At 46.9% G+C, this 57,671-nt stretch carries 46 protein-coding genes (2 of these 46 cut by a window edge); 30 read left to right on the top strand and 16 right to left on the bottom strand.

Features of this window, described 5'->3' with window-relative positions; genetic code table 11:
- The 5 genes from hflC to H8792_RS01405 all read left to right on the top strand — a co-directional run.
- Positions 1 to 491: the 3' portion of a protease modulator HflC gene (gene hflC, locus H8792_RS01425; protein WP_194947345.1), read on the top strand. Its footprint begins 367 nt before the window's first position; the window shows 491 of its 858 coding nt (coding positions 368–858); its start codon lies off the left edge, out of view; the stop codon is at positions 489 to 491.
- Between the two features lie 50 nt (positions 492 to 541).
- Positions 542 to 733 carry a DUF2065 domain-containing protein gene (locus H8792_RS01420; RefSeq protein WP_194947344.1) on the top strand — a complete coding sequence of 64 codons (192 nt, stop codon included), beginning with the start codon at positions 542 to 544 and terminating at the stop codon, positions 731 to 733.
- Positions 734 to 800: 67 nt separating this feature from the next.
- Positions 801 to 1,970 (top strand): ATP phosphoribosyltransferase regulatory subunit, encoded by a 1,170-nt coding sequence (locus H8792_RS01415; protein ID WP_194947343.1) that lies wholly within the window; start codon positions 801 to 803, stop codon positions 1,968 to 1,970.
- Positions 1,971 to 2,035: 65 nt separating this feature from the next.
- On the top strand, positions 2,036 to 3,355 hold the full coding sequence (locus H8792_RS01410; protein WP_194947342.1) for an adenylosuccinate synthase: 1,320 nt from the start codon (positions 2,036 to 2,038) through the stop codon (positions 3,353 to 3,355).
- Positions 3,356 to 3,581: 226 nt separating this feature from the next.
- Positions 3,582 to 5,486 carry a SurA N-terminal domain-containing protein gene (locus H8792_RS01405; RefSeq protein ID WP_194947341.1) on the top strand — a complete coding sequence of 635 codons (1,905 nt, stop codon included), beginning with the start codon at positions 3,582 to 3,584 and terminating at the stop codon, positions 5,484 to 5,486.
- A 137-nt stretch (positions 5,487 to 5,623) separates the two neighbouring features.
- Here H8792_RS01405 and H8792_RS01400 read toward each other — a convergent pair whose 3' ends face one another.
- The 4 genes from H8792_RS01400 to H8792_RS01385 all read right to left on the bottom strand — a co-directional run bounded on the left by H8792_RS01400 (position 5,624) and on the right by H8792_RS01385 (position 8,444).
- Positions 5,624 to 5,896 (bottom strand): cupin domain-containing protein, encoded by a 273-nt coding sequence (locus H8792_RS01400; RefSeq protein WP_194947340.1) that lies wholly within the window; start codon positions 5,894 to 5,896, stop codon positions 5,624 to 5,626.
- A gap of 17 nt (positions 5,897 to 5,913) precedes the next feature.
- Positions 5,914 to 6,579, bottom strand: a complete 666-nt coding sequence (gene hflD, locus H8792_RS01395; protein WP_194947339.1) for a high frequency lysogenization protein HflD — start codon at positions 6,577 to 6,579, stop codon at positions 5,914 to 5,916.
- Between the two features lie 18 nt (positions 6,580 to 6,597).
- Positions 6,598 to 7,722, bottom strand: coding sequence for a tRNA 2-thiouridine(34) synthase MnmA (gene mnmA / locus H8792_RS01390; protein WP_194947338.1), 1,125 nt, complete (start codon positions 7,720 to 7,722; stop codon positions 6,598 to 6,600).
- Between the two features lie 167 nt (positions 7,723 to 7,889).
- Positions 7,890 to 8,444 carry an rRNA large subunit pseudouridine synthase E gene (locus tag H8792_RS01385; protein ID WP_194947337.1) on the bottom strand — a complete coding sequence of 185 codons (555 nt, stop codon included), beginning with the start codon at positions 8,442 to 8,444 and terminating at the stop codon, positions 7,890 to 7,892.
- Between the two features lie 275 nt (positions 8,445 to 8,719).
- On the opposite strand from H8792_RS01385, the gene H8792_RS01380 reads away from it, so the two are divergent.
- The 3 genes from H8792_RS01380 (at position 8,720) to H8792_RS01370 (ending at position 14,694) form a co-directional block, all read left to right on the top strand.
- Positions 8,720 to 10,945 (top strand): NADP-dependent isocitrate dehydrogenase, encoded by a 2,226-nt coding sequence (locus tag H8792_RS01380; protein WP_194947336.1) that lies wholly within the window; start codon positions 8,720 to 8,722, stop codon positions 10,943 to 10,945.
- Positions 10,946 to 11,140: 195 nt separating this feature from the next.
- Positions 11,141 to 11,818: a hypothetical protein gene (locus tag H8792_RS01375; RefSeq protein ID WP_194947335.1), complete on the top strand. Its 678-nt coding sequence runs from the start codon at positions 11,141 to 11,143 to the stop codon at positions 11,816 to 11,818.
- A 41-nt stretch (positions 11,819 to 11,859) separates the two neighbouring features.
- Positions 11,860 to 14,694, top strand: coding sequence for a bifunctional diguanylate cyclase/phosphodiesterase (locus H8792_RS01370; protein WP_194947334.1), 2,835 nt, complete (start codon positions 11,860 to 11,862; stop codon positions 14,692 to 14,694).
- 66 nt (positions 14,695 to 14,760) lie between these two features.
- On the opposite strand, the gene H8792_RS01365 is transcribed toward H8792_RS01370, so the two are convergent.
- Positions 14,761 to 15,477 carry a YebC/PmpR family DNA-binding transcriptional regulator gene (locus tag H8792_RS01365; protein WP_194947333.1) on the bottom strand — a complete coding sequence of 239 codons (717 nt, stop codon included), beginning with the start codon at positions 15,475 to 15,477 and terminating at the stop codon, positions 14,761 to 14,763.
- Between the two features lie 137 nt (positions 15,478 to 15,614).
- Complete coding sequence (locus H8792_RS01360) at positions 15,615 to 16,184, bottom strand: PhnA domain-containing protein (RefSeq protein ID WP_194947332.1); 570 nt, start codon at positions 16,182 to 16,184, stop codon at positions 15,615 to 15,617.
- Positions 16,185 to 16,643: 459 nt separating this feature from the next.
- Between H8792_RS01360 and clpS the strand changes: the two genes are divergently transcribed.
- On the top strand, positions 16,644 to 16,955 hold the full coding sequence (clpS, locus tag H8792_RS01355; RefSeq protein ID WP_194947331.1) for an ATP-dependent Clp protease adapter ClpS: 312 nt from the start codon (positions 16,644 to 16,646) through the stop codon (positions 16,953 to 16,955).
- On the top strand, positions 16,955 to 19,192 hold the full coding sequence (gene clpA / locus H8792_RS01350; protein ID WP_194947330.1) for an ATP-dependent Clp protease ATP-binding subunit ClpA: 2,238 nt from the start codon (positions 16,955 to 16,957) through the stop codon (positions 19,190 to 19,192). Before clpS ends, clpA begins: the two co-directional genes overlap by 1 nt.
- A gap of 186 nt (positions 19,193 to 19,378) precedes the next feature.
- Here clpA and infA read toward each other — a convergent pair whose 3' ends face one another.
- The 7 genes from infA to aat all read right to left on the bottom strand — a co-directional run bounded on the left by infA (position 19,379) and on the right by aat (position 24,099).
- On the bottom strand, positions 19,379 to 19,597 hold the full coding sequence (infA, locus tag H8792_RS01345) for a translation initiation factor IF-1 (RefSeq protein ID WP_194947329.1): 219 nt from the start codon (positions 19,595 to 19,597) through the stop codon (positions 19,379 to 19,381).
- Positions 19,598 to 19,646: 49 nt separating this feature from the next.
- Complete coding sequence (locus H8792_RS01340; RefSeq protein WP_194947328.1) at positions 19,647 to 19,916, bottom strand: succinate dehydrogenase assembly factor 2; 270 nt, start codon at positions 19,914 to 19,916, stop codon at positions 19,647 to 19,649.
- A 23-nt stretch (positions 19,917 to 19,939) separates the two neighbouring features.
- Entirely contained in the window at positions 19,940 to 20,638 is a 699-nt protein-coding gene (locus H8792_RS01335; RefSeq protein WP_194947327.1) for a succinate dehydrogenase iron-sulfur subunit, read from the bottom strand.
- 60 nt (positions 20,639 to 20,698) lie between these two features.
- The gene (gene sdhA, locus H8792_RS01330) at positions 20,699 to 22,468 is read right to left on the bottom strand and encodes a succinate dehydrogenase flavoprotein subunit (RefSeq protein ID WP_194947326.1); all 1,770 of its coding nucleotides are present in this window, start codon (positions 22,466 to 22,468) and stop codon (positions 20,699 to 20,701) included.
- 12 nt (positions 22,469 to 22,480) lie between these two features.
- Positions 22,481 to 22,825, bottom strand: coding sequence for a succinate dehydrogenase, hydrophobic membrane anchor protein (locus H8792_RS01325; RefSeq protein WP_194947325.1), 345 nt, complete (start codon positions 22,823 to 22,825; stop codon positions 22,481 to 22,483).
- On the bottom strand, positions 22,818 to 23,192 hold the full coding sequence (locus tag H8792_RS01320; protein ID WP_194947324.1) for a hypothetical protein: 375 nt from the start codon (positions 23,190 to 23,192) through the stop codon (positions 22,818 to 22,820). The genes H8792_RS01325 and H8792_RS01320 overlap by 8 nt, the downstream gene beginning before the upstream one ends.
- A gap of 148 nt (positions 23,193 to 23,340) precedes the next feature.
- Positions 23,341 to 24,099, bottom strand: a complete 759-nt coding sequence (gene aat, locus H8792_RS01315; protein ID WP_194947323.1) for a leucyl/phenylalanyl-tRNA--protein transferase — start codon at positions 24,097 to 24,099, stop codon at positions 23,341 to 23,343.
- A gap of 169 nt (positions 24,100 to 24,268) precedes the next feature.
- Here aat and dnaE point away from each other — a divergent pair, with 169 nt between their 5' ends.
- The 17 genes from dnaE to H8792_RS01230 all read left to right on the top strand — a co-directional run bounded on the left by dnaE (position 24,269) and on the right by H8792_RS01230 (position 49,542).
- On the top strand, positions 24,269 to 27,748 hold the full coding sequence (gene dnaE, locus H8792_RS01310) for a DNA polymerase III subunit alpha (RefSeq protein ID WP_194947322.1): 3,480 nt from the start codon (positions 24,269 to 24,271) through the stop codon (positions 27,746 to 27,748).
- A 166-nt stretch (positions 27,749 to 27,914) separates the two neighbouring features.
- The gene (gene acs, locus H8792_RS01305; RefSeq protein WP_194947321.1) at positions 27,915 to 29,870 is read left to right on the top strand and encodes an acetate--CoA ligase; all 1,956 of its coding nucleotides are present in this window, start codon (positions 27,915 to 27,917) and stop codon (positions 29,868 to 29,870) included.
- 315 nt (positions 29,871 to 30,185) lie between these two features.
- The gene (locus tag H8792_RS01300) at positions 30,186 to 30,491 is read left to right on the top strand and encodes a DUF485 domain-containing protein (protein ID WP_194947320.1); all 306 of its coding nucleotides are present in this window, start codon (positions 30,186 to 30,188) and stop codon (positions 30,489 to 30,491) included.
- A complete protein-coding gene (locus tag H8792_RS01295; protein WP_194947319.1) occupies positions 30,491 to 32,149 on the top strand; it encodes a cation acetate symporter in 1,659 nt (552 codons plus the stop codon). The genes H8792_RS01300 and H8792_RS01295 overlap by 1 nt, the downstream gene beginning before the upstream one ends.
- Before the next feature lie 91 nt (positions 32,150 to 32,240).
- Entirely contained in the window at positions 32,241 to 34,100 is a 1,860-nt protein-coding gene (locus tag H8792_RS01290; RefSeq protein WP_194947318.1) for a DUF294 nucleotidyltransferase-like domain-containing protein, read from the top strand.
- Between the two features lie 2 nt (positions 34,101 to 34,102).
- Positions 34,103 to 34,777, top strand: coding sequence for a 3'-5' exonuclease (locus tag H8792_RS01285; RefSeq protein ID WP_194947317.1), 675 nt, complete (start codon positions 34,103 to 34,105; stop codon positions 34,775 to 34,777).
- 259 nt (positions 34,778 to 35,036) lie between these two features.
- The gene (gene rimP, locus H8792_RS01280) at positions 35,037 to 35,492 is read left to right on the top strand and encodes a ribosome maturation factor RimP (protein WP_194947316.1); all 456 of its coding nucleotides are present in this window, start codon (positions 35,037 to 35,039) and stop codon (positions 35,490 to 35,492) included.
- A gap of 33 nt (positions 35,493 to 35,525) precedes the next feature.
- The gene (gene nusA, locus H8792_RS01275) at positions 35,526 to 37,013 is read left to right on the top strand and encodes a transcription termination factor NusA (protein WP_194947315.1); all 1,488 of its coding nucleotides are present in this window, start codon (positions 35,526 to 35,528) and stop codon (positions 37,011 to 37,013) included.
- Between the two features lie 19 nt (positions 37,014 to 37,032).
- On the top strand, positions 37,033 to 39,540 hold the full coding sequence (gene infB / locus H8792_RS01270) for a translation initiation factor IF-2 (protein WP_194947314.1): 2,508 nt from the start codon (positions 37,033 to 37,035) through the stop codon (positions 39,538 to 39,540).
- A gap of 135 nt (positions 39,541 to 39,675) precedes the next feature.
- The gene (gene rbfA, locus H8792_RS01265) at positions 39,676 to 40,041 is read left to right on the top strand and encodes a 30S ribosome-binding factor RbfA (RefSeq protein ID WP_194947313.1); all 366 of its coding nucleotides are present in this window, start codon (positions 39,676 to 39,678) and stop codon (positions 40,039 to 40,041) included.
- A 2-nt stretch (positions 40,042 to 40,043) separates the two neighbouring features.
- Entirely contained in the window at positions 40,044 to 40,967 is a 924-nt protein-coding gene (truB, locus tag H8792_RS01260) for a tRNA pseudouridine(55) synthase TruB (RefSeq protein WP_194947312.1), read from the top strand.
- On the top strand, positions 40,964 to 41,815 hold the full coding sequence (locus H8792_RS01255) for a class I SAM-dependent methyltransferase (RefSeq protein WP_194947311.1): 852 nt from the start codon (positions 40,964 to 40,966) through the stop codon (positions 41,813 to 41,815). The genes truB and H8792_RS01255 overlap by 4 nt, the downstream gene beginning before the upstream one ends.
- 94 nt (positions 41,816 to 41,909) lie before the next feature.
- A complete protein-coding gene (locus tag H8792_RS01250) occupies positions 41,910 to 42,398 on the top strand; it encodes a Crp/Fnr family transcriptional regulator (RefSeq protein WP_194947310.1) in 489 nt (162 codons plus the stop codon).
- Between the two features lie 162 nt (positions 42,399 to 42,560).
- The gene (gene rpsO / locus H8792_RS01245; protein WP_194947309.1) at positions 42,561 to 42,827 is read left to right on the top strand and encodes a 30S ribosomal protein S15; all 267 of its coding nucleotides are present in this window, start codon (positions 42,561 to 42,563) and stop codon (positions 42,825 to 42,827) included.
- A gap of 259 nt (positions 42,828 to 43,086) precedes the next feature.
- Positions 43,087 to 45,177: a polyribonucleotide nucleotidyltransferase gene (pnp, locus tag H8792_RS01240; RefSeq protein ID WP_194947308.1), complete on the top strand. Its 2,091-nt coding sequence runs from the start codon at positions 43,087 to 43,089 to the stop codon at positions 45,175 to 45,177.
- Between the two features lie 117 nt (positions 45,178 to 45,294).
- Complete coding sequence (locus H8792_RS01235; protein WP_194947307.1) at positions 45,295 to 48,210, top strand: insulinase family protein; 2,916 nt, start codon at positions 45,295 to 45,297, stop codon at positions 48,208 to 48,210.
- Between the two features lie 222 nt (positions 48,211 to 48,432).
- Positions 48,433 to 49,542, top strand: a complete 1,110-nt coding sequence (locus H8792_RS01230) for a carbohydrate porin (protein WP_194947306.1) — start codon at positions 48,433 to 48,435, stop codon at positions 49,540 to 49,542.
- Positions 49,543 to 49,603: 61 nt separating this feature from the next.
- Here the strand turns inward: H8792_RS01230 and H8792_RS01225 are convergent, their stop codons facing one another.
- Positions 49,604 to 50,056, bottom strand: coding sequence for a DUF1810 domain-containing protein (locus tag H8792_RS01225; RefSeq protein WP_228766865.1), 453 nt, complete (start codon positions 50,054 to 50,056; stop codon positions 49,604 to 49,606).
- 253 nt (positions 50,057 to 50,309) lie between these two features.
- Between H8792_RS01225 and H8792_RS01220 the strand changes: the two genes are divergently transcribed.
- Positions 50,310 to 50,750 (top strand): host attachment protein, encoded by a 441-nt coding sequence (locus H8792_RS01220; RefSeq protein WP_194947305.1) that lies wholly within the window; start codon positions 50,310 to 50,312, stop codon positions 50,748 to 50,750.
- A 94-nt stretch (positions 50,751 to 50,844) separates the two neighbouring features.
- On the opposite strand, the gene H8792_RS01215 is transcribed toward H8792_RS01220, so the two are convergent.
- Together H8792_RS01215 and purB are read right to left on the bottom strand one after the other, a co-directional pair.
- Complete coding sequence (locus H8792_RS01215) at positions 50,845 to 52,014, bottom strand: cupin domain-containing protein (RefSeq protein WP_194947304.1); 1,170 nt, start codon at positions 52,012 to 52,014, stop codon at positions 50,845 to 50,847.
- Positions 52,015 to 52,093: 79 nt separating this feature from the next.
- Positions 52,094 to 53,494: an adenylosuccinate lyase gene (purB, locus tag H8792_RS01210; protein WP_194947303.1), complete on the bottom strand. Its 1,401-nt coding sequence runs from the start codon at positions 53,492 to 53,494 to the stop codon at positions 52,094 to 52,096.
- Between the two features lie 298 nt (positions 53,495 to 53,792).
- Between purB and H8792_RS01205 the strand changes: the two genes are divergently transcribed.
- Positions 53,793 to 56,633 carry a bifunctional aconitate hydratase 2/2-methylisocitrate dehydratase gene (locus H8792_RS01205; protein WP_194947302.1) on the top strand — a complete coding sequence of 947 codons (2,841 nt, stop codon included), beginning with the start codon at positions 53,793 to 53,795 and terminating at the stop codon, positions 56,631 to 56,633.
- A 689-nt stretch (positions 56,634 to 57,322) separates the two neighbouring features.
- Positions 57,323 to 57,671: the 5' end (the start) of a peptidoglycan-binding domain-containing protein gene (locus H8792_RS01200; RefSeq protein WP_194947301.1), read on the top strand. Its footprint extends 782 nt past the window's final position; 349 of the gene's 1,131 nt are visible here — the first part of the coding sequence; its start codon is at positions 57,323 to 57,325; the stop codon falls past the right edge of the window.

Here is a 57,671-nt window from a genome sequence, read left to right as displayed (position 1 = left end):
AGTTCGGTAACCGCACAGTGAAAGAAGTAATTTCCGGCGAGCGTGTCGAAATCGCCAACAAGATCAAAGAAACTACTGCACAGGCAGCGAGCTCCTTCGGAATTGAGATTGAAGACGTTCGTATCAAACGTATCGATCTGGCTAAGGACGTCAGCGACTCGGTTTACCGTCGTATGGAAGCCGAGCGTAACCGTGTTGCCAAGGATTTGCGTTCCAAGGGGTCTGAGGCTGCTGAGAAAATCAAAGCGGATGCAGACCGTCAGAGAGTGGTTATTCTTGCTGATGCCTACAGCCAAGGTGAAGTTATTCGCGGTAAAGGTGATGCCAAAGCTGCAGAAATTTACGCGAAAGCCTACAGCAAAGACCCTGAATTCTATTCTTTCTACCACAGTTTGAATGCCTATCAGAGTTCCTTCAAGAGCAAAGAGGACGTGATGGTAGTTGATCCGAAATCGGATTTCTTCAAATACTTTAACCATACCGTAAAATAAAAATACGGTAGATATGAAAAGGTGGGGTAACCCACCTTTTTTATGATGTCATGCTGGAAAATACATTCATTACCGCGATCGCGCTTGTGTTGATTCTTGAGGGGCTATTACCTTTTGCCTTTCCTAGATTCTGGCGCCAGATGATGCAGGAGGCCGTGAATTTACCCAATGGTAGCCTGCGTCGCATCGGCTTGATTTCGATCGGGATCGGTTTGATGATTTTGCTATTTTTTAGTGAATAGCGGCGAATTGATTTACAATAAGCCGTTTGTGTTTATTTTAGAAGCAGTTAAATAAGAAGTTTTAATCATGCAACAATCCACTTGGTTTACTCCCGAAGGGCTAGAAGACCTCTTGCCTCCTCAGGCGCAGAAACTGGAATACTACCGTCGTAAATTACTGGATGGTTTTACCTTGTCCGGCTACGAACTGGTTTTGCCGCCGATTGCCGAATACACCGATGCGCTCTTGACCGGAACTGCGCGACATTTGGCGATTGATACTTGCCGTTTTACCGACCAGGAAAGTGGACGCATGATGGGCGTTCGTGCCGATATGACTCCGCAGGTTGCGCGTATCGTCAGCAACCGTCTTAAAGCGGAAAACTCTATTTCACGACTGTGCTATGTCGGTGAAGTATTGAAAACCCGTAATAATAAAGCCAAAGGTTCCAGAAGCCCGATTCAGGTTGGAGCGGAACTTTTCGGACACAGTGGTGTAGAAAGCGATCTGGAAATCATCGAGTTGATGCTGGAAAGCCTGACCGCCCTGGGTATGGACATTAAATTGAGCTTGGGACATGTCGGGATTGTTGACGAGTTGATGGCTCTGGCCGGTTTGAGCAAAGAGCAGTCTAAAGAGCTGATCGACATTCTGGAACGCAAGGCGATTCCTGAATATCAGAACTTTATTGCAACCTTGGCCCTGTCTGATGATTTGCAGGTTATTTTTAACCAACTGCCGACCTTCTGCGGTGATGCCGATGAGGTCATTTCGGCCGCTCAGCAATTGAAAGGCGTATCGGCCGTTTTAGATGCCGCTTTGGATCATTTGACTCAGGTTATCGAGCATTTGAATCAGTCCCATCAGCTGGATATGCACTTGGATTTAGCAGATATTCGCGGTTACCAATATCACAACGGAATGATTTTTGCGGCCTATAACTCGCAAGGCTATCTGTTGCCGATCGCCAAAGGCGGTCGTTATGACGGCGTCGGCAAGGCTTTTGGTCTGGCTCTGCCTGCGACCGGTTTCAGTTTGGATTTGCGTGCTTCTCTTGATCTTTTGAATGATGATTTTGAGCAAGGCTTCTCATCGGTTGTGTATGCACCGAGTGTGACTGACGGCAAACTGCAGGCGAAAATTGCCGAGCTCAAGGCTCAAGGATTGCGCGTGGTTCGCGCTTATACCGACGACGCTATTCCGCAAGGAGCGCAACAGCTGGTATCCGAAAACAGTGAATGGATTCTTAAGGCTTAATCCGGATAGAGTTCGGGGTTGAGGCGAAATTTAATTTAGTTTTTATTGGTTTAAGAAGTTTAAATATGACGAAACGCAATATTGTGGTTGTGGGTACCCAGTGGGGAGATGAAGGTAAAGGTAAGATTGTTGACCTTTTAACGGACCGTGTAGCAGCGGTTGTGCGCTTCCAAGGTGGTCATAATGCAGGCCATACCTTGGTGATCGACGGAAAGAAAACAGTTCTTCACCTTATCCCTTCCGGTATTCTGCGCGAGAATGTCGAATGCTTTATCGGTAACGGTGTGGTTTTGGCGCCGGACGCATTGGAAAAAGAAGTTAGCCAGCTGGAAGAGGGCGGCCTTCAGGTTCAATCACGTCTGAAAATCAGCGATGCTTGTCCCTTGATTCTCGATTACCATGTCGCGCTTGATCAGGCGCGTGAAGCGGCCCGCGGCAAAAAAGCGATCGGAACCACGGGGCGAGGGATCGGTCCGGCCTACGAAGATAAGGTTGCGCGTCGCGGTTTACGTGCCGGCGACTTTAAGAACATGCCACAATTCAAAGAAAAGCTGAAAGAGACTTTGAGTTATCACAATCACACTCTAGAGCACTATTTCAAAGCGGATACGGTTGATTTTGATCAGTTGTGGGAAAAATGTCAGCGTTATGCGGCAATGATTCTGCCTATGCTGGCGGACATTCCGAACCTGATCGATCAATATAATCGCCAGGGTAAAAACTTGATGTTCGAAGGTGCGCAGGGAACTTTACTGGATATCGATCAAGGCACCTATCCTTATGTGACGTCTTCCAATACCACGGCGGGTGGGGCGGCTTCCGGTGCAGGTATTGGGCCGACTAATCTAGATTATGTTTTGGGTATTACCAAAGCTTACGCTACCCGCGTCGGTGGCGGTCCATTCCCGACCGAGCTGGTTTACGATTGCATCAGCGGCGACGGTGACGAGATCGGTAAGGAACTTGGAACTCGCGGGCGAGAGTTCGGCGCGACAACCGGACGTCAACGTCGCTGCGGTTGGTTTGACGCCGTCGCTTTGCGCCGTTCGTCGCAGATTAACGGTTTGAGTGGCATGTGTTTGACCAAACTGGATGTCATGGACGAGTTGGAAGAGATTAAAGTTTGCGTTTCCTATACTCAAGATGGTAAAGAATTGTTGCTGCCTCCTTCAAGCGCCGACGAATATGAAACCTGTGTACCAAACTATGTGACTATGCCAGGTTGGAAGTGCTCGACGGTAGGAATTGCATCTTGGGATGTGTTGCCGAAAGAAGCACAGGATTACATCCGCTTCCTGGAAAAAGAAGTCGGTGTACCGGTTTCGATTTTGTCTACCGGACCGGATAGAGCAGAAACCTTGATTTTGCAGGACCCATTCGCGTAAGTGGCTGTTATAAGCTTAAGCTAAGTCAGAAACCCGGATTTTCCGGGTTTTTTACTTTTTGGAAGGGCGAAATATTCAGCTTTTATTCAGACTCTGCACTCTTTTCTACAGTGTTTTAACTAGCTTGTGAGGATTCGCCTGCTAAGGGTAAAAATAGGATGAAACCGGAGGGCGCCCTTGGTATCATAAGCACTATTTTTGAAGTTTAAGAAAACGAGGATACAGCATGTTACAAGCCATTCGTGATCATGCCCAGGGTTGGATCGCCTGGGTGATCGTCGGCCTGATTATTTTGACTTTTGCACTGTTCGGTATTGATCAGTATGCACGCGGCGACAAGACGACTAATGTTGCCGAAGTCAACGGTGACGGGATTACCGCAACCGATTTTCTGACTCTGTATAATCGTGAAAAAATGCGCCTGCAGAAACAGTTCGGCGATATGTACGATTCCATTGTTAAGGATGAAGAACTGCGCAGTCAGGTCTTGGATGCCTTAATCGAATCTAAGCTGATTTCCCAATGGAACCAGGATAATAATTTATTGATCAGTGATCAGCAGCTGGCAGCAACGATCCATGCAGCCGCGGTTTTTCAGGAAAAGGGACAATTTTCTGAAAAGCTGTATGAAGATATCTTGGCGCGTAACGGATTGAATGTGGCGCGTTTCGAATACGAACAGCGCGAATTTCTGGCGGAAAACCAATTCCGCTCTTTGACGCTTTCTTCAGCTTTCGCAACAGCGAGCGAAACCGATCAACTTACCAAACTGCAGGGACAACAGCGTCAGATCAACTATCTGCGTATCGACCAGCGCCCGTTTTTGGATAAGGTCAATGTCAGCGATGATGAAATTGCCGCCGAATATGAGAAATCCAAGGACGCCTGGTTAGAGCCGGAAAAAGTTCAGGTTCAGTATGTGTTGCTTTCACAGGCAGAACTGGCACAGGGTGTCGAAGTGAATGACGATATTCTGAAAGGTTTTTATCAAGATAATCAGTCCTTGTTCACTTTGCCTGAAAAACGCCATGCCAAGCATATTTTGATCCGTGTTGATGCCGAGACGGATGAGGGCGAAGCTAAAGCGCAAAAAACTCTGGCTGAAGTTGAAGATAAATTGAAAAAGGGTGAGTCCTTCGAAGAACTGGCTAAAATCTATTCGCAAGATCCTGGTTCGGCTTCCTCCGGCGGTGATCTGGGTGAATTCGAACAGGGAATGATGGTCCCGGCATTCGATCAGGCGGTGTTCTCAATGAAAGTTGGTGAAATCAGCCAGCCTGTCAAAACCGAGTTTGGTTATCATTTGATTAAATTGGTCTCGATCGAACCGAAAAAACTGCCTCCTTTTGCGGATGTAAAAGAGGAAGTCGAAATGCAGTATAAAAAGCAACAAGCTGAAAAACTGTACTTTGATAAGTTGGAGCAGTTGAATACCGTCGCCTACGAACAGCCTGATAACCTGCAAGCGGTGGCGGATGCCGTCGGCTTAAAGCTGCAAACGGCCGAAGCATTCGGACGTCAGGGCGGGGCTTCTGCCATGGCATCAAATCCGAAATTCATTCAAGCGGCATTTTCCGACGAAGTGTTGAAAAACAACCTGAACAGTACCGCCATTGAATTGGGTAATAACCAGGCAGTCGTCATTCATTTGGATAAGCACTTCCCAGAGCGTCAGAAATCACTGGAAGAAGTTTCACCACAAATCAAACAAGAATTGACACGTAATAAAGCGATTGCCGAAGCGTCCGAATTGGCGAAAAGTCTTTTGCCTAAGGTTGAAGGTGGTGAAAATCCGGAATCTTTGATGCGCGACGGTATTGAATGGCATCCGGTCGGCTGGGTTGAACGTAACAGTCAACGCCTGTTGCCGCAGATGGTTAGCGAAGTCTTTAAGATTAAAAAGCCTAAAGAAAATTCAACCGTTTGGCACTCTTATCAACTACCGACCGGCGATACCGTTCTGATCGAATTGAGTGGCGTCAAGGATGTCGATGTGAATGAGCAACAGAAGGCGTCTCTGCAAAAAGCGTTTACCGAATTGAGTTCTAATGCGGAACTGGATGCACGTCTTAAGGCTTTGATCAGTAAAGCGGAGATTGTCCGTAAGCCGATCTACGAAACGATCAAATAAGCGCTTTTTAAAACAAGCTGAGCTAAGAAACCGTGTAGAAGATTGCTTCTACGCGGTTTTTTATGTCATTTTGATATGAAAACTGGCGATAGGTAGAAAGTGAATTTTCTACTTAGATTCGCTTTCAATTTCGGATACTATCGAAAATTATAGTATTTGCGCACAGGATGATGGATATCCCACTGGCAACTCATTCCTAGGGGGAAAGTAACCAGGTCTCCGGCGCGGATGTGAACCGGCTCACCACCCTCGGGAGTAACGGTAACGGAGCCGTCGAGCAGATAACAGACTTCTTCCATGTCATAGTACCAAGGGAAGCTGGATGCTTCTTTTTCCCAAATCGGCCATTCGGCAACATGAAGTTCATCCAATTTGTCTTGAGGGGGATGGGATTCGACCGTGATCTGCATAAAACACCTCTGTAGGGTTAGGAAGTAGTGGGCGATGAATCGATAGTGTCGGTTTTTTGTTGAATGGAAAGCGCGCTGTTTAAATATTTTTTTCTTGACCAAAGAAGATTCCAGCGACTGCCGCCGACCTGCTGCCAGAGCAGGGCGCTACGAATTCCCGCCAATAGTAATGCACGGATTTTGTTGGCGATTCGCTGGTTTTGCAAATGCCCGTGCTGTCCTTTGACCATAATGCGCGGCGATAGCTGACTGACGTTATCACTGTAGGTTTTTGCCAGAGCAGCGATCACATTATCATGAAACTCTCCGAAATGTTGCTGTTGCTGGCGGGCATTGTCCAATTGACGGCTGATCTCTGCGAGAGGGGCACCGAGTTTGAGAAGTTTTTTCTGCAGGATAATGAGGTTGAGCACATAGCGGGTAATCTCAATATTGCGCATCTGCTCCTGACCGTCCGACCCCATTTGTGTTAAAAGAGTGTTCAAACCGGTTTTTATATTCGTATAACTGCTGCCAAATACATCGAGAGTGGTAGAGGGGTTATCGCAGAATAGAGAGCGGATGGAAGTGTGATAGGCGTTCTCGTCACATTGCCCGGTGGTCGCCAGTTCGTGGACCGCACGAGCCGATTGGTAGATGCCGATCAGGGCGAGGGTTTTATCTTCTTGAGTATATTGAGTCATGAATTTAGATCGAATTTTCTAGGTTTCGCTTTGCTCTGGATAAGTATGCAGGCGGGATTGAATTACACCTCCGCCGAGGCAAACCTGATCGTCGTAAAAGACCACGGATTGTCCGGGAGCAATAGCTGTTTGCGTTTCGTCGAATTCAACGACGATTGTGTCATTGCCATGTTCGATAATACGACAAGGTTGCTCTTCTTGTCGATAGCGAATTTTCGCTTTCAGTGGTTGATTTAAAGCAGGGCAGTGACCGCTGACCCAGTCAAGGGTATTGGCAATCAAAAAACGGTGTTGCAGCAGCGGATGCTGTTTTCCCTGCACGGCAATCAGTTGGTTGTTTGTCAAATCCTTATCGGCGGCATACCAAGGATCATTGCCTTTGCCGTGACCGCCGCCGATTCCTAGACCTTTTCGCTGGCCGAGTGTGTGATACATCAGTCCGTCGTGGCGGCCGATAACATTGCCTTCGTCATCGACGATATCCCCAGGTTGAGCGGGAAGAAAACGTTGCAGAAAATCTTTGAATTTACGCTCACCGATAAAGCAGATGCCGGTACTGTCTTTTTTATCATGCGTTATTAGACCGGCATCTTCGGCCATTTTGCGAACCAGAGGTTTTTCCAGTTCACCGACCGGGAACATCGATTTCTGTAACTGATGCTGTTGTAGGGTGTACAGAAAATAACTCTGATCTTTATTGTCATCCAGTCCTTTTAACAGCTGGCATTCGCCGGTTTGCGGGTCGCGCTGAATACGGGCGTAGTGACCTGTGGCGATATAGTCGGCTCCCAGTTCCAAAGCGTGTTGCAGGAAGGCTTTAAACTTCACTTCCTTGTTGCAAAGAATATCCGGATTCGGTGTACGTCCCTTGCCGTATTCTTCCAGAAAGTGTTCGAAAACCCGATCCCAGTATTCTCCGGAAAAATTTTCGATATGCACCGGAATATCGAGGATTTCCGCTACTGCCATAACGTCTTTAAGGTCCTCTGCAGCCGGACAGTAGTCTTCGGTATCATCGCCTTCCCAGTTTTTCATGAACAGTCCTTCGACCTGATATCCTTGTTGCTTAAGCAGCAATGCGGCAACGGAGGAATCCACACCGCCGGAAAGGCCGACGATGACTTTGGTATCGGAAGGTTTCATAATTTTTTATAGCCTTTGATGATTTGTTTTCGCATGCCGGCTCGGTGATTTGTATCTGATTGCCCGGTATGGAATAAAGATAATTTGGAATTCGGCTTATTTTAGCAGATGAAGCCGGTAAAGATCGATTTTGAATCCTCTGGATTGCGCTCTATAAACCTGTCGATTCAGGCATCGATTAAAGCACTTTCTCCAGGCTTTAAATTGGCAAGCTGCCAATCTCCGATGCGAACGCGTATTAAACGCAGTGTCGGAAAACCGACGGCAGCCGTCATACGCCGAACCTGACGATTCTTTCCTTCTTTGATGGTGAGTTCGAGCCAGCTGGTAGGTATGTTTTTGCGTTCGCGGATCGGTGGATTGCGTTCCCAAAGCCATTTGGGTTCGCTGACTTTACGCGCTTTGGCCGGACGGGTCAGGCCATCTTTCAGCTGAATACCCTTGCGTAAGTGCTCGAGTGCTTGAGAATCCATGTCGCCTTCAACCTGCACCAGATAAGTTTTTTCGGCTTTGAATTTCGGGTCGCTGATACGCTGTTGAAGTTTGCCGTCGTTGGTCAGCAACAGCAGACCTTCGGAATCGCGATCCAGCCGCCCGGCTGCATAAAACCCCGGGTGTTGAATGTATTCCGCCAAGGTTTGGCGCTGGTCTTTGTATTGCGGCTCGTCGGTGAATTGGCACAAAACGTTAAAAGGTTTGTTAAAAAGAAGTATCTGACTCATAAGTTCAATGTTAGATTATGACTAAGCTGACAGCGGTTCCATTATCGGTTTTCTCGAAAGTCACCGAAATGGTGAAAAAACTGCTTTGTAATATTACCCGTTTACGGCGAATTATCCGCTTGTAAAGCCGGTTTAAGGCCTTAACCTTTTTTATTGGCTAGGTTAGAATAGAAGCATTCTATCACTTTTCTCAACCTTCTATATCGTTCGCAGCTGAACAGACTTAATGTTCGTAGGGCTTGCAACGCTCAACTTAACTCTAGGAATCTAATTTCATGACAGATCAAGCAAAGATTATCTATACGCTGACCGATGAAGCTCCGGCCTTGGCGACCTATTCCTTTCTTCCGATTGTGCAGGCATTTGCTAAAAGTGCCGATATTTCGGTTGAAACCCGCGATATTTCTCTGGCGGGTCGAATTTTGGCTAATTTTCCGCAGTTTTTGCAGGAAGAACAGCGTATCGGTGATGCTTTATCTGAATTGGGGACTTTGGCGACAACACCGGAAGCCAATATCATCAAACTGCCGAATATTTCCGCTTCGATTCCGCAGTTGAACGCGGCAATCAAAGAGCTGCAGGAACATGGTTATGCAGTTCCGAATTATCCTGCCAATCCGCAGAATGCCGACGAGGAAGTCATTAAAGCAACCTACGCCAAAGTTTTAGGTTCTGCGGTAAACCCGGTTTTGCGTGAAGGTAATTCGGACCGTCGGGCTCCGGCTTCGGTTAAAAACTACGCTAAGAAAAACCCGCATTCAATGGGAGCCTGGTCACAGGATTCAAAGAGTGCCGTGTCGCATATGCTTGATGGTGATTTCTATGGTTCCGAAAAGTCGGTCACTTTACCGGAGGCAACTACCTTCCGTATCGAGTTTTGCGACGAAGCAGGTAATGTCAAAGGGCTGAAAGCACCGGCACCGTTATTGGCCGGTGAAGTGCTTGATGCATCGGTAATGAGCCAATCGGCGTTACGGGCATTTTTAAAGCAGGCCAAAGAGCAGGCCAAAGCCGAAGGCGTATTATTTTCGATTCACTTGAAAGCGACCATGATGAAGGTTTCCGATCCGATTATCTTCGGACAGGCGGTTGCGGTCTTCTTTGAATCCGTATTTGAAAAACATGCTGCAACTTTCGAAAAAATCGGCGTTAACCCGAATAACGGTCTTGGTGATTTGTACGCCAAGCTTGAACAGTTGGACGAAGCGACTCGCAATGAAATCGAACAGGATCTGGCCGCTGAAATCGAGCAGGGGCCGGCTCTGGCAATGGTTGATTCCGACAAGGGAATTACCAACCTGCATGTCCCTTCCGATGTCATTGTCGATGCTTCCATGCCGGCGATGATTCGTACTTCCGGTCAGATGTGGAATAAGGATGGCAAGCAGCAGGATACCATGGCGGTTATTCCTGATCGTTGTTATGCCAGTGTGTATGAAGAAACCATCCGTTTCTGTAAGCACTACGGTGCTTTCGATCCGTCAACCATGGGCTCGGTTCCGAACGTCGGTTTAATGGCTCAGAAAGCGGAAGAGTACGGCTCGCACGACAAGACTTTCCAGGCGGATGCCAGCGGAACCATTCGTGCGCTTGATGCCGACGGCAACGTGCTTTTGGAACAGCCGGTTGAAGCGGGTGATATTTTCCGCATGTGTCAGACAAAGGATGCCCCGATTCAAGATTGGGTGAAGTTGGCGGTTAATCGTGCTCGTTTAAGCAATACGCCGGCGGTATTCTGGCTTGACAGTAATCGTGCGCATGATCACGAGTTGATTTTAAAGGTCACCGACTATCTTGCACACCACGATACAACCGGTTTGGAAATTCACATTATGGCTCCTGCGGAAGCGACCCGTTTTACTTTGCGTCATATTAAAGATGGAAAAGACGTTATTTCCGTCACCGGTAACGTATTGCGTGATTATTTGACCGATCTGTTCCCGATCTTGGAATTAGGAACTTCGGCCAAAATGCTGTCGATCGTACCACTAATGAATGGCGGCGGACTGTTCGAAACCGGTGCCGGCGGTTCGGCTCCGAAACACGTTCAGCAGCTATTGAAAGAAAATCATCTTCGTTGGGATTCTTTGGGTGAGTTCCTGGCTCTGGCGGTTTCTCTAGAGCATCTGGCGCAGACTCAGGACAATGCTAAAGCGAAAATGCTTTCGGAAACTCTGGATAAAGCAACTGGAACGCTTCTGGATAACAATAAGTCTCCAATGCGAAAAGTCGGTCAGTTGGATAACCGTGGCAGCCATTTCTTCCTGGCGTTATATTGGGCGCAAGAGTTGGCGGCTCAAAATGACGATACCGAATTAAAAGCGAAATTCGCACCTTTGGCGCAAGCTTTGAGCGATAAGCAAGACGAAATCGTCGAAGAGTTGAATGCGGTGCAAGGGCAGGCGGTAGATATCGGAGGCTACTATCAGTCGGATGTTGCCATGACAGCGGCCGTGATGCGTCCGTCAGCTACTTTCAATGAGTTGATTGATTCGTTGTAAAGCAACGCCTGAAAACATTCATTTTGATTGCGTGGAAAACCCGTGGGATTCGTATAGATCCCGCGGGTTTTTCTTTGTATGGAGTAGGGAAAATACCTTGAAGAAAAAAGGAAGATTAAAGGCTTTTTAAAGATGGCCGTTAAGATTTCAGTTACAATCAAAATCACGATCAGTCAAAAAAACCAAGGAATCGGTATGCATAAACTGCCTGTAAAATCCCTGTTTTTCGCTCTTGCCCTGTTAACTCCGTTTGCCGTATCGGCGGCTAACCTGACCGGGGCTCAAAAAACCGAATTAAATAGATTGGCGATTTGCAGTGGTATATCGCACAACCTGAATGATGCTCCGATGCAAAAGCGTTTTGAGAAAGAAATTCGAGAAACTTTAGGCCCGGCGATGGCAGACAAGCCTGAAGTTGATGTGCAGGAAGTCACGGATAAATTGACTGAGACCTATGCGGAAAAGCTCAAGGCCTATCCAACTATCAGTCAGTCAAAGTTGTTTGAAAAAGCTTGTCGTCCGCAAGAGGTCAAAATGGACGAGAATTTTGTCGGTTTGAAAATCGGTGAGCTGCCTAAAGAGCTGCAAGAGAAGATTTCCGATATTGCAACCTGTGCGGTACTCTCCGAACAGTTCGGTTTAAAAGACCAGGCGAAAAAACTAACGGCGGCCAATTTGTTGATTGTGGTTGTCGGCGGTTTGAACGGTAAAAACGCTGCGGTGCAGGAACTCAGAACCTTGTACCGTTCTACGGCGCAAGTCACGACCATCTTGACCCCGGAGCAGAAAAAAGCGCAGATGGAAGAGAGTTGTACCAAGGTCAAGAGTTATAAAAGAACTTTTGAAGAAGCGCGCAGCATCTCCGGTAAATAACCGGCTGTATCAAGATACATTTTAAGTAGGTCAGTTAAGCGATGCTAAGCCGCTCTTTTCCCAAAGTTGATGATGTCAAGTCCTATTTCTCCTGGCTACGGCATTTGCCGGTTGCTGTGGTGGTCGTGGAAACGGAAAGTCGTAAAATCCGCTTTGCGAATTACGAAGCCGAACGTCTGTTCGGTTTTTCCGAAGAAACTCTCCTCAATCGCCTGCAGCCTTCGTTGCACCCGGATGAAGAGAATCAAAAAAAAGACGCCTTTGCCGAACATTTTCGAATGCTGAAAGAGTTCGGGCGCATTGAAAAGATGGCAAGCCGTATTCTTTGCAGCGGTGACCGGATTCTCGATGTTGAAATTACCGCAAATATTGTCTATCTGAATGAGGTTGAAGTTCAGGTCGGCGTCTTTGTTCCGGTAGAGGGAAAGGCTGAAGCTTATCGAGAACTTGAAAAAATCGAGCATCAATTTGAAGCGGTGTTTTTAAATAGTCACACCGGCATTTTGCTGTGCGATCAACAGGGTTTTATTTTAAAGGCGAACCCTCGGTTACTGGAAATTCTGGGGTACACGGACAGTTTGCGCCACAAATCCATGAGCATTCTGTTTGAACGACTTTCGGATTTTCACGAGTTTGAACAGGTTAGTCAGGGATTGCTGGAGCAAGGGGAAAGAGTCCATTACGAATGCCGTTTGACAAAGAAGGACGGTGATCCTGTCTGGGTCAATTTGTGCGGAAAACCGGTAGATCCGAGAGTTCCGCCTGAGCTGCCGCAAGGTGTACTCTGGGTTATTGATGACATCAATTTCCTTAAAAAGACCGAGCATGAATTAAAGATACAGCAGGAATTGTTTGCCGACGGTCCGGCGGTTTTGTTTCATTGGCGGCCTAAAAACGGTTGGCCGATCAGCTATGTTTCAGGCAATATCCAGCAGGTTTTGGGGTATGATCCCGAAAAATTGCTTAAAGAGAATATGCAATTTGTTTCTTTATTGCATCCGAATGAATCACTTCTGATTCAAAACGAGGTCAAGCATTATCTCGATCAAAAAGTTCAGCGTTTCGAGCAGTCTTACCGTTTGAAGGCTGCAGACGGAGAATATCGCCAGTTCTATGCTTATACCAAAGTCGATTACGATGGTGAGCACATTCGGGCGGTATGGGGATACCTGATCGATATGACCGAGTTTCTGAAAGCTCAGGAATTGTCGGAATTATTGCTCAGTCATACTCATGAAGGCATTTTCGGCATCGACAATAATGGTATGACGACCTTTATCAATCCAGCTGGTGCGCAGATGCTGGGATATGAACCGGAAGAGTTGATCGGCGGGTTCAATCATGCGCTGATCCATCATTCGGATCCGCAAGGTCATGTAATTCATGATTCCGAGTGCAAAATGATGCTGCCGATAAAAACCGGTGAGTCTCAATTGGTCAGTAATGAAGTCTTATGGAGAAAAGACGGCAGTTATTTTGATGTCGAGTACAAAAGCTCTCCTCTATACCGCAAAAACCAGATCATCGGTGCCGTAGTGACATTTTCTGACATCAGTCAACGCCGGTTACAGGAAGCGCAGATTCATCACATGGCGTTTCATGACGAATTGACCGGGCTTCCGAATCGCCGCTTGTTCAATGATCGTCTAGCGCAGATTTTAAAGCGCGACGATTCCAGACAGCATGGCGCAACCTTGATGATTATGGATTTGGATCATTTCAAAGAGGTCAACGATACCTTGGGGCATCCAACCGGAGATAAGCTGCTTCAGGAAATCTCCAAAAGAATTTCTCGGGTGATTCGAAAGAGCGATACGCTGGCACGACTTGGCGGTGATGAATTTTCGTTACTTGTGGAATATGATTTTGACGTGTTTGAAACCTATCAGGTGGTAGAACGCATCTTGGCGCTGTTTAAAAAACCGTTTGAAATAGATGGGCACTTGGTGCAAAGCAATACTTGTATCGGTATCGCTTTCTGCGATACGGAAATGGCTCCGGAGCAAATTATCTCCCAGGCCGATATTGCACTCTATCGGGCAAAATCCATGGGCCAGGGAAGCTATGTTTTCTATGAAGAGTCGATGTCCAGCAAAGTTAAAGAAGATGTCGTTATCGTTGCCGAATTAAGCCGGGCATTGAACAGGGAAGAGTTTGAACTTTACTATCAGCCGCAGATTGCCGCTGTCACTCGAGAAATCGTCGGTTTGGAAGTGCTACTGAGATGGTTTCCAGCCAATCCGCTTTTACAACCGGTCAGTTCGCCGGGGAAATTTATTCCGGTTGCCGAATCTCGCGGTCTGATTTTTGATATCACCATGTGGCAGATTCAGGTTATCAGTGAGGATTTGAAGCGTCTACGGGCACTTGGTTTCAAAGGTAAAATCAGCATTAATATTTCCGGTGAGTTGCTCAGACGAATTGAGATGTTTATCGACCTGATTGAGAACATTGATAAAAAGAAACTCAGTTACAGCGATCTTCGATTTGAAATTACCGAAACCACTTATGCAGAATTGACGCATATAGAGAGTGACGTCTTGAGAACTCTGCAGAAAAACGGTTTGGATTTTTCAATCGATGACTTCGGAACCGGTTATTCATCTCTGGCGTTGTTGCGTAAGTTTCAATCCGGTAGTCTGAAAATCGATAAGGAATTTATCGACGAAGTGGACTGCAATGATGACGATCATGCAATTGTTTCCGCAACCATTTCCATGGCGCACAAACTAGGCAAAAAAGTCGTGGCGGAAGGGGTTGAAAAAGAATCGCAACTGGCAGTCTTACAGGAAATGGAGTGTGATGTTATTCAAGGCTATCTGTTTGCGCGCCCAATGAGCATCGAAGATACCTGTGAATTTATAAAGAATTACTAAGTAGGAAAGTAAGAAAATAGCAACAATAACAACTGATTAGTTGTTATTGTTGCTATGGAATCAAATTTACAGTTCTATATCGTGATAGATTTCCTGCACGTCATCGACATTTTCCAGTAAGCCGATGAATTTTTCGAACTGTTCCAGATCTTCGCCTTGCAAAGTTTTGGTTATTTTCGGAACGAATTGGATTTCGTCGACTTCGAATTCAATTCCGTCAAAGGCTTCCATTAAGGCTTTTTTGGCATTGTTGTATTCGGTGTTCGGCGCGAAAACGGTAATCATGCCGTCTTCATTCTCAACATCGCTGACATCGACATCCGCCATCAGCAGAGCTTCCAGAACCGCTTCGTCGTCTTCGCCTTTGAAAGCCAGAATTGCAGTGTGGTCGAACATGTGTGAAACACTGCCCTGGGTACCGATTTTACAGTTGGTTTTGGTAAAGCAACTGCGCACATCGCCGAAAGTACGATTCGGGTTGTCGGTCAAACAGTCGATAATCACCATGCTATTGCCCGGTCCGTAGCCTTCGTAGCGAGCCAGAGCAAAATCTTCGCCGCCGCCGCCTTTGGCTTTATCGATCGCTTTTTCGATAACGTGAGAAGGAACCTGTTCTTTTTTGGCACGTTCAATCAACCCGGCCAAAGCCAAATTGCCTTCTACTTCACAGCCGCCGTTTTTGGCGCACATGTAGATTTCTTTACTGTATTTGCTGTAAACCTTCGCCTTCTGATCCGAGGTTTTCGCCATGGATTCTTTACGGTTTTGGTAAGCTCTACCCATGATTTGCTCCGTCTCTGCTTGAAACTTTTAAAAAATAAACGCCGATTTTACACAAACTTGCGCGGCAAAATCAGGTTTTTTGGTGTTACCGATATTCGGGGGGACAAAGCCCGCCGTCTAAGACGGGCTTATAAGGGTTAGGCTTTCTTCATATAAGCGGCAACCAAAACGATTTGCGTGCCGTTGATTTTGCCTTCGATATGCAGAGGGTTGTCGGTCAGGTGGATGTTTTTCACCAAGGTGCCTCGCTTGGCGGTAAAACCGGCGCCTTTCACTTCAAGGTCTTTGATCAGAGTGACATCATCACCTTCCTGCAGAACCGTTCCGTTGCTGTCTTTGGTCGGTTCGCGGGAATCGTCTTCGTCGGCCAGTCCGGCTTCAGCCCATTGACGGGTCTCTTCTTCCATGTACATCATATCAAGCAATTCTTGCGGCCAGCCTTCGGCTTTCAATGCATTCAGCATACGGAATGCCATTACCTGTACCGCCGGAATCGGGCTCCACATGCTGTCGTTCAGGCAGCGCCAGTGGTTTGCATCCATTGTTTCCGGATTCTCGATCTGAGAACGGCAAGTGCCGCAGACCAGGATAGACTGGTCTGCACCACCGTCACTCGGCGCTACTTCCATTACAGTTAAATCGTGTTCGGCTCCGCATAGCTCGCATTTACCGCCGCTACGTTCCATCAGTGCTTGTTCTGTGCTCATTTTTCTCTTCCCAAAACTAAAATTCAGAAGTCGGTGATGAAAACCCGGTTGGCTTTTATCTTTAGGGGAGGTTTTCTGAACCGCTTCCAGATAAACAGCCATCGTTTGCCGTACAAATTCCCCCGGATTTATTCGGTCAAATCGATCGCATTCAATACAGTCGCATATTATGCCTCTTATGGAGCAAAAAATCAGAATAACCTGACAGAATATTGGGGTTTTAGGCCGTTTTTCACGCTTATGTCCATGAATGACTCTTTTAAAACATGCAGTTTGCCCCTATGTTTTAAGAAAGTCGGTAAAAGAGTCTGTCACTTGGTTTTGAAGGGGTGGTTCAACTTGGATTTACCGGCCGGGTTTCAGGTAAAATAAAAGTAATGAAATTTCTTTTCAAAAAAATTAATTTTCTTCCGGTCGTTGATGAATCGATCGGATTTCCTCAAATGAAAAAGAGCTAAGATGCCACAAGAATACGATGACGGAAATCTCCTGCTGGAAACGGCCAAACCGAAACTCAAACCGCCTAAACGCTATCAGGTTGTGTTGTTGAACGACGACTTCACTCCGATGGATTTTGTGGTCGAAGTCTTGCAACGTTTTTTCGGCATGGACGAGCAGAAAGCTAATGCGATTATGCTGGCGGTGCATCATGACGGAAAAGGCGTGTGTGGTATCTACAGCAGAGAAGTGGCGGAAATGAAGGTGTATCAGGTCAACCGTTTTTCGCGTCAAAACAAACATCCTTTGAAATGCCAGTTGGAGGTCGCTTAATGTTAAGTAAAGAGTTACAGCAGACGTTGAGTAATGCCTTCAGTGTCGCACATGAATATGAACATGAATTCGTCACACTCGAGCATCTATTACTGGAGCTGCTGGGAGTGCCGAGCGTACAGGAAGTGATCCGTGCCTGCGGTGCAGAAGTCGGTCCGATCGAAGAGGCGCTGGAACGTTATCTGGAAACGGAAATGGTTAGTCGCAAGCCGGAAGAGCTACAACCGACGATGGGCTTTCAACGCGTTATCGAACGGGCGATTTATCTGGTGCAGTCGAACGGTTATCCGGAAGTGTCCAGTCTGCATGTCCTTGCATCCCTGTACTCTGAACAGGATTCGCAGGCGGTTTATCTTTTGGAGTCGAACGGTGTCGAGCGTGTTGATGTATTGAGCTACATCTCGCACGGTGTGACGGCTAATGACAGTGAAGACTTTCTTCCTGCGGAAAGAGAAAATGCCGAGGCTGAAAGTAGCCCTGCCGACGAGGAGAAAAAGTCTCCACTGAAATCCTTCTGTGTCGATCTTAATGCAGAGGTTCAAGCCGGGCGGATCGATCCGATCATCGGCCGCGAGTGGGAATTGAATCGAACTTTGGAAGTGCTTAGCCGTCGTCGCAAAAACAATCCGTTGCTAGTCGGCGAACCAGGTGTCGGTAAAACCGCTGTTGCCGAAGGTTTGGCCTATCTGATCGAATATGAAAGAGTTCCGGAAAGTCTGCTTTCGGCACGTGTTTTCAGCCTAGATATGGGGGCTTTGCTGGCCGGTACCCGTTATAGAGGTGATTTTGAAAAACGCTTCAAGGCACTGTTGAAAGAGTTGGAAAATCAAGAAAACGCGATCTTGTTTATCGATGAAATTCATACCGTAATCGGTGCTGGTGCGGTTCAAGGCGGTGCGATGGATGCGTCGAACTTAATGAAACCGGCTTTGTCGTCCGGGCGTTTACGTTGTATCGGTGCGACCACCTACGAGGAGTATCGCGGGGTGTTTGAAAAAGACCGCGCTCTGGCAAGACGCTTCCAGAAGGTCGACGTCAAAGAACCGACCCAGCAGGAAAGTTTCGAAATTCTCAAAGGACTTAAGCCGCAGTACGAAGAACACCACCAGGTGAAATACAGTTTGCCGGCCTTGAAGGAAGCGGTAAAGCTGTCGGCACGCTATTTGACTGACCGTCATCTGCCGGACAAAGCGATTGATGTGATGGACGAGGCTGGAGCCAAACAGGCGTTGAAGCCGGTTTCCAAACGCAAAAAACAGATCGGAACTCATGAAATTCAGCAAGTGGTCGCTTCGATAGCGCGTATTCCGGTGTCGCAAATTACGCAGAAAGAAAAAGACAAGCTATATGACTTGGCGGGCGACTTGAAGCGGGTCGTTTTCGGTCAGGATCATGCGGTTGATCAACTGGTCTCGGCAATCAAGTTATCGCGATCCGGTTTAAGCGATGCCAACAAGCCGACCGCCTCTTTCCTGTTTGCCGGCCCGACCGGGGTCGGTAAGACCGAGTTGAGTCAACAGTTGGCCAACCATCTCGGTGTCGAGATGATCCGTTTTGATATGTCCGAGTATATGGAACGCCATACGGTTTCACGTTTGATCGGAGCACCACCTGGCTACGTTGGTTATGATCAGGGAGGTCTGTTGACAGAAGCGGTATCGAAACAGCCGTATGGTGTCGTCTTGCTGGATGAGATCGAAAAAGCGCATCCGGATGTTTTTAATCTATTGCTACAGGTAATGGACCACGGGACTCTAACCGACAATAACGGACGCAAAGCGGATTTCCGTAACGTGATTTTGATTATGACATCGAATGTCGGAGCCGAGCAGATGGCGAGAGCCAGTATGGGCTTTACTTTACAGGATCACAGTTTGGATTTTGACAGTGAACTCAAGAAGGTCTTTACGCCTGAGTTCCGCAACCGCCTTGATGGTGTGATTCAGTTCAACCGTCTTAGTGAAGCGTCGATGGAATCGGTCGTCAATAAGTTTATCTACGGTTTGGAAGCCAGTCTGGAAGAGAAGAAAGTCAAGTTGAGAGTCACCGACGCAGCGCGTCAATGGTTAGCAAAACACGGTTATGATCCGTTGATGGGTGCGCGTCCGATGGGACGCTTGATTCAGGAAAAGCTCAAGCAACCGCTTGCCGACCGTTTGCTGTTCGGCGATCTTCAGCAAGGCGGAACCATTATTGTCGATGCAGGGGAAGAGGGCTTACTGTTTAACAAGGAGTAAATAATCCCTCTTTACAAGGAATGCAAAAAGCGACCGTTTTTGAGGTGATTAATGCGGCTCGCCCAATGCGTCGATTGTGGCAAACGATGTTTAACGCAAGAAACGCAAAAGCCCCCGGCCATTTATAATGGGATTGGGGGCTTTTAACTAAGGGTTTGTATGATTTCGATCGCTTGGAAGCCGCGATTATTTTCCGCGGTAAGTGATACGACCTTTGGTCAGATCGTAAGGTGTCAACTCAACCTTAACAGAGTCACCGGCAAGAATTCGAATGTAGTTTTTACGCATGCGTCCGGAAATGTGCGCCAGAATCTGGTGACCGTTTTCCAGTTCAACTTTAAACATCGTGTTCGGTAGTGTTTCAAGAACCACACCGTCGAATTCAATAACGTCTTGTTTTGCCATCTGTTTATAAAACCCTTATAGAATAAAAATTGCGGCGGATTATAGCAAACTATTCTTGCTTCATCAAATATTTGCGGCGAATCGCGTCTATAAGGGGTTGAAGATGATGGTGTGCGGATGGCAGGGGCTGATCTGACGTTAAAAGCGATGCAAAAAGTGTATTGTCATCCAAATTGAGCAATTCGAAAAGGATGTGTGTTTCTTCGGTCTTTATCTGTTGCGGTAACGTTTTGACGTAATGTTCCAGCAGTAACTCGGTTTCCAAATGACCGCGTTTACAGAGAAAAAGTGCGTGCTTTTTCCAGTTTTCCTTATCCATGATTCAGTCCTGATGCATCTTTTTCAGTGTCCTTTGACGATACGGTTCTTTAACGACTGGATCGCTTGACTGGGATTCAAACCTTTCGGACAAGATGCAGTGCAGTTCTGGATATGTCGACAGCGGAAGGTTTTGGTCGGACTATCCAATTTGTGTAATCGGTCAATGGTCGTGATATCGCGCGAATCGATGGTAAAGCGCTGAGCAGCCAGCAAGGCAGCAGGTCCGGCGAACAGATCCGGGTTCCACCAAAATGAGGGACAGCTGGCCGAACAGCAGGCGCACAGAATACATTCGTATTTGCCGTCGAGCTGTTCACGCTGCTTCGGTGTCTGCAGATGCTCCTGCTGCGGATCGAGAGGTTCGCTTTGCAGAAAGGGTTCAACCGATTTGTATTGCTGGTAGAACAGTTCCAGATCGACAATCAAATCCTTAATAATCGGGAAGCCGGGCAAGGGACGGATTTCAATCGGTTCCTTGAGCGATTTTAACGGTGTAGTACAACTCAAGAGGTTTTTACCGTTGACATTCAAAGCGTCGGAACCGCAGACACCTTCCTGACATGAGTAGCGTACGCCGAGGGTTGGATCGATTTCTCGCAGATGCAGGATCAATTCCAGCAGCATTGCATCCGAGTGCAGTTGACTGCCATCAACTTCGAATGTCTGCATATAGGGCTCGTCATCCTTGTCGGGATGGTAACGGCTGATTAAAACCTCCATAGCGCCTCCGTGTTGATTGTGATGATTCGATTTATTTCCAGATTCCGCTGCATTGATGCGTTAATAGACGCGTTTTTTCGGTTCAAAAGGAGCATGGTGCTGTGGTGTCAGGTTTACTTTCTTGTAGCTCAAACGTCTCAAACGATGCGAATACAAGGTGTGTTTTAGCCAGTCGCTATCGTCGCGTTCCGGGAAGTCGACTCGACTGTGAGCACCGCGGCTTTCCTGACGGGCTAAGGCACTTTGTACGGTCGCAAAGGCGACGATCAGAAGGTTTTCCAGCTCAAGCGCCGCTAAGCGATCGAGATTGAATACATCCGAATGATCGTTCAAGCCGACCTCCATGAGGCGTTCTTCTATCGGCAAAAGTTTGTCCAGCGCTGTCTGCATGCTGTCCAGGTCACGAAAAACCCCACACCCTTGTTCCATAACGGTTTGTAAATCCTTTTTGATACGAGCAATACTGTCATCAGTCGTTTGCGCCAGTTGCCAGCGATGAAAGCGAGCCAGAATCACCTCAAGATTATCAGCTTCCGAAATCTTACGTCGAGTATTCGCTTTGAGCTCAGCGTCAATGGATTGGGCGGCTTTTCGACCGAAGACCACTATGTCCAGTAGGGAATTGCCACCGAGCCGATTGGCGCCATGCACCGATACACAAGCACATTCGCCAATGGCGTACAGGCCATCAACGACCGCTTGTTCGCTATTGTGGTCTGGAGTGACGACCTGTGCCTGCAAATTGGTTGGAATTCCGCCCATCATATAGTGGCAGGTGGGGAAGACAGGAATGGGCTCTTCGATCGGGTCCTTGCCGAGGAAAGTCATGCTGATGTCGCGAATTCCGGGTAATCGTTGACGGACTAAATCGCCGTCAAGATGGGAAATGTCGAGCAGAACGTAATCTTTGTTCGGACCGCAGCCACGGCCTTCGGTAACTTCGATTGAGATCGCGCGTGCTACGACGTCTCTCGAAGCGAGATCTTTAACGCGCGGAGCATAACGCTCCATAAAGGCTTCTCCATTACTATTGCGTAGTATGCCGCCTTCGCCGCGAACCGCCTCGGAAATTAGCATTCCTTTGCCTGCGACGCCGGTTGGATGGAACTGCCAGAATTCCATGTCCTGCAGGGTAAAGCCGGCCCGAGCGACCATGCCGAGTCCGTCGCCGCTATTAATAGCCGCATTGGTATTGGTGCGGAAAACCTGACCGGCACCGCCGGTAGCAAGCAGAGTGTGTTTGGCATTCAGACGTTTCAATTGCGAATCGTGCAGATTCATTACGACGGCACCGCAAACCTGCTCGCCACTTTTCAGCAGATCAATGGCATAGTGTTCGTCGAAAAAATGGGTGCCGGAGCGGAGATTTTGCTGATAGAGCGAATGCAGAATGGCGTGGCCGGTGCGGTCGGCGGCAGCGCAGGTTCGATGTGCCTGACTTTCACCATAGTTTTGGCTCTGGCCGCCGAAGGCGCGTTGATAGATTTTGCCGTTATTGAGGCGAGAGAAGGGAACACCGAAATGTTCCAGTTCGCGTACGATTTCAGCAGCTTCCGAACACATGAATTCGATTGCATCCTGATCACCGAGGTAGTCGCTGCCTTTAATGGTGTCATACATATGCCATTCCCATTTGTCGGGAGTGACATTTGCCAGAGCAGCATTGATGCCGCCCTGGGCGGCAACCGTATGCGAACGGGTCGGAAAAACTTTGGAAACGACGGCTACCTTATGCCCCTGCTCGGTGAGCAGCAGAGCAGCACGCAGTCCCGCACCGCCGGCGCCGATAATAATGACGTCGAAATCGTACTCCAGAAGAGACTCGCTCATTGCCGCTTTCCTTTAAGAGAGGGATGCATACAGCACCCAACAGAGGTCGAAAGTAATCAGAAACAGAATGATTTGATACAGGTTCAGCCAAGTGACAGTTTTGGAACGAAGACTGTAATCGATCAAAATATCGCGACCGCCTACCCACAGGTGAATTAGCAGCAGGGCAGCAGCGATGAGTGAACTGACGGCAAAAAAACCGTGAAACTGGTTCTGCAACAGAGTCTGGATATCGGCGTAACGTGGAAAGTTAAGAGTTTGCCAGCCGAGATAGGGGAAAAAGATCAGCAGGTAATAGGCACTGTACCTCTGCCACAGATGGGCTTTTTTACCGCTAAGACGCTTCATTTCAAGCATTCCATATCACTCCCAATAGCAGATAGCTGTATATCGTCCATATGAGAAGCAGGCCATAAACGCTAACGGCTTGATTGATTTTGACATAGAAACGGCTATCGGCAAGGTGTTCTGCCAACAGATGACGAATGCCGCTAAGCCAGTGAAAACCCAAGCTGAGCCAAAAGATCGAATGCAGGGTTTGCAGCAGGCTATCCGGTAAATCAAAATGGGCGATAAATTGCAGATTCCAAATGCTCAGGTAGGCGAGCAGACACAGCAGTAACATGACACCGGTAATACGGTGCAGGCCGGAGATAACGGCATTCAGCGGAAAATGGAACCGGCTGATGTCGAGATTTCGAGGGCGTCCGTCAGGTATAAACATTCCATCCTCCGCAGGCGTAATTAACCGGCTCGTTCCAGTATGAGGCTGAATCGATTGACTATCATTTTAACGTCTTTTTTAATGGACTGGGAAGGCATTAAAAAAGGCTAATTTACTAGCGAAGAAATGATAAGTTGGCTACTGCTGGTTAAAGACGAGCAAAGTTTTGCAATTCTTCTATCCAGTTGATATCGAAATGCCACTTCTGTACCGGAAAACTCTGCTCGCAAAATTCGTCCAGAATCGCCTCGAAATCTCGACGTTCAAAGCAATTGGCTCCCATGGAGTTCAGATGCGGGGTTTCGACCTGAGTGTCGATCCATTCGAATCCCCAAGAGCGTAATTGCATGCTTAAAGCACCTAGAGCGATTTTCGAAGCGTTACTCTGCAGTGAGAACATCGATTCGCCGAAAAACATTTTACCGATACAGATGCCATACAAGCCTCCGGCAAGTTCGTCATCAAAATAGACTTCTACCGAGTGGGCATAGCCCATGGAGTGTAAACGGTTGTAGGCCTCATACATTCGTTTGCCGATCCAGGTTCCATCCTGGCCGTTGCGGGGAATCGACGCGCAGTGGTACATCACCGTAGGAAAATCCTGGTCGAGAGTCACTTTTAAACGGCCTTCACGCTGCATTTTGACAACCTGTTTGCGCAGGTTTTTGGATACTTTAAGTTCGGAAATTCGCAGTACACTGCGTGGGCTGGGTGACCACCATAAAACCGGTTCGTCCGGATTAAACCACGGAAAAATACCGTGACGGTAAGCGGTAAGCAGCCAATCGGGAGTCAAGCGGCCGCCGATTGCCAAAAGGCCGTCCGGATCGGTTGCGGCCAGTTCGGTAGGAGGAAAGGCCGGTTCCTGTTCTTCATCGACCCAGAAAGGTCCTAGTTGCTGTAGCATAAAAATTTCTGTCGATTGATTTGAATGTAAAGACCCGCAAAAAGGCTGCGAGATAAGCGCGCTTTACAAAAAAAGTTTAACTCTTTAATCTCGCCGGAGGGTGAACGCGGTAGAATAACACGAAATTTTAGCAGGAAGCCTCTTTCAATCTTTGTAAGATTTCACTCTAATGACCCAGTTTGTACACCTTCATCTCCATTCCGAATACTCCGTTGTCGACAGTACTTTAGGCATCAAGCCGATTATCGGATTACTGCAGCAACATCAGCAGCCGGCGATGGCGCTGACCGATCAAAATAACCTCTTCGCCCTGGTGAAGTTCTACTCTTCGGCAATCGGAGCCGGAATAAAACCGATTATCGGCGCCGATATCTGGCTGGAAGACGAGAGTGAAGAAGTCTTTCGTGTTGTGTTGCTGTGCCAGAATCAGCAGGGTTATCTCAATCTGTCCCATCTGATCTCGCAAAGCTACCTGCATAATCAGAAGACCTATCAGAACGATAGTGTGGCGATGATCAAGCGCGAATGGCTGGAAACTTATAACGAAGGGTTGATCGTTTTATCCGGCGGTCGCGAAGGCGATGTCGGCAGAGCCTTGCTGGCGCAGAATCGCGAATTGGTTCAGACTCGATTGCAATGGTGGAAACATTACTTTCCGGATCGTTTCTATCTGGAATTGATTCGCACCGGACGTGACTCCGAAGAAGCTTACATTGCTCTGGCGATAGAAGCTGCGGAAACCTTTGAATTACCTGTCGTTGCAACCAATGACGTGCGTTTTGCAACCGCCGAAGATTTTGAAGCGCACGAAGTACGCACCTGTATTCACGACGGTTATGTACTTGAAGATCAATCCCGTCCGAAACGTTTCTCCGAACAGCAGTATTTCCGCAGCAGCGAAGAGATGATCGAGCTTTTTGCCGACTTGCCTGAGGCGATTGCCAATACCGTGGAAATCGCCAAGCGCTGCAATCTGGATTTGACACTCGGCACTTACTTCCTGCCTGACTTTCCGGTGCCGGAAGGCATGACGATGGATGAGTTCTTTGTAAGTGAGAGTCATAAAGGGTTGGACGAACGTCTGGAGTTTCTCTTCGGACACCTCAGCGAGGCCGAATTTGCCGCTAAACATAAAGAGTATTACGAGCGAATTCAATTCGAGCTCGATATTATTCTGCAAATGGGCTTCCCCGGATATTTCCTGATCGTTGCCGACTTTATTCAATGGGGTAAAAATCACCAGATTCCTGTCGGCCCAGGCCGTGGTTCGGGGGCGGGTTCTCTGGTGGCTTATGCTTTGAAAATTACCGATCTCGATCCGATCGAATATGATCTGCTGTTCGAACGTTTCCTGAATCCGGAACGTGTCTCCATGCCTGACTTCGACGTTGACTTTTGTATGGATCGCCGTGACGAGGTCATCGACTACGTATCCCGTCACTACGGCCGGGATCATGTTTCGCAGATCGTTACTTTTGGAACCATGGCCGCGAAGGCGGTAGTACGCGACGTCGGGCGGGTTCTCGGACTCGGTTACGGGGCGGTTGACAGTATTGCCAAACTGATTCCGAACGAGCTGGGAATCAAGCTCAAGGATGCTTTGGAAAAAGAAGAAGACCTGCAGGCTAAACGCGACAATGACGAAGACGCTGCGCAGCTGTTGGAATTGGCATTAAAGCTGGAAGGTACGGTGCGTAACACCGGTAAGCACGCCGGTGGGGTGGTAATCGGCCCGAAACCGTTGGATCACTTCTGTCCGGTACTGTGTGAACCGGATGGTTCTAGTGTCGTCACTCAGCTGGATAAAAACGACGTTGAAACTGCAGGGCTAGTCAAATTCGACTTCTTGGGATTAAGAACCCTGACCATTATTGATTGGGCGTTGCAGTCGATTAACCACAATAAAAAACCTGACGATGAAGATTTTGTCGATATAGCGCGTATTCCATTGGACGACGTACCAACTTTCGACTTGATTAAAACCGGTAAGACCACCGGAGTATTTCAGCTCGAGTCGAGTGGAATGCAGAGTTTGATCGTGCGTCTGCGTCCCGACTGTTTCGAAGATATTATCGCTTTGGTGGCTCTGTTCCGTCCGGGACCGTTGGAATCGGGAATGGTCGATAACTTTATCGCCCGTAAGCATGGTCGCGAAAAAGTCTCTTACCCTGATGCGCAATATCAGCATGAGTCGCTCAAACCGATTTTGGAACCGACTTATGGGGTTATTCTCTATCAGGAGCAGGTTATGCAGATCGCTCAGGTTTTGGCCGGTTATACTCTAGGCGGAGCGGATATGCTGCGACGCGCGATGGGGAAAAAGAAACCGGAAGAGATGGCTAAGCAGCGCTCGGTATTCGAAGAAGGGGCGATTAAGAACAACGTTGACGGCGAACTGGCGATGAAGATTTTCGACCTGGTTGAAAAATTCGCCGGTTACGGGTTCAACAAATCCCACTCCGCTGCCTATGCTTTGGTCTCTTATCAGTCGGCTTGGCTGAAAACGCATTATCCGTCTGAATTCATGGCGGCGCAGATATCCTCCGACATGGATAACACCGATAAGGTAGTACACATGGTGAACGAATGTTACGCCATGGGATTGGAAGTACACAGACCGGATATTAACGTCGGTGAGATTCACTTTAAACCAAGCGGGCCAAGAAGTATCAATTATGGACTCGGTGGTATTAAAGGTGTCGGTGAAGCGGCACTGGAAGGGATTCTTGCCGAACGTAAGGAAAACGGCGCTTTTCGTGATCTGTTCGATTTCTGCTTGCGCGCCGGTAAAAAAGCCAATCGTCGCGTGATTGAGGCTCTGGTTCGCAGTGGTGCTTTAGACGGTCTGCATGATAACCGTAATGCGATGCTGCAAAGCATACCGATGGCATTAAAGCAGGCCGAACAGCAGATCAAAAACAGTGAACTGGGACAGACCGATCTGTTTGGTGACAGTGTCACTATGGAAGAGGGTGTTGAATCGTCGTTGGTCGAAGTAGTGGAAATGCCGGAAAAACTCCGTTTGCAAGGGGAAAAAGAAACCCTTGGCCTGTATATGACCGGCCACCCAATCGATATTTACGAGAATGAGTTGGTGACACTGGTAGAACAGAAAATCGTCCAGCTACGCCCCGAGAAATGGCAGAAAAAGTGGATCGCCGGGCTGATAATGCTGTTGCGTAACAAGGTGACGCGTACCGGCCAGCGCATGGGCTTTATGACCTTGGACGATAAGAGTGCGCGAATTGAAGTCATTATGCGTCCTGCCGTGTATGAGGCGGTTAAAGATCACCTGCAAAACGATATGGTGGTAATGGTTTACGGAGAAGTCAGCGAAGATAATTTTAACGGCGGTATTCGTATGGACGCCGAACAGGTGGTCTCTTTGGCGGAGGCCAGAATTGAAAAAGGCCGAGCTCTGGAATTGCAGGTCGATAGCGATATTCTGAACCCGGAAAAACTCAACCAGCTCGGACATTTGTTGCAGGCGTACCGCAGTGCGGAGCAAGGTTTGCCGATCTGGGTACAGTACCGGAATAAGATAGCGAGCGCAAAATTGCGATCCGCCGAAAATGAGTTGTTTTATCCAGATGATGCACTGATCGAAGCCCTGGTGGCGGATGGTTGGTCGCCGCAGGTAATCATTTAATCGCTTTGTGGGCACTTTTATAAAAGCGGTATTTTTAGGTGTAAAGGCTAACTCAGGGATGTTAAACTTCCCTTTTTGAAAAAGCAGGCCCGGATTCGGTCGGCGAGTGGGGATAAAGTTTCGTTTGAAACTTGTGGAATAAGTATTTGTTGAACTAGGAGACAGCATGTCTAAAAACATTGAATCGATCTTAACGGAGAGTCGCGTATTCGAACTGAGCGACGAAATTAAATCCGGTTTTGGGTTGAGTGTCGAAGATATTGACGCCATGCGTAAAGACGCGGCTGAAGATCATGTCGGATTTTGGTCGAAGTTGGCTAAAGAGAAATTACACTGGAACAAACCTTTTACCGTCGGTTTAGACGATTCAAATGCCCCTCACTATAAATGGTTCACCGATGGTGAATTGAATGTCTCCTATAACTGTATCGACCGACATTTGGAGACGAAAAGCGATAAGCTGGCGATCATCTTCGAAGGCGATCGCGGTGATGTCGAGCACTATACTTATAAAGAATTGCACGACAATGTGTGCCGTTTTGCCAACACCTTGCAGGCACAAGGCGTTGAAAAGGGTGATCGCGTTATCATCTATATGCCTATGATTCCGCAGGCGGTAATTGCCATGCAGGCCTGTGCGCGTATCGGTGCGATCCACTCGGTGGTGTTCGGCGGTTTCTCTGCCGAAGCGTTGCGTGACCGAATTGAAGATGCCGGCGCCAAGCTGGTTATTACCACCAACGGCAGCCGTCGCGGCGGTAAAACCATCTCGCTTAAACATGCTGTGGACGATGCTTTGGAAAAAGGCTGTGAGCAGGTTAAGCGTGTTATCGTTTATCGTCGTACCGATGATGAAGTGCCGATGCATGAAGGTCGCGATATCGACTGGATGGAAGCCGAAGCCGGCATGAGTAATTACCATGATCCGGTTGCTGTAGATGCCGAACATCCTTTGTTCCTGCTTTACACTTCCGGTTCGACCGGTAAGCCGAAAGGGGTTCAACACAGTAGCGGCGGCTATTTGCTTAACGCTCATTTGACGAATGAGTGGATGTTCGATTTGAACGACGACGATGTGTTCTGGTGTACCGCGGATGTGGGCTGGATCACCGGTCACTCTTATGTCGCTTACGGGCCGCTTTCGGTCGGTGCGACCATGTTGATGTTCGAAGGTGTTCCGACCTATCCGGATGCCGGCCGTTTCTGGCAAGTGTGTCAAGATCACGGCGTAACCGTCTTCTATACGGCTCCGACGGCAATCCGTGCGCTGATGAAATTCGGTGCCGACCTTCCAAATCAATACGACCTGTCCAAACTGCGTCTTCTGGGAACGGTTGGCGAACCGATTAACCCGGAAGCCTGGATGTGGTATCACGATGTCATCGGTAAACAACGCTGCCCGATTATCGATACATGGTGGCAGACCGAAACCGGTGCGCATATGATCGCGCCTTTCCCGGTTACTCCTTTGAAGCCAGGATCATGTACGCAACCTATTCCAGGGATCGATGCGGTGATTCTGGATGAAGAAGGGAATGAACTGCACGGTAACGAAGGTGGGCTTTTGGCTATCAAGAAACCGTGGCCGTCAATGATCCGTAATGTCTGGGGAGATGATGAGCGTTACAGAAGCACTTATTTCCCGTTGGCAGGCAAGCCTTATTATGTGGTGGGCGACAGTGCGCACCGTGATGAAGATGGTTATTTCTGGATTCTTGGTCGTGTCGACGATGTATTGAACGTTTCTGGTCACCGCCTTGGAACCATGGAAATCGAATCTGCGTTGGTTTCGCATCCACAGGTTGCCGAAGCGGCGGTAGTTGGTCGTCCGCATGATGTTAAAGGTGAAGCGGTTGCTGCTTTCGTGGTGCTGAATGTGGATATTCCAGAAGGCGATGCACGCGATAAACTGGTTCAAGAATTACGCAACTGGGTTGCCAAAGAGATCGGTCCGATTGCCAAGCCGGATGATATTCGCTTCGGAACCAACCTGCCGAAGACGCGTTCCGGTAAAATCATGCGTCGTTTGTTGCGTACAATTGCCAAAGGTGAAGAAATCACTCAAGATACTTCGACTTTGGAAGATCCGACTATTCTGGATCAGTTCCAGCAAAAAGCGTAAAAGTTTGAATCGGCCTGTTCCCTGGCCGAATTTAAAGATACCCTCGACCGTTTTCGATCGGGGGTTTTTTATGTGAGTCTTAAATTTCCGATAATTTGGATGTTAAGTCTCATTTAAATCATTGTTATTAAATGAGTATGCCCGGTGTTTAAGTAAAAATTAGGCTGCGGGTTTTATATACATTGATAAAAAAGTCTTATTTTCCTAGCCCTTAAAGTGCCGTGATAATGGGGGAGCCTTCAGGCTGGCTCCATGCGCTTTGCCTTGAGGGCTAAGATAATAATCATAGAAAAGTCTCAAACGAGGAGAATAATTTTGGATCAAGCTAAGATTGAGAAGATTAAGAATCTTCCTGAGTATCAGAAGCTTGTGAAAGAGCGTTCAGGTCTAGCCTGGAAACTCTCTATCGCAATGCTTGTGGTTTATTACGGCTACATTATGCTGTTAGCCTTTGACCCTGCGTTTTTCACTACCATCATTTCCGGTGAATACGTTTCAATCGGTTTCCCGGTCGGTGTGGCAATTATCATATTTGCCTTCCTTTTGACAGGTTACTACGTCAGAAAAGCGAACAGTGATTTTGATGAGCTGACAGCTAAAATCAAGAAAGAGGTGGAGTAATGTCTCAATTAATGAAACTACTAGCCTCTTTCTCAATGCTGGCTCTATTGCCGGTTGCGGCCTTTGCAGCAGGCGATATTCAAGGTGGCGCCAAAGCGGAAGAAGTTAACTTCCCTGCGATTGTTATGTTCGTTATCTTTGTCGGTTTGACCCTGTTCATTACCTACTGGGCTGCTCAGCGCACCAAGTCTGCAAAAGACTTCTATGCTGCGGGCGGTGGAATCACCGGTTTCCAAAACGGTCTGGCTCTGGCGGGTGACTATATGTCAGCGGCGTCTTTCCTGGGTATTACCGGGATGGTGTACTTGAAAGGGTATGATGGTTTGATCTTCGCAATCGGTTTCCTGGTTGGTTGGCCAATCATGTTGTTCTTGATGTCCGAACGTTTGCGTAACCTGGGTAAATTTACGTTTGCCGACGTTGCAGCTTACCGTTTCAAACAAACGCCTATCCGCGTTCTAGCCGCTTTTGGTGGTATCGCGGTTGTAATCCTGTATTTGATCGCGCAGATGGTCGGTGCCGGTAAACTGATCGAATTGCTGTTCGGTCTGGACTTCAACTACGCGGTTCTGATGGTTGGTGCTCTGATTATCGCTTATGTGACTTTCGGCGGTATGTTGGCAACTACTTGGGTTCAGATCATTAAAGCGGTACTACTGCTTTCCGGTGCGACTTTCATCGCGATCATGGTTATGTACCAAATGGGCTTCAGCTTCGAAACTCTGTTTAAAACCGCGGTTGATAACCGCGGTGGCGATATGAACATCCTGTTCTCGGGTGGTTTTGTTTCTGATCCGATCAATGCGATCTCTCTTGGTATTGCGTTGATGTTCGGTACGGCAGGTCTTCCGCATATTCTGATGCGATTCTTTACGGTTCCTGATGCGAAAGAGGCACGTAAATCGGTCTTCTATGCGACTGGTTTTATCGGTTACTTCTACATCCTTGCTTTCATTATCGGTTTCGGTGCTGTAGCAATGGTTGTCGGTTCGGAATACTTCGCAGGCGATAAACTGGTCGGTGGTAACAACATGGCGGCGATTCACCTGTCGCACGTTGTTGGCGGTGACTACTTCCTTGGCTTCATCTCCGCGGTTGCATTTGCGACTATCCTTGCAGTTGTATCGGGTCTGACACTGGCAGGGGCTTCTGCTCTGTCACATGATATCTATGCGAACGTGATCAATAAGAACGCAACTGAAGCTCAAGAAACTAAAGTGGCACGTATTGCAACTCTGGCTATCGGAGGTTTGGCAATCCTGTTCGGTATCGGATTTAAAGATCAGAACATTGCCTTCGTGGTAGCACTTGCTTTCACTATTGCAGCTTCTGCTAACTTCCCGGTATTGATTATGTCTATGTTCTGGTCAGGTATGACCACGCGTGGTGCGGTAATCGGTGGTTGGTTAGGTTTGATCTCCGCGGTAGTCATGGTGGTTCTTGGTCCGGTCGTCTGGACGCAGATCCTGGATATGGGTGCGGCGATCGTTCCTTATAAATTCCCGGCACTATTTACCGTGATCATTGCATTTGTTGGTATCTGGTTCTTCTCGATTACCGACAAATCGGCACGCGGTAAAGAAGACCGTGACGGTTTCGAAGCGCAATTTATTCGTTCGCAAACCGGGATTGGTGCTGAAGGGGCGTCTAGCCACTGATTAATCGGCATTAATCGTTTATGATAAGGGAGGCTTTTGCCTCCTTTTTTATTTCCAAATGATCGTTGTCTGGTCAGCATAGAGGATTATTATGGCTTCTGAACAACAGCTGCAGTTTTTACAACAGATCTCGCCATTTTCTTCTCTGCCAATCAAGCTGTTATCGCAAACTGCACAGCAACTCGATGTTGTGTACTTTCCTTCCGACTCGGTGATTAAAGAATTTGACAGCCTGTTTATCGTGATTAAGGGGCTGGTTAAGGAGCGTCGTGGAGAAACCGTCCTTGGACGCTATGCAGGTGGAAGTTTCTTTGGCGAACAGCTCCTGCTGGGCAAAAGCGCTGCATCGGTACAGGTTGAGTTTCTGGTCGAAGAAGAGGCGATTCTTTATAGTTTGCCGAAGAGCCAGTTTGCCGAATTATTGGAAAAAGATCGCGGCTTTTATGATTTTTTTCATTCCTCAATTGCTGAGCGATTGGACAGTCTGTATAAAACCCAGCAGATGGCTTCGGCAACAGAAGTCATGATGGACACTGTTTGCTTAGCGCCAATTCGCCCCCTGCTGAAGGTCAAGGCTTCCGCTTCTTTGGCAGAAACGGCACAAATTCTTCGCAAGAATGCCGGAGATGCATGTTTGGTTGAATTTGCCGGAAATTTACCAGAAAGCGAGCGTTTTGGACTCTTCAGTTCCAGTGATTTGTTAAAAGCGCTGGCAGAGCCGAAATCCCATGATGAATTCTCCATTCACAAGGTTGGCGACTACGCCAGTCGAGAATTGATCAGTGTTCACCAATTCGATTTTCTGTTTAACGCGCTATTGAAAATTACCCGTCATGGAATAGATCGTTTGGTTGTGCGAGACGATCAGGGGTTTATCGGTTTTTTAACTCAGCAGGATCTAATGATTCTGTTTGCCGATCAATCCGGATTGGCTCTGATTAAAATCGATCAGGCCGACAATTTGCATGAGTTGCTGAAGGTTTCCGATCAAATTGACCGCCTGATTGATAACCTGCATCATCGGGGCATTAAATCGCACTACATTGCCAAAATGGTCAATGAGTTGCATCGCAAAATTATGCAGAAACTGGTTGAACTGCTGCTGGATAGTTCTTTGCGCGACAAGGTCTGTTTATTGGTAATGGGCAGTGAAGGTCGTTCCGAGCAAATATTGAGAACCGATCAGGATAATGCGCTTTTATTTGCCGATGATTTGGATAAGGAAGAGCGTATCAAGATCGATGCTTTTAGCGATACCTTTAGTCAGGCATTGTTAAAATTGGGTTTTCCTCCTTGTCCCGGCGGTATTATGCTCAATCAACCGCGTTGGCGACAATCCTATAGTGAGTTCTGCGCGCAGTTGCATGAATGGTTTGATCAGCCGTGTGAAGAGAGTTTTATGTGGTCGGCGATTTTTAGTGATGCCGAGTGTGTTTACGGCAATCAGGCACAGTTGGAAAATCTGAAAAAACAGCTGTTTTCCAGTTTGCGAAATCAGCCAATTTGGCTACATCATTTTGCAGCTAAGGCGTTGCAGTTTCCGACGCCGGTCGGTTTTCTAGGCGGTTTGATTACGATTAAGAACCAGCGTCGTGAATGGGTCAATTTGAAAAAAGGCGGCATCTTTCCGATTGTTCACGGTGTGCGTTGCTATGCTTTAGAAGCCGGAGTGCAGCAAACTAACACGCATTGGCGAATTAAGGCCTTAATGGATCTTGAAGTCTTCGAGCACGAGTTCGGTATTGAACTGGGCGAATCGTTGAACTTTCTTCAGGGCTTGCGTCTGGAGTCGATGTTACAGCAACAGGGTATAGAGGAGGCGGATAGCGAGTCGATAGACATCAGTGTCTTGAGTCACTTGCAACAGGATCTTTTGAAGGAGGCTTTCCGGGTTGTAGAGCGTTTCAAAAAACGCCTGAGTCGTCACTTTAAACTGCATGAGGTGCTGTAAGCATGCAGGCTTGGTGGAGTGCATTGCAACAACGACGGCGAGATAAACGCTTTTTGAAAAAATTGCGTGAGCCTGAATTTGTCTTTCTGGCAGATGCAAAGAGTCGATTAGAACGAAAAGAATTCGTCAGTCTGGATTGCGAAACGACCGGCTTGAACCCGAAACAGGATCGAATTATCACGTTAAGTGCGGTAAAGATTTGCGGTAATCGGATTTTAAGCAGTCAAAAATTTAATGTAATGGTTTATCCGGAGATAAGTATCTCCGAGGAGAGCATTAAAGTTCATCACATTCGGCATGTCGATCTGCAAGTCGGCGAAGTGTTAAGTGAGCGCCAGGCAATCGAGGCGTTTCTACATTTTATCGGTTCGGCTACTTTGGTCGGTTACTATCTGGAATTTGATTTGGCGATGATCGACCGAATTGTAAAACCTTGGTTGGGGAGCGGTCTGCCGAATCCGCGAATAGAAGTCTCCGGGCTTTACTATCAGTGGCGACAGCAGCAACATCGGGATTCGATGCACAACGCCCATTATGATCTGCGTTTTGATCATATGATGGAAAAACTGGAGTTACCGATGTTTTCCCAACATGATGCTTTTAACGATGCTTTAATGACCGGGATGGCATTTTTAAAATTACGCTCGTTGCTCTATGGAGATTTGTCCGCTCACTAGCTTTTTAAATTTTTTATAATTTGGGTTAAGAAATCAATCGATATAAATTTGCCGATCCTCCATGCCTATCCGGCATTTCAATAGATGTTTAAGGCGAAACTTGACAAAAATCACCTAAAGCTGTATATTGCGCGCAGATTTTTTAAAAACATCTTGAAACGTTCTTGGAAAATTTCATTGAACGGTTTAAATTTTTAAAAACCCCGTTTTTACGGGGTTTTTTGTTATTGGAATTTATGAAAACGGATTGGTAGTTTTTGTGACCTTAGAAGAGAAGCTTGAAAACAGTTTGCGACCGACCATCGAATCTATGGGATTCGAGTTTTGGGGGATTGAGTATATGCCTGCCGGACGCCATTCGACTTTACGCGTTTATGTTGATCGTGAAGACAGTGGGATCACCGTTGATGATTGTGCCGATATCAGTCATCAGGTCAGTGCAATTCTTGATGTTGAAGACCCAATTTCCGGCGCTTACAATCTGGAAGTTTCTTCTCCTGGCATGGATCGCACGCTTTTCCGTCCTGAACAGTATCAGCGTTATCAAGGGCAGACTGTTCAAGTGCGCACTTCAACAACCGTTTTGGGACGAAAACGTTTCAAAGGACCGATGGTCTCGGTAGACGAGAGCAAAATCGGTGTTGAAGTCGACGGAGAGTTGTATGAAATTCCGTTTGATTTAATTGAGAAAGCCAATCTAGTGGCTGAATTTTAATTCGGTGTAACCATAAACTAAGGCGAGTGAGTGATGAGTAAGGAAGTATTGGCCGTTGTTGAAATCATGGCGAATGAAAAAGGTGTTGAAAAAGAGATTATTTTTGATGCTATTGAAGCTGCTTTAGCTACGGCTACCCGAAAGAGCTATGATGATGAAATTGATGTTCGCGTTTCGATTAACCGCCACACAGGTGACTATGAGACTTTCCGCCGTTGGGAAGTGATTGAAGATGCCACTTTGATCGAAGACAACGTTGGTTGGTATATCCGCGAAATGGACGCAGTCGATGTCGACCCGAATATCGAAGTCGGTGAGTTTATTGAAGAGCAGATCGAATCGATTGATTTCGGACGTATCGGTGCGCAAACGGCAAAACAGGTTATTATTCAAAAAGTCCGTGAAGCGGAACGCAAGAAGGTTGTTGAAACCTACTCTAAACGCGTCGGCGAAATCCTGACCGGACAGGTAAAACGTATTGATCGCGGTGATGTTATTCTGGATATGGGTGACAATGTTGATGCAGTGATTCCGCGAAACCAGTTAGTCGGTCGTGAATCTTTCCGTATGGGGGATCGAGTGCGTGCGTACTTGCAGGAAGTTTCTTTCCGTCCGCGTGGACCACAGTTATTTATGTCCCGCGCCTGTAAAGAGATGCTGATTGAGTTGTTCAAAATTGAAGTACCTGAAATCAGTGACGATCTGATCGATATTATGAGCGCGGCACGTGATGTCGGTTTCCGTGCCAAGATAGCAGTTCGTGCCAATGATCCTCGTCTTGATCCGATCGGTGCTTGTGTCGGGATGCGAGGTGGACGTGTTCAAGCGGTAACCAACGAGTTAAACGGTGAACGTATCGATATTATTATGTGGGATCCGAACGACGCACAATTTGTTATCAATGCGATGGCGCCTGCTGAAGTCACCTCGATCATGGTTGATGAAGATAAACACACCATGGACTTGGCCGTAGAAGACGAACAGTTGTCTCAGGCGATCGGTAAAAATGGTCAAAACATCCGTTTGGCTTCCGAGTTGACGGGTTGGGAACTGAATGTCATGACTCAGTCGGAAATGGCCGAGAAGCATGAAACCGAATCCAAGGATCAGATGGATGTCTTTATCAATGCATTGGATGTTGATGAAGAGATGGCGGTTGTTCTGGTTGAAGAAGGTTTTACCTCTTTGGAAGAAGTGGCCTATGTTCCTGCTACGGAAATGCTGGAAATTGACGGATTTGACGAGGATATTGTTTCCGAGTTGAAACAACGTGCGAAAGATGCACTGTTAACACAGGCGATTGCCGAAGAAGAGAAGGCTGCTTTGGCTGAGCCGGCGGAAGATTTGTTGAATCTGGAAGGTATGACTCCGGAAATGGCGAAACAATTAGCCTCGAAAGGGGTGATTACTCAAGAAGACCTGGCGGAACTGGGTACTGATGAACTGCTTGAGTATGTCGAAATGAACGAAGATGCAGCAGCAGAATTGATCATGAAAGCGCGTGCACCATGGTTCGAATAATTAAAAGGGGAGAGTTTCAATGACAGAAGTATCGATTAAACAATTTGCAGAGACACTCAACCTATCGGTAGACCGTTTGCTAACTCAGCTGGGAGAATCCGGCATTAAAGGCAAAAAACCGAATGATGCTATTAGCGACGAAGAAAAACGCACTTTGTTGGCTTATTTGAAAAGCCTGCATGGTGAAAAGACCGAAGCGACTCCTGAAAAAGTCACGTTACGCCGTAAGCAAACGTTGAATTTATCGGCAGGTTCCGGAAAAAGAACCGTTAACGTCGAAGTGCGCAAAAAACGCACCTATGTCAAAAAAGCTGAAACAGCTCCTGAAACGGTAGTGGAAGAAGCGATTCCTGAAATTGAGGAAACGGTTAACGAAGAGGCGGTGGCGACACCTGTAGTTGCAGCCCAGGAAACTCCTGCGGTGGTTGAGCAGACTCAGCAAGCTCAGGCTGAGAAGAAGGAGAACCCGGTTAGCGCTAAAGGTGCCGAAACTGATGGTGAATCGTCTTCAGGTGCTCCTATGCCTCCTAAAGAAGATCACTCTAAGGCTGCTAAAAAGCAGAAAGATCAGAAGCATCATGAAAGCCGTAAAAAGAATGACGGTGAAGATGGTCTTCGTGCCAAAACTAAAAAACCACCGGTCAAGGGTCGTAAAGTCATCGCGGATGATGATGTCGATGCTAGCGGCCGCCGCGGCGGTAAAGGACGTAAGAAAGGCCTAGCTAAGAAAGCTTTGAATGATCACGTTTTCCAAAAACCGACTGCGCCTGTGATCAAGGAAGTCAAAGTTCCGGAAAGTATTACTTTATCTGCTCTGGCTGATGCCATGTCGGTTAAATCCGGTGAAATCATCAAGTACATGATGATGAATCTGGGAACGATGGCGACGATCAATCAGATTCTGGATCAAGATACGGCCATGTTGATTGTTGAAGAGATGGGGCATAAGCCGGTTGCATTTACCGAAACAACCATCGAAGACGAAGTCACTGCGCAAGAGTACAACGGTGCGACGGTAAAACGTTCACCGGTTGTTACTATCATGGGTCACGTTGACCACGGTAAAACATCCTTACTTGACTATATCCGTAAGGCCAAGGTTGCATTCGGCGAAGCCGGGGGAATCACTCAGCACATCGGTGCCTACCATGTCGACACCAATATGGGTGGTTTGACCTTTATCGATACTCCGGGGCACGCGGCCTTTACCGCCATGCGTGCTCGCGGTGCCAAGGTTACTGACGTGGTTGTTATCGTTGTTGCCGCAGATGACGGCGTTATGCCGCAGACCAAGGAAGCGATTCAGCACGCCAAGGCATCCGGTGTCGGTATCGTCGTTGCGATCAATAAAATGGATAAGGAAAGTGCCAACCCTGAACGCGTTAAACAGGAATTGGTTGCCGAAGAAGTCGTTCCCGAAGAGTGGGGTGGTGACGTCCAGTTTGTGCCTGTTTCAGCGAAAACCGGTATGGGCGTAGATGAGCTGCTGGATGCGATCTCGCTGCAAGCTGAAATCCTTGAGCTTGAAGCACCGACCGAAGGTCCGGTTAAAGGTGTGGTAATTGAATCACGTCTTGATAAGGGGCGTGGTCCGGTGGCAACCGTTCTGGTCCAAGTCGGCACCTTGAGAAAAGGCGATATCGCTTTGTGCGGTATGGAATATGGTCGTGTCCGTGCGCTTGTCGGCGATACGGGTGATATGATCGATGAGGCTGGTCCGTCTATTCCGGTTGAGATTTTAGGGCTTTCCGGCGTGCCGGTTGCCGGTGACGAAATGATTACCGTTGAATCCGAGCGTAAAGCGCGTGAAGCAGCGATGTTCCGTCAAGCGAAAAACAAAGAACTTAAGATTGCTCGTCAGCAAAAATCCAAGTTGGATAATATGTTCAACAAGATGGCTGAAGGCGAGATACAAAACATTAATATCATTCTTAAAGCGGACGTTCAAGGTTCGATTGAAGCGATTACCGATGCATTGGTTAAGCTGTCGAACGATGAAGTTAAAGTTAATGTGATCGCGTCAGGTGTTGGTGGTATCACCGAGACCGACGCTAACTTGGCGTTGGCTTCTGAAGCTTTGATTTTCGGTTTCAACGTTCGTGCCGATGCTTCGGCCAAGCGCATTATCGATAACGAAGGTATCAGTTTGAAATACTATAGCGTTATCTATGAAATCGTCGATGAAGTGAAACGTGCCGTTGAAGGTAAGCTGGCTCCGGACTTCCGCGAAGATATTGTTGGTATCGCTGATGTACGTGACGTCTTTAAGGCGCCTAAAATCGGTGCCATTGCCGGATGTATGATTATCGACGGTAGCGTGAAGCGTAATAACCCGATTCGTGTACTGCGTGAAAACGTCGTTATCTACGAAGGTGTTCTGGAATCATTGCGTCGCTTCAAAGACGATGTGAACGAAGTACAAAAAGGTATGGAATGCGGTATTGGGGTTAAAGACTATAATGACGTTAGAGTCGGTGACCAGATCGAGTGTTACGAGCGTATCGAAGTCAAACGTACTTTGGATTAAAGCACGCTAAATTTTCGTTGTCGGGGTTAAGTCCGCGGTGAAAGTTGCATTTGAAAATGCCCTTCGGGGCATTTTTTCGTCTAAAGGGTCGCCGGGATGTTTCTTGCACCCTTTTATTACGAGGAATAAGAAGTTATGAATCAACCAACGGTGAGTCGCCCGACTCGTGTTGCCCAGGAAATCAAGCGTACTTTGGCACAATTGATTGTGCAGGAAGTCAAGGATCCGCGTTTTCAGAAAATGACGATTACCGAATGTCAGATTTCCAAGGATTTAAGTGTTGCTAAAATCCATTTTTCGCTAATCGGTTGTAATTCCGAAGATCCGGAAGTTGCCGAGACATTACAAGCTTTGCAAAAAGCCAAAGGTTTTTTCCGCAGTGAAATCGGCAAGCGTTTACAGCTGCGAATCGTCCCTGACCTGCGCTTTTATTTTGATACGGTTCCTGAACGTGTTCAACATATCGAAGACTTGATTAATAAAGCGTTAAATAAAAAATAAATATGAGTCAGTTTCGTCATCCGCCGCGTCAGGCGGTTAATGGCATTGTGCTGTTAAATAAACCGGCCGATGTCTCTTCCAACGGTATTCTGCAGCAGGTTCGACGCATTTTTAATGCTAAAAAAGCCGGCCATACCGGCGCTTTAGACCCGTTTGCTACCGGTTTGCTGCCGATCTGTCTCGGCGAGGCGACTAAAGTCTCCGGACTGCTGCTGGACTCCGATAAGCGCTATACCGCGACCTTGAAGTTAGGCGAACGTAGCAACAGTGGCGATACCGAAGGTGAGATCATTGAGGTTAAGCCTGTCCCGCAATTGAGTCGTGAAGGTATTGAGAAGGTTTTACATACTTTCCTTGGTGAAATTGAGCAGATACCTCCGATGTATTCCGCTCTGAAATATCAGGGAAAGCCCTTGTATTGGTATGCACGACAAGGGATCGAAATCGAGCGTCCTGCCCGTAAGATACACATTCTCGAACTGCAACTTATCTCGTTTAATGAGCATGAAATCGTATTCGATGTTCACTGTTCCAAAGGAACCTATGTGCGTACCCTAGGTGAGGATATTGCTGTCGCCTTAGGCACAGTGGGCCATTTAACCGCTTTGCACCGCACGCAAACCGGCTCTTTAAGCGGCGATGATATGCTGACCATCGAACAGATAGAAGAACGGAAGGTGCAGTGTCTGCAACCTTTGGATATCGCTTTGCAAGCATTTGAAGCCCTGTATCTGGATGCTGAACAAACGGTGCTTCTGCAACACGGCGGTAAATTAGCTCTATCCAAGCCGAACACAGAACTGGTTCGTTTTTATGATCCGGATGGTCGTTGTTTCGGTGTCGGTGAGTGGCAGGAAGCAAAACAGTTAATTAAACCGAAAAGACTGTTTAATCTTAATGTTACTGATGGGACTAAAAGCGCATGAGTTCATCCAATCGTTTTCGACATGCCGACGGCATTCTCGACCTGCGTGACCGCGAAACTTACCGGCAGGGACATTTATGCGGCGCGACCTGGATGGAAGCGGAGTATCTTGATGAAAGCCTCAATCAGCTTCCGGCGGCCCCGGCGGAATTGTTCCTGATCGGTGATAAGGAGCGGATAGAGGAAGCATCGATTTTTCTGGACATGAAAGGCTATTCGGTAAGCGGTTCAATCGTATTGCAGACGGATCAGGATATCACATTTTGGCGTGAGCAGCTTGGACAGGATTGGTGTCAGGGAAAGGATTCCAAAACCTTATGGTCGCCAAGTGACTTGGTAACTTACTTCGCCGAGTCTTTGCTGCCGGAGATAAAGCAACATGAGAAGTTCCCTCAAATACTGGATCTTGGTTGCGGTGGCGGACGGGATGCGATTTTTCTGGCAAAACAGCGCTGTCGAGTCACAGCGATTGATCAGGAAGCAAGGGTCATAAAACGTGCTAAACGTCTGGCGCAGGTTTCCGGTGCACAAGTGAATTTTAAATGCTGTAACCTCAAACAGGGCGATTGTCTGTCGCAGGCGCAGTTCGATTTAATTACGATGGTTCGTTATCTGAATCGCGACCTGTTTGCCAAAATAGATAAGATGCTGAATCCGGGCGGTTTTGTTTTGATTCAGACTTTCAGTGAAGGCGCAGAGGCCTTCGGTTCGCCGAAAAATCCTAATTTATTACTTAAGGAGGGAGAATTGGCTGAAGTTTTTGCGGGTTATCGAATAATTGTTGATAAAATAGAAAACATTCAAGATGGCCGTCCGGTCTGTTCGTTCATTGCCCAAAAACCAAAATAAATAAACTAATCTCCGTTTAATGAAGATTGGCTAGGGTTAAGGGTGTAAAAGAACTTTTCGGCGGCAATAATAATATGAAAACAGAGGAGCAGTTATGATTTCCCTATCCGTCCCAGAGTTATTTACTTTCTTTCAAGAGCACTCGGTATGTGAGTCTTTGACCAAGGCTGAGGTAGAACGTCTGATTCCGTATTTGCAGGAAAAAACCTACAAAGGAAGAGAAATCGTTTTTGAGCGCGGTGAAGTGACCGATAATTTAAGTTTGATTACAGAAGGTAAAGTTGATTTTATCGGGCATGCAGAAGACGCTGGGGCCGTCGGCGAACAGCACGTTGGAACCCTGGTTGGTGAGATGTCTTTCTTTGATCGCAAGCCGAGAAACCTGCGTATGATTGCCGGGCATAAAGGCGCCAAAATGATTTTCTTAACCCGTCCTATGTACGACCGTTTAAAAGTTGAAGAGCCTTATATCGCGGTAAACATTCTTGAAAATGCGATTGTCAGTCTGGATGAACTGGTACGTCACATGGGTGACGATATCTCGACTCTTGGTCATTATATGCATGGCTTCGGCAAACAATAATTAGACCGCAAGGTTAAGTTGCCGGCGGCGGATTATCCAGGGTTTAGAAAAAGCCTTAAAACTTGTATTTACTAAAAAAATCAGTAAAATACGCGGATTCGTTTCTATCATCGGTTGTGGAAACGATATTTGATTATAAGACCGATCGAATGGAGAAATATTATGTTTGATGCTGAAACTAAAGCGAAAATCATTGCCGAATACGCGACTTCTGAAGGCGATACTGGTTCACCGGAAGTGCAAATTGCTCTTTTGACTCACCGTATTAAGTACCTGACTGAGCACTTCAAAGAGCACAAGCAAGACAACCACTCACGTACTGGTTTGTTGCGTTTGGTTAGCCGTCGTCGTAAATTGCTGGATTACGTTCACAAGAAAGACGGTGAAAGATACCTATCTATCATCAAGCGTCTTGGTCTTCGTAAGTAAGCACCTGCATTTATGCCGAAAAAACCCTGCTTTGCAGGGTTTTTTTTTGCCCAATATTTTTCAAATAAAAGGTATTTTTTGGTGGCCAAAAGGTGAATACAAGGTAGAATGTTTCATTCGAAAATTAAGTTTATTTATTAAGAGCCTGTAAACCAATAGCCTGAATCCCTAAATCGATTTGCCGCTTTTTCAGTCGGATCGCTTTACGGATTCAGGTTTCAGACTCGCAATGCCTCTGCTCGAATCGAAAGGAAAAAGAATGGCGAAGATTAGCACAAGCTTTATGTACGGTGACCATCAAGTCACTTTGGAAACAGGTGAAATTGCCCGTCAGGCTGATGGCGCTGTCATGATCGGCATGGGGGATACTCGCGTATTAGTTACCGTTGTAGCTGCTAAACATGCCCATGAAGGTGCCGATTTTTTCCCTTTGACCGTTAACTATCAAGAAAAAACTTACGCAGCGGGACGCATCCCTGGCGGTTTCTTGAAGCGTGAAGGGCGTCCTTCCGAGAATGAAACCCTGACTTCACGTCTGATTGACCGTCCTATTCGCCCGCTTTTCCCGAAAGGTTTCCATAACGAGGTGCAAATTATTGCCACGGTTGTCGCTCTGGACCCGGAAGTCGGGACCGAAGTAGCCGCCATGTTGGGAACTTCCGCGGCATTGGCGATTTCCGGTGTGCCGTTTAACGGTCCGATCGGGGCGGCGATTGTCGGCTATCGTGACGACCAATATCTGTTGAATCCAAGTCCGGAATCGTTGCAGACTTCTGATCTGGAGTTAAGTGTTGCCGGAACCAAAGATGCAGTTTTGATGGTTGAATCCGAAGCCGCTGAATTGTCTGAAGAGGTGATGCTGGGAGCCGTTATGTTCGGTCATGAGCAGATGCAGACGGCAATTAACGCGATTGAAGCCTTTGCTGCCGAGGCCGGTAAACCTAAGTGGGACTGGCAGGCAGCTGAAGAAAACACCGAGTTGAAAAATGCTGTCTTTGAACTGGTCGGAGCAGATGTAGAAGAGGCTTATCTGATTTCCGATAAAATGGATCGTTATGCCGCTCTGGATGCTGCTAAGAGCAAAACACTGGAAGTTTTGGCTGAAAGTGAAGAAAATCCGCAAGGTTATGCGGCAAAAGCGATTGAAGGCATGTTTGGTAAATTACAGAAATCGATTGTTCGCGGCCGCATTATCGAAGGTCAGCCGCGTATCGACGGCCGTGATACCAAGACCGTCCGTCCGATTAACTGCCAGGTGGGTGTTTTGCCTAAAGTTCACGGTTCCGCTCTATTTACCCGTGGTGAGACTCAGGCGCTGGTAGTAACGACTTTGGGAACTGAAAAAGATGCCAAGATTGTTGACGAATTGACCGGCTCTTACCATGACCGTTTTATGCTGCACTATAATTTCCCTCCATTTTCGGTAGGTGAATGCGGCCGTATCGGTAGCCCGGGCCGTCGTGAAATCGGTCATGGTATGCTGGCGCGTCGTGGTGTTGCGGCTCTGCTTCCGACTGAAGATGAATTTCCATACACCATTCGTGTGGTTTCCGAAATCACAGAATCCAACGGTTCCAGCTCTATGGCATCGGTATGTGGTACTTCCATGTCTTTGATGCACGCCGGCGTACCGATTGCTGCACCGATCGCCGGTATTGCCATGGGCTTGATCAAGGAAGAGAGCGGATTTGCAGTTCTTTCCGATATTCTGGGTGATGAAGATCATCTAGGGGATATGGATTTCAAAGTGGCCGGAACCGATCAGGGTGTAACCGCTTTGCAGATGGATATCAAGATTAACGGTATTACCGAAGAGATTATGCAGATCGCTCTTGAACAGGCAAAAGAAGGTCGTATGCATATTTTGGGCGAGATGAGCAAAGCCATTTCTCATTCGAATCAGGAAGTTGCAACCACTGCGCCGCGTTTCTTTATTATGAAGGTCAAGCCTGAGAAGGTACGTGAGATTATCGGTAAAGGTGGTGCGACCATTCGTTCGATCACTGAAGAAACCGGCTGTACGATCGAGTTGGATGATGACGGTAATGTTAAAATTGCTGCGGTTGACAGCGGAGCGGCTAATGCAGCCATTGCTCGTATCAACGAAATTACCGCCGAGCCGGAAATCGGTAAAACCTATGATGCAGTTGTTAAGAAAATTGTTGATTTCGGTGCTTTTGTTGCTTATATGCCGGGCCGAGAAGGTTTGGTTCACGTTTCGCAAATCGCCGAAGAGCGCGTGGAGAATGTTTCCGATTATCTTAAAGAAGGACAAGAAATTCGCGTGAAATTAACCGATATCGACAAGCAAGGTCGTGTGAAATTGTCCATGACCGCCGTTGATGATTGATTATTGATCTTTCGATGATGACAAGGCCATTCATATGAATGGCCTTTTTTGTCTCACGGTAAGAGACATGAAAAGAGATATTGAATATATTCCACGAGAGAAGATAAAGGGATAGAAATGAAACAGCATGCCGCTTTTGAATTTTTAGGCAAAACCGATATTGAAACCCTGCAAGTTCAGGTTGAACACTATCGTCATAAAGTGACCGGTGCCGAGCATTATCATTTGGCGGCCGACGATCCGCAGAATGTTTTCCTGGTTGCACTAAGAACCGTGCCGATGGATTCGACCGGTGTGGCGCATATTCTTGAACACACGGCTCTGTGCGGCAGTCGCAAGTACCCGGTACGCGATCCGTTTTTTATGATGATCCGCCGCTCTCTGAATACCTTTATGAATGCCTTCACTTCTAGTGACTGGACCGCATATCCGTTTGCAACAGAGAATAGAAAAGACTTTCAAAACCTGTTGCAAGTTTATATGGATGCAGTGTTTTTTCCAAATCTTCATGCATTGGATTTCGCTCAGGAAGGGCACAGATTCGAGTTTGAAGACAAGAGTGACTCGAACTCGCCTCTGGTCTATAAAGGGGTGGTTTTCAATGAAATGAAAGGGGCCATGAGTTCGCCGATTTCGACACTTTGGCAATCTCTCAGTGAAAATCTTTACCCGACGAATACCTATCATTTTAATTCCGGTGGTGATCCCGAAGTGATCCCGGAATTGACGCATCAGCAACTGGTTGAGTTCCATCGTTTTCACTATCATCCGAGTAATTCGGTGTTTATGACCTACGGTGATATCACCGCTTACGAACATCAATGTCAATTTGAAGAATTGGCCCTGTCCGAATTCAAAGACCGGGTTGAACAGATCAAGGTCGCTACGGAACAGCGCTTTAATGAACCGCAGAAAGTGCTTGGCAGCTATGCTTTGGATGAGGAAGAGACGGATAAGAAAACCCATATTGTCATGGGCTGGTTGCTCGGAATGAATCAGGATCCTCTGGAGGTTCTGAAAGGCCATCTATTGTCGGCGGTACTGTTGGATAATAGTGCTTCCCCAATGCGTAAAGCTTTAGAAGATACCGATTTGGGGGCAGCACCGTCGCCTTTATGCGGCTTGGAAGAGTCTAATAAAGAGATGGCCTTTATGCTCGGTTTGCAGGGTTCGGAAGCGGAGAATACCGAAGCGGTTGAAGATTTGATTCTAAAAGAGCTGCAACGCATCGTCGACGAAGGGATCGATCAAAGCCAGCTCGAGGCGATGTTGCATCAATTGGAATTGTCGCAACGTGAGGTAGGAGGAGATTCTTATCCATACGGCCTGCAGCTGATCTTGCACTCTTTATCCGGAGCGATGCATGACGGCGACCCGATTGCATTGCTGGATGTCGATAATGCGCTTAAACAATTGGAAGACGAAATTAAGAATCCGCAGTTTATTCCGGATCTGGTTAAAAACTGGCTGTTGGATAATCAACATCGCGTAACTCTGACCTTGAAACCGGATGCCGAGCTGGCGAAACGTAAAGAAGAAGCGGAAAAAGCCAAGTTGGCGGATATTCAAGCCAAGCTGAGCGAGGAAGAGAAACAAGCGATTATCGATCAGGCTTTAGCACTTGATGCACGTCAGGCTGAAATTGATGATGTGAATATTCTTCCTGAAGTGACCAAAGAAGACATTCCAGCGGCAATTAAAGCTCATCAGGCGATTGATTACAACGGAAAGGCTATGCCGGTGCATGCTTACGAGTGTGGTTCAAACGGGATTACTTACCAGCAGTTGCTAATTGATCTACCTGAATTGAGTGCCGACGAACAGAGAATCATGTCGCTGTTCAACAGTTGTTTGACCGAAGTCGGTTGTGCCGAGCGCGATTACTTGCAGACCCAACATTTGCAGGCAGCGGTAACCGGCAGTTTGAGTGCCCGTACCTCTTTGCATTCCAAAATCGGTGAGACCGATACTTGCCACAGCCACTTTATTTTGTCTTCCAAGGCTTTGAACCGCAATAGCGGTGAAATGACCGAATTGCTGCAGGAAACGCTGTATCAAGCGCGTTTCGACGAGTTGCCTCGTATCAAGGATCTTCTAGGACAGATTCGATCTTCAATCGATCACGGTATTACCGGTAGCGGGCATTCCCAGGCGACCATGGCGGCGATGCAAAATTATACGCCTGTATCGGCCTGGAAATTCAATCGTTCCGGATTTGCCGGAATCCGTGATTTCAAAGACTTCTACAAGCAAATGGAAGATGAATCGAAGTTGGAAAACTTTGCCGATAGTTTGTCGGTTATCCGCGATAAATTGTGCAATTCCGATAAACAAGCACTGCTAATCGGCGATGAGGCAGGTTTAGGCGATGCCTTGAATCAATTTGAACAGGCTTGGTCTTCAATCGACAAGAGCGGTACAAAAGAGGATGGCTTCAAACTTGAGGTTTCCACAGAGCCGGTTAAAGAAGCCTGGGTGACCAGTACTCAGGTGAATTTCTGTGCTATGTCTTATCCTGCTGTAGCTGCCGATCATGCCGATGCTCCGAAACTGGCGGTATTGGGCGCTTGTCTGCGTAACGGCTTCCTGCATACGGCAGTCCGCGAAAAAGGCGGAGCTTACGGCGGAGGTGCCAGTTATAATTCCGAAGCGGCAGGCTTCGTGTTCTTCTCGTATCGTGATCCGCGTTTGATGGAGACCTATGCCGATTTCGCAAGAGCCAAAGAGTGGTTGATGAGTTCCGAAGCAACCCAAGCCAAGGTCGATGAAGCGATTTTAAATGTGATTTCGGCAATGGACAAGCCGGGTTCGCCAGCAGGCGAAATGCGCAAGGCTTTCTATCAGCAGCTGTACGGTCGCAGCCTCGATATCCGCATGGCGTACCGGGAAGGGGTGATTTCAACTACGATTGATGAATTGCGCGAAGTTGCTGAACGTTATTTCCTTCCGGAAAAAGCTTCGTATGCGGTTCTGACGCATTCTGGCATGAAAGGCCTTCTAAGTGATCAAGGCTTTGACTTGAAACAACTTTAACTATCTTCTATTTGATTTCAAGGCCGGCGCCCGGACATTTGTTCGGGCGTTTTGTTTTTTATCGACTTTAATAAATATCTGGAATTTGCCATAGAAAACATTCTTGATTACCATTTGCACCTTAATTGTGAGTTGTATTTATTATTTTGAGATACAGAGAAGGCGCTTTTTCGGGGAACGTCTTTTCAAGTAATTTCTCGGTAGAGTTAGAATTTGTTTTAAATGATAAGAAAAGATTTAAGAAAGATTTTTACGCGTCTTGTTCTCATCGCTGTTCCTGTCGCTTTCTATGCGAAACCCGCTTCGGCAATCGATTTCGATGGTGGCGTAACCAGCGTTTATCAGCACGCATTCGAGAATCGGCTTGAAGATGATGCCAACGCTTCGATGGATTTGAATTTCGGATACGACGGTCGAGGTTACAGCGTAAAAGCGCATGCGGAAATCAATACGACGCCGAAAAGTACGGGAATCGCTTCGGTCATAGGGCAGAGCAATGCCGATGCCGGTACGGCCCTGTCTCAAGATGATCATGGACGTTTTCAACTTTCCGAATTGTTTGTTTCGGTTCCTTTCCACTCCAAGTTTAAGGTGCATATGGGGCTTATCGATTCAACGGTTTTTTTCGATACCGCTAGAATTGCCAATGATGAAAACAGCCAGTTCCTCGCTTCCGATTTCGTCAATAATCCGGTGATCGACTTTCCTGATTATGCTTTGGCGATAGCGGTGGAGTATCCATTTTCGTCGATTAACACTACACGTCTGATGATATCGTCAACCAATGGCCTCGCGGATAATCCGAGTCGTGACTATAGTAGTCTGTTTGAAGTGGATGACGATCAGAAGGGAATCTTTTCGATTTTAGAATCCCAGTGGCAAACCGGTGAAGGTTTTATCGAAATCGGTATCTGGTCGCACAATGGAGACCACGTGGCTCTGGATGATCCTGCACAGAATAAATTAAAAAACTATGGGGCATATTTGACTGCAGGAGCAAGCAAAGCAAATCAGGCCATCGAATTTCGCGTCGGTTACAGTAATGAAAGAGTCTCTACTGCGACAGGCTTTGCCTCCATAGCTTATCAATTTACCGGTGATGACTGGACTTTGGGGAGTGCTTACGGCTACACCAAAATTTCCAAATATTTGCATCAACCGCATGAAAGTGTTCAGGAAGTTGAGCTTTATGCCAATCGGGAGCTTGTAAGAAACCTTTCAATTTCGCCATCGATCCAGTACTTCAATCATCCCTTATACGATAACAGCATCGTTTCTAAAATCAGCGATGATATTTGGACGGCCAACTTGAGAATGCACTTGGTATTTTAAAATTGAAGGAAAATATCGTATCTAAATAATTGAAATTTAAATCGAAGTTTAATCTAAGTTCTTAGAGCTTGCTCTCTTTTAGAATATCTAAGGTCTTTAAATCCCGGTCGCCGCCACAGTATTTTTCAATGGCTTTTAAAAACAGTCTTTGTTGTTTGGAATTAGTTTCGGCTGCCGTGCAAAACAGCGTCATGCACGAGCAGAATTTGCGGTTATCGGGTTTACCGAAAATCTCCAGTAAACTTTTGCCCTCTGCAGCCAGAACGGTTTGCGTACACTCAATAAGACGTGATCCCAACAGTGGATGTTGCAAATAAGCTTGCGCTTCCTGCAGGCTTTTAATGGAATAAAACACTGTATAAGGCCGAGAGCCTAATCCATCGATTTGTGGGAAAATAAACCACATCCAATGCGTCTGTTTATGCGCCATTTTCAGTTCGGACAGTACCGTTGCATAAACGGGCTCTTGCGCTTCAACAAAGCGCTGTAAATTAAAGAAATCGTCGGTTATCAAGGGAGAAATTGAACCTTTCGTGTTGGAAGTTAAAAGATTGTTGCCAGTACTGTTTTAGGCTGATTTTTTTGTGGATGACTTCAACGAGGAATCGTGCAGAACCACTTCTTTATATGATAATTACATCATGAATAAAGTGTGACTGCTTTTCCTAAGACTAGAGACAATTTTTTTCGAAGCGTACAATGAATTTTAGGTTTCGACTATGAAATGTTGAAACCTGCATTGTGATCATAAGTCAAAGAGGTAAAGTATGAAACCAGCATGGATTCTTGTAGCCGACAGCAGCCACGCGCGAATTTTTAGCGCGGAAAACTCAGCAGCCGACTTAATTGAAATTGAAACATTAATGCACTCTCAAGCACGTATGCATGAGCAAAAACTGGACAGTGATTTGCCGGGTAAAGGACGCGGCAGTTACGGAGGTGGCGGTCATGCATATGACGACGAAATATCACCCAAGGAGCAAGAGGAGATTAATTTTGCTAAAGCGGTTTCGTCATATCTGTGCGATAAGTTGAACCAGAATTTATTCGACCGCCTGTTTATCATAGCGGCACCGGCGTTTTTGGGAGATCTGCGCCATGCATTCAGTAACCAGGTCGCCAAGCATGTCACTTTCACTCTGGATAAAAATGTAACCGATCTGGCACCTAAGCGCATCCGCGGTTATTTACCGCTTTCTTTGGCTTAATAAGCTATCACTAATCAAAGAATCTGAATCTAAAAAAGCACCTTAAATTGGTTTTCAATTTCAAGGTGCTTTTTTTATGGGATGAGTTTCGACTTTATTCTATGAAAATCAGGTATTGCGCTTTCCATAAATCAAATAAAAGCTCCTGAACGCTTTGCTCCGCAAGATAGGACGACAGAGCTTCTTGATCCAGGAAACTATTATTAGCTAGACGTTGAATAAATTCTCCCGGAGCGTCGAAATCCTTCCAGATACTGCCGTTTATATACAGCTGGGTTTTTCCGTCGATCTCGGTAAATGCAAAACGACACACAGCGTCTTTAATCAAGCCGTGTTCGCCATATAGTGCATCAATGAATTCTTGCAACGCCGGTGTCTCTTCTTCCGTCAGCGGTTCAGGAAGTTGCTGTGCTGCACTCTGATCGAGCTGGGTGGCAAAGCGTGCAAACCAGGTCTGCAGCAAGGTTTCGTCTTCAAGTTTTTCCAGAAGCAGTTTTTTCGCCTGTAGTGCAGCTTCTTTCGTTACTTCACCCGGATTAAGGCTGGTAGGCATTTGCGGGTCGTAATACAGTTCCTTGAATAAGCTCATTTCCGACAGATGATCGCCCAAACTGTCCCATAGCTCTTGGCCGCGGTAGGAACGATACCCAACCGAGAAGGTCATGCATTGATCGTCAAGTGCGACACCGTGATGGCCGACTTTTGGCGGTAAATACAGAATATCGCCAGGATTAAGAACAAACTCTTCTTCCACTTTAAAAGTCTGCATTAAGCGCAGGTCGACGCCCTGAATATAGTTGTCTTCATGACAGTCCTGGCTGGTGATATACCAGCGACGTTGACCGGACGCCTGCAACAGAAAAACATCATAATGGTCGAAATGTGGACCGACATTGCCGCCTGTGGCCGCGTAACTGATCATAATGTCGTCGATACGCCAACGCGGTAGAAAATCAAAATCGTTCAGGATATCGGCAACTTCCGGCAAAAGACGGTCGCAGCCTTGAACCAGAAGAGTCCAATTCTGCTCCGGTAAAGAAGCGTAGTCTTCTTCGCTAAAAGGACCACGCTTCAGTTCGTAATTTTCCTTGCCATGCTGAATGACTATACGGCTTTCGATCTCTTCTTCAAGAGAGAGGCCGGCCAGTTCCTCCGGTGAAACGGGGGTTTCAAATTCTGGTAAAGCATTGCGTAACAGCAGGGGCTTTTTCTGCCAGTAATCGTTTAAAAAACTTTTTAAATCAATTTCTTGGAATTGAATCATTTTACTTGATCTCTTGTTTGATCCAATAAAAAACCCACCGTGAATGGGTGGGTTTATTTATGCCATCTCGATGCGGAACTTAACGTCCTTTCAACATGGTAATGGCTAATTCGATGTGTGCAGCTTGCTGAGCGGCGTTTCCGATATAGGTCGCCGGAGTCAGATTGCGCAGATACTCCTTGGCTTCTGCTGGAAGTCCTTCCAGACCGTCAACAAAGTTTTGCATGATCTCTTTATTGACGCGCTGGCCGCGAGTCAAATCTTTCAAACGTTCATACGGTTTTTCGAAACCGTAACGACGCATAACGGTCTGGATCGCTTCGGCGAGAACTTCCCAGTTCGAATCAAGGTCGTTTGCCATTGCTTGAGCGTTGACGTCCAGCTTTCCCAGACCTTTCATAGTTGCCTGGAATGAGATTAGGGTATGAGCGACACCGACGCCTAGGTTACGGAGAACGGTTGAATCGGTCAAATCACGCTGCCAGCGAGAGATCGGCAATTTCTGGCCAAGGTGATCGAAAATAGCATTGGCAATCCCCAGATTACCTTCGGAGTTTTCGAAGTCGATCGGATTGACCTTATGCGGCATGGCGGAGGAACCGATTTCGCCGGCAACGGTTTTTTGTTTGAAGAAACCGATAGAAATATAGCTCCAGACATCGCGATCGAAGTCGATCAGGATGGTGTTGAAGCGCTGCATCACATGGAAGTATTCGGCGATATAGTCGTGTGGTTCAATCTGAATGGTATAAGGATTCCACAGCAGACCTAGACTTTGTACGAATTGTTCGGAGGTTTCGTACCAGTTAACATCAGGGTAGGCGGCCAAATGTGCATTGTAGTTACCGGTCGCACCGTTGATTTTACCCATGATCTGAACGTTCATCAGCTGTTTGGCCTGGCGTTGCAGACGGTAAGCCACGTTGGCGAATTCTTTTCCGGCGGTGGTCGGTGATGCAGGTTGTCCGTGAGTGCGCGACATCATCGGGATGTCGGCCATATCGGTCGCCATCTCACTGATTTTAGTGATCAGTTTATCCATTTCCGGAATAATGACGTATTCGCGAGCATCTTTCAGCATTAGGGCATAAGCCAGGTTGTTGATGTCTTCGGAAGTGCAAGCGAAATGGACAAATTCGCTGATTGCCATTAATTCATCGTTACCGGCGAAGTGTTCTTTAATAAGGTATTCAACCGCTTTAACGTCATGGTTGGTGGTTTTTTCGATCTCTTTAACGCGCTGAGCCATTTCTAGAGTGAATTCGTCGACCAGTTTGATCAGATGTTGTTCCGCTTCTGCACTTAGCGCAGGTACTTCGGTAATGCCAGGATGGTTGGCCAGCATGCGTAACCAGAAAACTTCCACTTTAACGCGGTTTTTAATTAAACCGAATTCACTGAAAATCTCTTTTAAACTGCCCAAGCGAGCACCGTAACGACCGTCTACCGGAGAAATCGCGGTTAATTCCGAAAGTTGCATCGAACCATCCTTTATCAAACGTTGTCTAAACGTGGTAACTGAAAAATTAGCCGATTATTATATCTGAAATTGATCTATGAATTTATATTAAAGCGTGTACGTCAATTTTTTGGGTCGGTGATTAGCTCGATTGCATGTTTTTGACTGTATTGTTTGTGTAACTTACCTAAAAATCGGCTATTTATAATGGTTTGTAGGGCTTAGGCATAAAAAACTATTGTGGTATCATAATCAATAATATCAATACTTCATTTATCTAAACCGATCATTCGATCGGCCACTCTTGGGAGAGTTACAGATGGCAGACACTAATCGACATCCAGTTTCTGATCAAACCAGTCTTTATGAAGCTTATATGGCTGAAATTGAGAGCCGCAAAGCGGAGCTCGGATTACATCCAAAACCGATTGACAGTGCTGAGTTGTTGTCTGAAATCATTGCGCAAATTAAAGATACCGATAATGCCTACCGCGAAGATTCTCTACAGTTCTTCATTTACAACACTTTGCCGGGCACAACGCCTGCGGCAGCTGTCAAGGCACAGTTCCTTAAAGAAATTATCTTGGGTGAGTCCACGGTTGCTGAAATTTCACCGGGTTTTGCATTTGAATTGTTGTCACATATGAAAGGAGGACCATCCGTTAAGGTGCTTCTGGATTTGGCACTTGGTGTTGATGAAGGGATCGCTAAGCAAGCGGCAGACGTTTTAAAAACTCAGGTCTTTTTGTATGAAGCGGATACTGAGCGTCTGGAAACGGCTTATAAGGCTGGCAGTACCATTGCGAAAGATATTCTGGAAAGCTATGCTCGTGCGGATTTCTTTACCTCTTTGCCGGAATTGCCTGAAGAAATTAAAGTTGTTACCTATATTGCTGCGGAAGGAGACATCTCAACGGACCTATTGTCTCCAGGTAATCAGGCACACTCGCGTTCTGACCGTGAACTTCATGGTCAATGCATGATCTCTCCTGAGGCACAAAAAGAAATTCAAGCACTACAAGCTGCGCATCCTGATGCAAAAGTGATGTTAATCGCTGAAAAGGGCACCATGGGTGTGGGATCTTCACGCATGTCAGGTGTCAACAACGTTGCACTTTGGACCGGTGAGCCAGTGAGCCCTTATGTTCCGTTCGTTAACAAAGCGCCTATCGTTGCTGGTACTAACGGTATTTCGCCAATCTTCCTAACCACGGTGGATGTTACCGGCGGTATCGGGATTGACCTTAAAAACTGGGTGAAAAAGACTGATGCGGATGGCAAGGTTGTTACCGATGAAAATGGTGATCCGATTCTTGAACAAGCTTATTCCGTGGCAACCGGTACGGTACTAACTATCAACACCAAAGAGAAAAAACTTTACAAGGGTGATGACGTTTTAGCGGATATTACGGCATCATTCACGCCGCAAAAAGTGGAATTCATGCGTGCAGGCGGCTCTTATGCGGTCGTGTTCGGTAAAAAACTACAGACGTTTGCAGCAGAAACTTTGGGTATTGAAGCGCCGCTTGTATTTGCTCCCGCGAAAGAAATTTGTCATGAAGGTCAAGGCCTGACGGCGGTTGAGAAAATCTTTAACCGCAATGCGGTAGGCGTGACTTCTAAGTTGCCACTGCTCACCGGTTCGGATGTTCGTGTTAAGGTTAATATCGTTGGATCGCAAGATACAACCGGTCTAATGACGGCTCAAGAGCTAGAAGCCATGGCGGCAACGGTTATCTCTCCAACCGTTGACGGTGCTTATCAGTCAGGTTGTCACACGGCTTCGGTCTGGGATTCAAAAGCGCAAGCAAACATTCCTAAATTGATGAGTTTTATGCATAACTTCGGTTTGATTACCGGTCGTGATCCTAAAGATAAATACCATCCTATGACAGACGTTATTCATAAGGTATTAAATGATATTACTGTCGATGAATGGGCAATTATCATCGGAGGTGACTCTCACACGCGTATGTCAAAAGGGGTTGCTTTCGGTGCCGACTCCGGTACGGTAGCGCTCGCTCTAGCGACGGGTGAAGCAACTATGCCGATTCCTGAATCGGTAAAAGTCACTTTCAAAGGCCATATGAAACCTTATATGGACTTCCGTGATGTGGTCCATGCAACGCAAGCGCAAATGCTGAAAGAGTTCGGCGAAAACGTTTTCCAAGGTCGAATCATTGAAGTACAAATCGGTACGCTATTGGCTGACCAGGCGTTTACTTTCACCGACTGGACCGCTGAAATGAAAGCAAAGGCGTCAATCAATATCTCGGAAGATAACACTTTGATCGAGTCGCTTGAGATTGCTAAACACCGTATCCAAATCATGATTGATAAGGGCATGGATAATGATGTTCATATGCTGCAAGGTTTGATTGATAAAGCGAACAAGCGTATTAAAGAGATCAAATCAGGTGAAAAACCGGCGCTTCGCCCAGACGCTAATGCAAAATATTATGCAGAGCTAGTGGTTGATCTGGATCAAATCGACGAGCCGATGATTGCCGACCCTGACGTTAATAACGAGGATGTTTCAAAACGCTATACGCACGATGCGATTCGCGGTCTGTCCTACTATGGAGGGACCAAAAAAGTCGATCTAGGTTTTGTGGGTTCTTGTATGGTTCACAAAGGCGATATGAAGATTATGGCGCAAATGTTCCGTAATCTGGAAGCGCAAAACGGTTCGGTTGAGTTTAAAGCGCCGTTGGTCGTTGCTCCGCCAACGTACAATATTGTTGATGAGCTTAAAGAAGAAGGCGATTGGGAAGTCCTGAAAAAGTACGCCGGGTTTGAGTTTGATGATAGCCACCCTAAAGAAGCTGCGCGTACCGAGTATCAGAATATTCTGTATCTGGAGCGTCCGGGTTGTAACCTTTGTATGGGTAACCAGGAAAAAGCAGAAAAAGGGGATACCGTATTGGCAACCTCAACTCGTCTTTTCCAAGGTCGTGTTGTAGAAGACTCGAATGAGAAGAAAGGGGAGTCTCTATTAGCATCGACTCCTGTAGTGGTACTGTCTACGATTCTTGGACGTACTCCGACACTGGAAGAATACAAAGCTGCGGTTGCAGGTATTAATCTGACGGACTTCGCACCTCCGGCTAAAGATCTAAGTGCTGAGCCTTCCGTTGCGACGATTCAGTTTAATATTTAAACCTATCTTCATATATAGAATCAGTAAACGGAGTTATTTCCGTAAACGTCAAAATACCCGCACCCTGGTTTGCTCAGGATGCGGTGTGTTTCAAGGAAAAGGTTGTTCAAACTGTTGTTCTACAGTTTCACAGTTCGATAGACCTGTAAAAAAACATGGCACTAGCTTAGCTCTGTCGCCGGTCGGTAAACAGTGCTCTACTAGTTTGTATGGCTGGTTTGGGGAAAGACTCTCATCTGGCTTCGTTGTTTCTTTAGTCATTATCGCACCCAATTCTGAACCCGCTGTTTCAGCTTTTTCAAATACTGCATTATTTATCTCTTTCGTTTCATTTAAACAGTTTGGCTTGTTCAGGTGCTTTAGTGTGCATGATCATTTTATACGGGTTATGGATTTCCGAAGTGATGGCTTTGATATGTAGATATCATTGCAAAAACAGTGCCTTAAGGGCATCGGTTTCATTCTGTTAGTTGGAGAGCCGTCAGTCGTTTTTTTTCGTGAGCGTGCGGGGTTCCAGAATTATTAATTTTGAGTCGACTTTAATCATCCTGGTTTAAAGAAATCTCTTCGTTCTGTCCGCAAAAAATCCCGGAAAATCTCTATAAGACTGAATGCTTGATTTAGCCTGAATTACGGAGATTCTTGTGTTTATAATAGTGCGTTTGCTTAATCATTTTAAAAGGAAGGATATGAAGCTTCTCAAGTTATCGGCTTTATCGTTGGCAATCTTGTCATTGACTGCATGTGAAACCTTTGATGCATTTGATGATTCAGGCAGTGACAAAGGTGAAGAGGTAACCCCCAAGTATGCAAACGTCTCTTCTGCAGCTGATATTGACCTGCTGATCGAAAGAGCCAAGGCCGAAGAACGTACGCGTGTTGAAGCGGAATATGCCCGTCAGAAAGAACAGCAGGAAGTCTTTGCACGTTTGAAGCGCCAGCAAGGAATTGCCGGTGATAAGCCTCCCTACGCCGAACCGGGGAAATGCTATGCAAAAATGGAGGTTCCGGCTCTGTACCAAACGGTCAGTAAACGAG

It is taken from the genome of Thiomicrorhabdus heinhorstiae, from assembly GCF_013391765.2.
GTDB lineage: Bacteria > Pseudomonadota > Gammaproteobacteria > Thiomicrospirales > Thiomicrospiraceae > Thiomicrorhabdus > Thiomicrorhabdus heinhorstiae.
The sequence above is the reverse complement of the archived record's forward strand: the minus strand, read 5'-3'. Positions and strand labels throughout refer to the sequence as shown.

Excerpts from the sequence above, each read along its gene's own strand:
- H8792_RS01420 (WP_194947344.1), top strand. The coding sequence starts at position 542 with ATGCTGGAAAATACATTCATTACCGCGATCGCGCTTGTGTTGATTCTT.
- H8792_RS01415 (WP_194947343.1), top strand. The coding sequence starts at position 801 with ATGCAACAATCCACTTGGTTTACTCCCGAAGGGCTAGAAGACCTCTTG.
- H8792_RS01410 (WP_194947342.1), top strand. The coding sequence starts at position 2,036 with ATGACGAAACGCAATATTGTGGTTGTGGGTACCCAGTGGGGAGATGAA.
- H8792_RS01405 (WP_194947341.1), top strand. The coding sequence starts at position 3,582 with ATGTTACAAGCCATTCGTGATCATGCCCAGGGTTGGATCGCCTGGGTG.
- H8792_RS01400 (WP_194947340.1), bottom strand. The coding sequence starts at position 5,896 with ATGCAGATCACGGTCGAATCCCATCCCCCTCAAGACAAATTGGATGAA.
- hflD (WP_194947339.1), bottom strand. The coding sequence starts at position 6,579 with ATGACTCAATATACTCAAGAAGATAAAACCCTCGCCCTGATCGGCATC.
- mnmA (WP_194947338.1), bottom strand. The coding sequence starts at position 7,722 with ATGAAACCTTCCGATACCAAAGTCATCGTCGGCCTTTCCGGCGGTGTG.
- H8792_RS01385 (WP_194947337.1), bottom strand. The coding sequence starts at position 8,444 with ATGAGTCAGATACTTCTTTTTAACAAACCTTTTAACGTTTTGTGCCAA.
- H8792_RS01380 (WP_194947336.1), top strand. The coding sequence starts at position 8,720 with ATGACAGATCAAGCAAAGATTATCTATACGCTGACCGATGAAGCTCCG.
- H8792_RS01375 (WP_194947335.1), top strand. The coding sequence starts at position 11,141 with ATGCATAAACTGCCTGTAAAATCCCTGTTTTTCGCTCTTGCCCTGTTA.
- H8792_RS01370 (WP_194947334.1), top strand. The coding sequence starts at position 11,860 with ATGCTAAGCCGCTCTTTTCCCAAAGTTGATGATGTCAAGTCCTATTTC.
- H8792_RS01365 (WP_194947333.1), bottom strand. The coding sequence starts at position 15,477 with ATGGGTAGAGCTTACCAAAACCGTAAAGAATCCATGGCGAAAACCTCG.
- H8792_RS01360 (WP_194947332.1), bottom strand. The coding sequence starts at position 16,184 with ATGAGCACAGAACAAGCACTGATGGAACGTAGCGGCGGTAAATGCGAG.
- clpS (WP_194947331.1), top strand. The coding sequence starts at position 16,644 with ATGCCACAAGAATACGATGACGGAAATCTCCTGCTGGAAACGGCCAAA.
- clpA (WP_194947330.1), top strand. The coding sequence starts at position 16,955 with ATGTTAAGTAAAGAGTTACAGCAGACGTTGAGTAATGCCTTCAGTGTC.
- infA (WP_194947329.1), bottom strand. The coding sequence starts at position 19,597 with ATGGCAAAACAAGACGTTATTGAATTCGACGGTGTGGTTCTTGAAACA.
- H8792_RS01340 (WP_194947328.1), bottom strand. The coding sequence starts at position 19,916 with ATGGATAAGGAAAACTGGAAAAAGCACGCACTTTTTCTCTGTAAACGC.
- H8792_RS01335 (WP_194947327.1), bottom strand. The coding sequence starts at position 20,638 with ATGGAGGTTTTAATCAGCCGTTACCATCCCGACAAGGATGACGAGCCC.
- sdhA (WP_194947326.1), bottom strand. The coding sequence starts at position 22,468 with ATGAGCGAGTCTCTTCTGGAGTACGATTTCGACGTCATTATTATCGGC.
- H8792_RS01325 (WP_194947325.1), bottom strand. The coding sequence starts at position 22,825 with ATGCTTGAAATGAAGCGTCTTAGCGGTAAAAAAGCCCATCTGTGGCAG.
- H8792_RS01320 (WP_194947324.1), bottom strand. The coding sequence starts at position 23,192 with ATGTTTATACCTGACGGACGCCCTCGAAATCTCGACATCAGCCGGTTC.
- aat (WP_194947323.1), bottom strand. The coding sequence starts at position 24,099 with ATGCTACAGCAACTAGGACCTTTCTGGGTCGATGAAGAACAGGAACCG.
- dnaE (WP_194947322.1), top strand. The coding sequence starts at position 24,269 with ATGACCCAGTTTGTACACCTTCATCTCCATTCCGAATACTCCGTTGTC.
- acs (WP_194947321.1), top strand. The coding sequence starts at position 27,915 with ATGTCTAAAAACATTGAATCGATCTTAACGGAGAGTCGCGTATTCGAA.
- H8792_RS01295 (WP_194947319.1), top strand. The coding sequence starts at position 30,491 with ATGTCTCAATTAATGAAACTACTAGCCTCTTTCTCAATGCTGGCTCTA.
- H8792_RS01290 (WP_194947318.1), top strand. The coding sequence starts at position 32,241 with ATGGCTTCTGAACAACAGCTGCAGTTTTTACAACAGATCTCGCCATTT.
- H8792_RS01285 (WP_194947317.1), top strand. The coding sequence starts at position 34,103 with ATGCAGGCTTGGTGGAGTGCATTGCAACAACGACGGCGAGATAAACGC.
- nusA (WP_194947315.1), top strand. The coding sequence starts at position 35,526 with ATGAGTAAGGAAGTATTGGCCGTTGTTGAAATCATGGCGAATGAAAAA.
- infB (WP_194947314.1), top strand. The coding sequence starts at position 37,033 with ATGACAGAAGTATCGATTAAACAATTTGCAGAGACACTCAACCTATCG.
- rbfA (WP_194947313.1), top strand. The coding sequence starts at position 39,676 with ATGAATCAACCAACGGTGAGTCGCCCGACTCGTGTTGCCCAGGAAATC.
- truB (WP_194947312.1), top strand. The coding sequence starts at position 40,044 with ATGAGTCAGTTTCGTCATCCGCCGCGTCAGGCGGTTAATGGCATTGTG.
- H8792_RS01255 (WP_194947311.1), top strand. The coding sequence starts at position 40,964 with ATGAGTTCATCCAATCGTTTTCGACATGCCGACGGCATTCTCGACCTG.
- H8792_RS01250 (WP_194947310.1), top strand. The coding sequence starts at position 41,910 with ATGATTTCCCTATCCGTCCCAGAGTTATTTACTTTCTTTCAAGAGCAC.
- rpsO (WP_194947309.1), top strand. The coding sequence starts at position 42,561 with ATGTTTGATGCTGAAACTAAAGCGAAAATCATTGCCGAATACGCGACT.
- pnp (WP_194947308.1), top strand. The coding sequence starts at position 43,087 with ATGGCGAAGATTAGCACAAGCTTTATGTACGGTGACCATCAAGTCACT.
- H8792_RS01235 (WP_194947307.1), top strand. The coding sequence starts at position 45,295 with ATGAAACAGCATGCCGCTTTTGAATTTTTAGGCAAAACCGATATTGAA.
- H8792_RS01230 (WP_194947306.1), top strand. The coding sequence starts at position 48,433 with ATGATAAGAAAAGATTTAAGAAAGATTTTTACGCGTCTTGTTCTCATC.
- H8792_RS01220 (WP_194947305.1), top strand. The coding sequence starts at position 50,310 with ATGAAACCAGCATGGATTCTTGTAGCCGACAGCAGCCACGCGCGAATT.
- H8792_RS01215 (WP_194947304.1), bottom strand. The coding sequence starts at position 52,014 with ATGATTCAATTCCAAGAAATTGATTTAAAAAGTTTTTTAAACGATTAC.
- purB (WP_194947303.1), bottom strand. The coding sequence starts at position 53,494 with ATGCAACTTTCGGAATTAACCGCGATTTCTCCGGTAGACGGTCGTTAC.
- H8792_RS01205 (WP_194947302.1), top strand. The coding sequence starts at position 53,793 with ATGGCAGACACTAATCGACATCCAGTTTCTGATCAAACCAGTCTTTAT.